This window comes from Kitasatospora sp. DSM 101779 (assembly GCF_025655475.1).
Lineage (GTDB): Bacteria > Actinomycetota > Actinomycetes > Streptomycetales > Streptomycetaceae > Kitasatospora.
The window spans coordinates 1-45,277 of the sequence record NZ_JAHTIK010000003.1 but is presented as its reverse complement, the minus strand read 5'-3'; the positions used below and the strand labels follow the sequence as shown (position 1 = coordinate 45,277).

The window sequence follows — 45,277 nt, the reverse complement described above, 5'->3', positions numbered from 1 at the left end:
TGGCCTGACCTTCGGTCAGGCCGGCCCGGCTTCGCCGGGACTGGTCGGTCCGCTTCGCTCCCCTCCCGGGGCCGCTCCGCTTCGCTCCGGCGGCCCCTGTGGCTGAGCTCTGCTCAAACAGCTGAGTTAGGTTATTAACTGAGGTGGGATAGGGCTGGCTAGGGGCGGTTGCCCTGGGTAGGTGGGTTGAAGGCGCGTCGGGGCGGGGTTGGGGAAAGGCCGGGCTGGCCGATCACTGGCTGGCCAACCTCCCCCATGCCAGGATCGGTGCGCTACCCCAGGGCCACCCCTCCCGGGCATGTATCAAGTTTTGACTGTCAGTCGTTCCCGCCGCAGGACCCCTCCCCATCCAAGCGGAAAATCGACGGCCCGACCTCGGGAAACAAGAACCAGGCGGGTATCAGAAATCCGATGCTAGCGCATCCCGCCCGCAGCCCCGTGCTCACCCTGGCACGGGCGAAAAGCCCGCGTGAATCCAGCTAAAGGGACTGAATGAGCAGAATATAAATGCGCTCGTCGCGCGGGACAATCATGTACCAGAAAATTCCGTCTTCGACATCGGCGGATTTCATGCCTTCGCCGGGTCCCTGGTAGGTGGTGCCGTCCAGGTAGAGCGCTGCTGCGGCGCGGACAATCTCGTCGGCCTTCTTCTCAACCTGGGCGATGAAGGCGGGCGGAGCCCCGGCGGCGACGGTGTGTTCGTCCGGGTTGTACTCCCAGCCCCAGGTCACCCGCGGACCGCCTCGGCGGCGGCGTCCACGATGGCGCCGGCGAGGGCGGCCTGCTTCCGGCGCTCTTCCGGGGTCTGCGCGTGATGGGCCAGGTACTCGGCGCGGTGCAGCTCGGCGAGCGTTTCCGGGTGGCGCGCGATCTCGACGTCCACGGCCCACTTCACGGTGAAGCGCAGCAGGGGCTTGAGGCTCTGGTTCTCGACCGCTTCGGTCATGGCGCGGGCCTGGTCCGCGGTCATCTCGGTCAGCCGGTGCGGGAGGAGGGCCGCAACGGCCTCGTAGAGGGCCAGGGGTGTCTGGGCGGGCTTGGGGATCAGCTCGGGGCCGTGGATCGGCTGAGCGCTCATCGGTGCCTCCTTCTCGGTTCCCAGGACACCGTACGGCAGCGCCCTGTCACCGCTGCCGCCTGTGCCGGTGCGGGCGCTCCGTCTATCGCGCGTCCTCTGGGAGCGGTCATCGCTCTGGTCCCGGCGGGGCGACATCGTTTTTGCGCTTGGTGTCGCGACTGTTCCCTGCCGGCCACCGCAAAACCAATATTGAACATGTTCAAAAAATGTGCCAGGCTGACGCCGCGCTGGGACGCGCCAACCGGCCGTTGTCATACGCGCGGCCGCTACAAGAGGGGTTGGGATCGTGGGCAGGCTCGCAGCTGGCGGCAGGGAGGGCCGAAGCGGGGCGCGGGCGGGCAGGAGAACGCGCAGCACGCGGTGGCGCGTGATGGTTGCCTGTGGGTGGCTGGTCCTGGCATGCACCGCCTGCGCGGGCGCGGGCGGTGATCGGGCAGTGATCCACCAACAGGACCTCGTCGGCGACTGGGCCAATGCCCAGGGAGCCGTCATGCACGTGGCGGCGGACCGCACCCTCACCGCCGAGAACATCGACAGTGCAGAGCCTCACTGGAAGTGCTCGCCCACGGTGACCCGGGCGGCATGGCAGTTCATGGTCAGCTACAGCGGGGAGGGCAGCTACTCGTCGCAGACAGCCACCAAGGGGGATTCCTTCACCGTGGACGTTCGTCCCACCAACGTGAATGGCGAACCCACCGACCTCCGGTGCAGTTTCAGCGCAGATGTCCGGCGTGACGACCGCGGCTACAACCTGTGCCTCGTCGAGGACCCCGACGAAACCTGCACGGACCACGAACTCATGCGCAAGGTACCGGCCCCTCCACGGTGACCGCGCGGGCCGCGGCACCAGTCCTGGGCAGACTGTAGGTTCGCGCATGGTCATGTACGGGGAGCCGGGAGCGGTCTCGTGGGTGGAGTCCCTGGGAGGAGCGCTCATCGTGGTCCCGGAAGCCGTGCTGGAAGCATGGTCGGGATCGGCCAGGGACGACTACGACAGGGCCTGTGCTGTCGAGGGCTTCACCGGCCTGATCGAGGTTGGGGCGGCCCAAGCCCTGGTGCTGGGGGGACGAGCCGGCCTCGACGGCGTACCTGCCAGCGCAGAACGTGTTCGTGCGCTGGTCCGCGGCGGAGTCCGAGGAGGCCATGCTCGCCAGCGTGGACACAGCGCTGCGTGCCGCGTCGTGGGAGAGCGAGCTGCTCTGGCAAGTACCGGGGGCGGTCATGCTCTTCGACTCGGCCTGGACGGGTACCGAGTCCCACCAGCAGGATCACGTACGAGTGGCCTTGGAGGCCGGGCCGTATGCCGTGCGCGCCGCCTACGTCGAACCCGACCCCGAGACCTGGCTCACCCTGGTCCAGCTGCACCCGCTTCAGGCATGATGCGGCAGCCCATACACCCAGGACACAATCAGGCAATACTCGCGAAAGCCGCACCCATGAGTAGTGAGGAGAGGGACGTTCTCGTGGACGTCGTGAAGCCGGACCTGACGACCGCCCGGGGTGCCGTGGGTGTCTCGCTGCGGGGGCATCAGGAGGAGGCGCTGGAGGCCATCGTGCGGGGCCTGACGCCTCGTCCGGGGCAGCCGGCCTTGCCGGGTGGGCTGCGGGTGACGGTGCAGATGGCCACCGGCTCCGGGAAGTCGTACGTGGGGGCGGCGGCAGGCCAGAAGTTCGCGCCGCACGGCGTGGTGCTGGTGGTGGTGCCGACGCTGGATCTGCTGGTGCAGATGATCGGCTCCTGGCGGGCCGTCGGCCGCTCCGGGGAGATGCACGCGGTCTGCTCGCTGGTCGACTCCGAGCTGCCCTATGGGGTGAAGGCGACGACCAGCCCGCTGATGATCGGCATGTGGCTCGACCTGGCGGCCGCCCGCCGCCGGCCGGCCACCCTGTTCGCCACCTACGCCTCGGTCGGGGCCGTGGCGGACGCCTACGCCTACTGGGCGCAGCGGAAGGGCGAGGTGCTGCCGCCGCTGGCCTTGATGGTCTGCGACGAGGCCCACCGGTCGTCCGGCAGTGTCGAGAAGTCCTGGACCGTCGTCCACGAGCAGGACCCGATCCCGGCGGAGCGCCGGCTGTATATGACGGCGACGCCGCGGATCTGGGCGCCGCCGAGCGCGGCCATGAAGAGGCGTGCGGACGCCCTGCAGCCGCTCCCGGAGGAGCTTGCGGTGTCCATGGATGATGTGCGTGTGTACGGGCCGCAGGTGTTCACCCTCGGCCTGGCGGAGGCCATCGACCGCAAGCTGCTCGCGCCGTTCGAGGTCGTGGTGCTGGAGCTGCGCGAGCCGCGCGCCGACCGTGACGCTGCCGAGCGGCAGCGCGTGCCGTGGGGGCCGGGCGTCGGGGAGGCCCCCGACGGGAGCGGGGACGAGGTGCCGGCCGCGCACCTCGCCGCGATCCAGGCCGGGCTGATCAAGACTGTCGTCGAGCGGGGCCTGCAGCGGTGCATCACCTTCCACAACCGCACGCTCGAGGCCCGCTACTTCTCCGAGACGCTGAACCAGACCGTCGAGAAGCTGCACCTCGACAACCCGCAGAAATATCCGCCGGAGATGTGGGCGCAGTGGCTGTCCGGTGAGCACGACGTGGATTTCCGCAAGGACGTCATCCGCGACTTCGGGAAGGGCGAGGAGGACGACGGTCTCAGGCACCGGATCGTCTCCCAGTGCCGGGTTCTCGGCGAGGGCGTGGATATCCCGAATGCAGACTCGGTCGTACTCACCGGCCGGGGCAGCATGGTCGATATCGTCCAGGCCATCGGCCGGGCCCTGCGCATGAAGCCCGGCGAGGGCAAGACAGCAAGCCTTATCGTGCCCATTTTTCTGGCGCCCGGTGAGGAGCCGGGAGACATTCTGGAGTCGGACAGCTACGGCCCTCTGGTCAAGATCCTGACCGCGCTCCGCAGCCACGACGCCCGCGTGGTGGAGGCCCTCGCGGTGCCGCAGAAGTCCGGCAAGCGCACCAAGGGGCGCAGCGCCGAGGCGGCTGTTCTACCTGGTGAGGGTGGGTCAGGTGAGGGTGGGTCGGGTGCGTTCACGTTGCCGGTGCGGTTCCAGACGCCGGTGGACGAGAACGTGCTGGCGCTGTTCATCGCATCCCGGGTATTGAAGGGGGAGAATCAGTATTGGCGGGAGGGTATCAATCACGCTCGGCGCTGGTTCCAGGAAACGGGTGGGCTCGACGTTCCTTATTCAGAAATGGTAGGAAAGGAGAGGAATTTCCCGCTCGGCAAGTGGGTATCGGACAGGCGTTCGGAGCATGCCGCGGGTGAATTGGCGCGTCACCGGGTGGAGATGCTGGATGCGCTCGGCATGATCTGGTCGGTGTCGGATGCACGGTTCGAGGCCGGCCTGGCCTGGGCGCGGGTCTGGGCGAAGGAACACGGTGGCAGCCTGGCGGCGCCCGCACGGGCGTCCGTCGGCGGGTACGCCATCGGCACCTGGTTGTCAGAACTGCGGGCAGCGGCCCAGGTACCCGCGGGCGAGCCCGGGGCGCTGGCGCCGGAGCGGCGCCGGGCGCTGGAGGAGATCGACCCGTGGTGGTGCCCGGCTTGGCCGGTCGTCTGGCAGCGCGCCTACGCGGTGGCGCGGATGTGGTGGTTGGAGTTGGACGGCCAAGTGGACTGGGCGCAGCTGCCCGCGGAGACGGTGTTCGAGGGTGAGCAGCTCGGCCGCTGGGTCGTGGCGCAGCGGGCCGGCTGGCCGAGCCTGGAGCCGGATCAGCAGGACCTGCTGGTCGCGATCGGCATCGAGGCGGACCCGGAGCTGGTGGCCGCGAAGGCCGCGGCGGAGGCGAAGCCGAAGGTGTCCCGTGTGGACCGCTTCGCGCAGGGTCTGGCGGCGCTCGCGGCGTTCGCCGGGCGGGAGGGTCACGTGCGGGTGCCGCGGCCGCACAAGGAGCCGCTGGAGGTCACGGTGGCCGGCCCCGGCGGCGAGGAGGGCGTCGAGGTCGTCCACGTGGGCCTCGGCGCGTGGCTGAACAACCAGAAGGCGAGGCGAGCCAAGCTCACCGCGGGGCAGCTGGCGCAGCTCGCCGAGCACGGCGTGGAGTGGGCATGAACGGCCACAGCGAGGGCCTGGTGGGGGTGCATTGCGGGGGCGTCGACTGCCACGGTGGGCACCTCCTCCCTGAGCCGTGGGACGCCTCCCAGCAGCGGGCCGTGCGTCGTGACCCGTGCATCGACACGGGCGCGCTCCGGCCCGACCGGCTGCGGGTGTTCGGCCGGTTCGATCCCGACGAGCGTGCCGGGGACGCGTACGGCGACGATTACCTCGGGCCGCCGCTCGACTGGTAGACCCGGCGTCCGGGCGGAATCGGTCAGGCGGGCGGGAGTGCGGCCAGTGCCGTCACGGCGGCGCGGGTGCGGGGATGCTCGGGGCCGAAGTGTTCGCGCCAGGCGGTGGTGCAGCGGGTGAGCTGATCGCGGGCCTCGGTGTGACGGTGCTGGGCGGTGAGTGCCGTGCCGAGGGTGGTGGCGGCCTCCAGGGTGCTGTGGTGGGCGGGGCCGAGCGGCTCGGCGAGTTCGACGGCCCTGCGGCTCGCGGCTTCGGCTTCGTCGGCTCGTCCGAGGCCGAGCAGGGCCTGGGCGGTGACGGTGGCAACCGGTGCCGCGAGGGCGACGCGGTTGCCGGGGTTCTCCCGGAACTCCGCCTCGGCCCGGGTGGCGATCTGCAGGGCCTCCTCGTGGCGGCCGCCGCCAGAGAGGCTGCGGGCCAGCCCGAGGCTCAGGGTGATCCGCATGTCGCTACTGGACTGCGTGACTTCCCGCTGCCGCCCGATTGCGAGGCGTGCGGTGTCCTCCGCCTCGCCGTGGCGCCCGAGTCCGTTGAGTGCCAAGACGAGGGCGTTCATGACGGACAGCCAGAGCAGGCTGGGCGTGCCGTGCCGCTCGATCAGGTCGCGGCACTCGCGTTCGACCTGCTCGTACTCACCAAGGTAGACCAGGTTCTGCACCCGGTCGGAGGCGACCTTCAGCGTGCGGATGTCGTTCGCGCCGTAGACCCGGGCGGTCTGTTGCTGCAGCGCCCGGGACCCGTCGACGGCTTCGCGGTGCCGGCCCTGAGCGGCGTGCGCCCGCAGATTGGCGTCCCCGGCGTCCAGGGCGCGCCAGTCCGGGGCCGACCGATGACGCAGCACGGCCGCCAGGAGCCCCTCGGCCTCCGCGGGTCGGCCCCGGGCGATCAACATGTTGGCGAGCTCGACCCGCACCTCTGCGGTGGCAGCATGGGCCTCGCCCAGGACGGCCGGGCAGTGCGCCAGCAGCTCCTGCAGCTCGGCCCAGGCCTCGTCGTCGCGGTCGAGGTGCAGCAGGAGGGCTGCCCGGCGGGTGCGGACGACGAGCGTCCACCCGTCCTTTGCCCCGAACCGCCCGGTGCACAGCTCGACGGCCTGCCGGAGGGTGCTTTCGGCTTCGGCCCACCGTTCCTGCGCCCCGAGCCGACCACCTTGGTCGTACAACCGGTTGGAGAGTTCGAGGTCCCGCCGCTGCGCCCGGTTCCGCAATGCCGCGAACATGCCCGCTCCCTCACCCCGCGCCCGATGTGGCGATGATCGTACTCGGCCGGGACGGGGCTGCCGCGGGCGGGCGGCCTCTCGGGAACCACGACGAGCGGCCCTCCCAGAAACGCCACCCATGTGACCGCTCCCGGCCCTCCGTGCCCGACCATGCGCGCAACCCACACCGGGGCCGACGACCCACGTGGGAGGCCGTGGAGGGCCTCTTTGGAGCCGCCCAATTGAACTGCGCTCCGCCCGCTGAAAGTGCGCAGCGGGGGTGCCGTCGTCGGCCAATGCCCTGGTGGGCAGGCTGTGGTCGGACCGGATGAACTGCACAGCACACAGGCGATCTGCGCACCCCAGCCGCCCGGTACCCGCCATAACTGCGAAACCCCCTGCTCGGACTTACCCTGCTGGTCAGAATGGATGGGCCGCTACACCTGGTCCCGGCCGTTGAGGGCCTGCGCGTCGGCGACCAGACCGCCCAGAGCGCCGCCGAGCCCGCCACCTCGGCGCAGCCGGCCCCGGCCGCCGGGCCGGTCGCCCGGGAGAGCGACTGGGTGCAGATGGGCGCCTACGTGCCCAAGAAGATCAAGCAGGCCCTCAAGGTCCGCTGCGCGCGGCTCGGCATCGAGATGCGGCAGGCGTGTGCGGAGGCGTACCGAGCGTGGCTGGAGAAGAACCCCGCCCCCTGACCGGCGGGTGCACGGCCGGTGCGCACTCGGGCGTGCACCGGCCGTGACCTGCGCTGTCAAGGTATCCGCCGGGTGATCGGCGGATACCTTGACGGCCCTGCGCCGTACCTTGATGGCGTTCCTCCGCCTACCTTGATGGCGGCCGATCGCCAACCTTGACGGCCCTGCCCGCCCCCTCCCCCAACCCGACCGCGCGGCCGGCCCCAGCCGGACGCGGGAAGAAAAGGCACAGCGCAGCGTCCGACCAAAAGCCGACCGCCGCGCCCGCCCCGTCCGTCACCAGGAGAGCGCCCCGGAAGGTAAGTCGGGCCGGTGAGTTCGCCGGATCGGCCAGCTGAGCTGCACTGATACACCAGGGCCCGGCTCCGGGACGGACGCCAAACGGGCACCCAAGCGAGCGCCCAGACGCGCATCCAAACGGGCGCCCAAGCGAGCGGCTGTACGAGCGGAGCGGGCCGCCGGTGGCGCCGAGCCGGCCGGAACGGGCGGTGCAGTGCCGTCCGGCCGGACGGTCTGTTCTGGCCCCACCAGGTGTTCGAGCGGAAGCCGGACCTGCCGAGCTTTGTCCGCGGGTCTGACGCTCGCAGGATGGCGTGCGGGCCGTGGTGCGGGCGCTCTCCCACGTCCTGAGGGAGAAACGGCGCGGGCGCACGAGCGACGACGCCACCCTGTTCCTGATCGAATGGCGCTGAGGCGTCGCCGCCCGCCGGCTGCCCCGCCGCGTCTGCGACGACGCCGGATCGGCCCCGATGCAGCCGGAGTACCGTGGGATATCGGGACGGACCAAGCCGCACCCCGAGCGGCGCCCCGTTGTCAGCGGGCCCGGGCCGGTGCCCGCGGATAGGTTGCCGGTCATGTCGGACGAAACCAGTGCCTCGCACCCGGGGCTCCTGCCCGACCGGTTCCGCCAGGCGGCGAAGCCGGGCACGGTCCTGCTGCGCCTGGAGACCACACAGTCGCGCGAAGGCGCGCTCGACGGCGCCTGGTGGCCGCGTTCCCGGGACATCGGCGCCGAACTGCCCGGCCTGATCACCGCGCTGACCGAACATCTCGGCCCCGTGCTGAGCGTCGGCCTGGACACGGACGCCTGGGACGACATCCCGGCCCGGCTGGTCATCGACGATCGGTCGGTGCACATCGACCGGTACCCGGTCGGCGACGACACGGTCATCATCACGCGGGGCGACCGCGACCACTTCAGCCTGCTCGTCGTCCCCCCGCAGGCAAGCCGGGAGGCGGCCCTGGCCGCGATGACACGCGCGATCGAGGCCGGCGGAACCGACTCGGCACGGCAGATCCTCATCGCCACCGCCACCGCCACCGCCACCGAGCCACCGGCCGAAGCGACCTGAGAGGAACAGCACCACAGGTTGGGCTCCTCGAGCAGACAGGAAGGCGGGACGCAGAGATGTCCGTCTACGTGAAACTCTCAGCCGATGCCCGGGCACCGGCAGAGCCGTCGAAGGGGCCGTTGGACCTCCAGTACGAAGACGGCGCGGACGACGGCGTCACCTTCGAATACGACCTCCACCCGAGCGGCGCGCTGCGCGTCCTGCGGGTCTTCGAGGACACCCCGCATCGGATCGAGACGTGCTTCGGCCGCGGGGCGTGGCTCCAGGTCGCCGGCACCTACCTGCGAAGCGGCTCCGAGTACTGACGCCGATCCACTCAGGCGAAAGGAACGCCTTCGGCGGCGGTCACCTGGTTGCTCAGCGGTTGGCGGACCGGCCTCCGCTCCGGAAACGGACGGCGGAGATGGCCAGCGCGACGATCAGCACGGCGATACCGATGAACAGCAGGTACAGCAAGCCCTTGGCGACGGCGCCGACCAGGCCGAGCACGATCGCCATGATGATCAAGAAGAGCGCGAGTGCCACTTCGCCCTCCTTCAAGCTCTGTCCGCGAGCCACCAGCGGACTGGCGGTGGTCACGGCTGCACCCCGCGTATGGGCGAGTACGTCGGGGCCAAACCTGACGGCCGTTTCCTCGGCGGGTCGTTCCCCGGTCGGCCGTGATCGCCGGTGGGGCTGGTGCCTTTCCGGCAGGTTGATCGAGGATCGGTTGGCGATTCGGAACGCTTTCATCCGAGTCGGCGGGTTCGCCGCGCCTCCAGCCAAGATCCTCCGGGCCGTTTCGCCGGCAGGCCCTCTGCGGAGAAGCCTGACTCGGTCCCTGTGGTCGCGCCCTTCAGTAACGGCGTATCGAACGTGGTAGTCAACGTGTATGCCGACGGAGCCCGCCAATGCTGGAGACCGGCCGTCTCTACTCAGACGGCTGCGACGGGTGGTCCGCCGGTCGCCTGCCGGGCGCGGCTGGATGCGGGGCGGCGATCTGCAGTTGTCTCAGCGATCGCTGGGTTTCGCGGCGCTCGGGTTCCTCACCCTGGTCCCGCTGCTGATCGTGGTCTCCGCAGCCGATCCGGACCGTGGGCGGGGCTTCGCCCAGTGGCTGGGGGACGGGCTCGGCGTGTCGCTGGCTTCCAGGCAGGAGGTCGAGCAGCTCTTCGGGCGGCCCGGCCAGGCGTTTCAAACCACGACGGCCTTCGGTCTCGCCGCCCTGGCGGTGTTCGGTCTGTCGTTCGGCGCCGCGGTACAGAGCGGCTACGAGAAGGCCTGGAATCTACCGTCGGCCCGTTGGTGGGCTCGATGGCGGCACGTGCTCTGGCTCGCTGCCCTCATCGGATTCCTCTTCCTGTCCGCTACCAGCACACTCTGGCGCCGGTCCCCGGCCGGCGGGCTCGTGGCGGCGCTGATTGCGGTCCTGTTCGTCTGGTGGTCGCAATGGCTGTTGCTCGGCGGACGGGTGCGCTGGCGTGCCCTGCTGCCGGGGGCCGTGGTGACCGTGATCGGACTGCTCGGCCTGCGGCTTTTCTCCCGGCTCGTTTTCTCACCGCTGATCGCGTCCAACACCTTCACCTACGGCCCGTTCGGGACGGTGTTGGTCATCCAGTCATGGCTCGTCGGCGTGGGATTCGTCGTCTTCGGCGGCGCACTGATCGGCCGCCTACTCCATGAGGAAATCCCACGCGTGACAGCGCGGCTGAAACGGCACAAGTGATATCCGACTCGCCGGCATGCCCATTTCTGAGTGCGTCGCGCTGTCGCGCGAGGCGGCTCCCCCTTGGTGCCAGACCAGTGGTACTGAATGCTGCCCAGAAGGCTCTCAGGCGACTGCCCATTACAGCTGGTACGACCCGGGCCGTGGTGCGGGCGCAGTCCAGTCCACCAGTCGCGGTTGATCCGCCCCGCCCATACCGTCGTTTCCGGCGGCGGCAGCATTGACCCGGGAGGCCAGGATGCGGCATTACAGATGGGTTCTGGAGACCCAGGACGACGACGGCCACTGGTCTCGGCAGGAAAGTGCTTCCCTGCAGAACCCTCTGGAGTACGACGGGCCGCCCCAGCGGGCGGCCAACCACCTGCGGGACGTGTTCGTGCGCACCCTCTCCCGGCCCGCTCCGGGCCCCCGGGCGGTCAGGATCCGCCTCTGGGAAGGAGCCGATGCCGTCGGCGAGCCCGACGCCGAGACCGAGTGGTCACGTGAATGACCCGCCCGGCCCCGGCCGCTGTACAGGGCGGCTGCCATCTGCCGGCTACGCGGGTACCGGCCAGGAGGCGGCCCGGTTTCGGGCGAGATCCGCTCGCCGTCCGGCCTCACCAGGGCGGGTGGAGGGCGCGACGGCCGACGGCAGAAAGTCGGAACGGGGCGCCGGTTGTGCCCCACCACCGGCCGTCTGCGTGGCGAGCAGCTCGCTCGCGGTCTTGGTGTTGGCGGGATCGGCGGCCTTGGCCATCAGCCGGGTAGCGTCAATGGCGTCCGTCTGCGGCGGGACGACCAGTAGGTTCAGCCGGCGGGGGGCGTACGAGCAGACCATGATCATGTGCTCGTCCTGCTCGGTGGTGAACCAGCCCGCGTGGACGGTGTGGCCCGCGACCGGGATCCGCCGCGGGATGAGCGGCCACTGTGCGGGGTTCACGGTGATCCGGGTGATCCGGCCCCACCGCTCGTCGATCTCGGCGGCCAAGGAGGGGAGTTCGAGAAGAAGGTCACGCGACCGGGGCCACCAGGCCCCGTCCAACCGGCCGGTCCGTACGCCGTCGGGCGCCATGGACAGCCGCAGGGGGGATTCTGGGGTGGCAGGCGTCGTCGCGCGATCGAGGATCGCAGTCATGATCAAGGACCTGTCTCCGAACCCGGTTCAAGGCCGGGTCCGGGATAACCGTTCGCCGGAGACGACGCCAGTGTCCGGTGCCGGCATGCGAAGTGCCTTCGGTGATACCCAGGCTACTCTCGGCTCCGGGAGGATGTCGGCCGCCATGGCGATCGAGTCGCGGTAGAAAGCCGTCGGCCCGGCGGAGCCCGACGTCGCCCGGGACAGGGCCGGCCGGCGGCACCACCCGATGAGGCCCGCAACGCATCTCCTCCACCCTGGCCCGTACACCCCACGCGCTCACGATCATGGCTAGGCATATGGTCAGTGACCGGATGTGCACAAGGCTTGATCGCCCAGGCGGTCCACGGGCGCGACATGCGCCGCGCGCGCTACCACGGCCTCGCCAAGACGCACCTGCAGCACCAACTGACCGCGGCCGGGGCCCGGGGGCTGGTCACGCCTGGGCAGCGGGACGCCGAGGACCGCCTCGGCGGTGCTGCGGGCGATCCGGACCGGACGCCGCCCGGGCGGGCGCAGCAGGCGGCGCACCGAAGTGACGGCGATCTTGGAGGCGTCCGCGATGTCCTGGGCGGACATGCCTCGGCGGACCAGGACAGCGGCCCGCAGCGCCGCCGGGGTTGGGTCGACGCGCGCGGCCAGGCCCTGGGCACGGTCACTGTCTCGGCGCCGGCGGGCGCGCAGCGCGGCCTGGCGGCACCCGGCGCGCAGGCAGCCGTAGTCCGCGCACGAGGCCTGGCCGTGGCGCACCCGGCTGCGGGTCGGGCGACGGGACGGCCGCGTGCCTGCCGTCTGGTCCTGGCCCGCCGTCACCACCCGCACCCTCCCCCGCTCCGATGGGTCAGGACGGCAGTATGCCGGGCGGCTGCCGGAGCGCGGCAACGGCGGCCGCCCGGCTCGGGAGCGTGTTCGCCGATGTGGATCGGAACGGTTCGGCCTGGCCGCCGGGGCTGTGCTCATGGCGTCATCGTGGTGGCCGGTGCGGTGGGGCCATATTCGGCAGCCACACGGGATTGTCCGCCACGAGAAGGGTGGCGGAGTACGGGTGCCGCCCGGAGACGATGTCGATCAGGAATTCCACCATGCCGGCGCCGGTCCGGATCCAGGCCTGCTCCGGGCTCGCGCCCCGCAGCCAGACGACGACGGTCCACTTCTCCGGGTCCGGGCTGGCGGTCTCCCAGAAGCACATGTCTCCGTTCGTGTTCGTTCCCCAGGCGATCAGTCCACCGGCTTCCGGGAACACCGGGTAGGGGAAGTAGGCCGGCCACGCCTCGCGCATCTCGGCGATGGCGCTCCCGGCGCCTTCGAACGTCTCCGTCAGGATCTTCGAGAAGTTCTTGAAGTGGCTCCCCGGCAGGCGGTAGTCGAACGGCGAGACCACCCCGAACTCGTCGTTGATCGACCCGCACCCGAAGACGTCGGTGAACTGCCGGTAGTCCGCCGGGAGTTCCAGTCCGATCTCGGACCGGCACCGCTCCCATTCAAGGGCCTGGTGCGGGCCGCGGGGATCCGCCCGAAGCAGTCTGGCCAGCTTGGAGACCGCCGCATCATCCACAAGGACCCACCTTCCGCTCCGGGGTGCCACCGATGATCGCACCAGGTGGGACGGCACGATCCGGCGGTACCGAGTGGTGAGCGGGGAACCCCGCGGCGGACGGCCGGCGCCCCGGGCGCGGCGTGCAGTCCAGGCACCGGCCAGGGCGGGGCGGGCGATTGGCCTGTCTCCTGTCCGGTCCCGGTGCGTGCGCGCTACCGTAAACGGGTCATCAGCCCTGGAGGGCTCGCGCCGATTGGCGCAGTGTGTGCCGTGCGCGGCGCCGTGTTCCGCAGCCCCGCCCCTTGTTGGAGATGCTGATGACCCCCTCCCCCGATGCGGCCCGTCCCACGAAGCTGAGCCGTGCCCTCGTCGCGCAGATCCGTCGCGATGTCGCCCGCGACCATGCCGCGGTTGCCCGGTGGGCGGCGGCCCTCAAGGTGAGCTGGACGACGGTGGCCGGTGCCGCCTGCGGGTGGACGTGGCGCTCGGTGGCGGTCCCCGCCCCGGTGGCGCCGCCTGTGGCGGTGAAGAACCTGGCGCCTGCGTATGCGCGGCTGGACGAGGCCACCGTGGCGCGGATGCGCCGCACCTACCGCGCGGGGCACACGACTCTGGGCCGGCTGGCCAGGCAGCACCAGGTCTCGGAGAGCACGGTCCGCCAGGCGGTGCTGGGGATGACCTGGCGGCACGTCACCGAGCCTGCGGCCCGGCGGGCGGGGACGGGTGGGTGGACGGTGCTCTCGGCGGACGATGAGGCGCAGATCGTCCGGCGCCGCGCGCTGACACCGCCCGAGCCGTTCCGGCAGATCGCGCGCGAGCTGGGGCACGACGTCGCCACGGTGCACCGGGCCTGGCGCCGCCTGCGGCCCGCCCCGCGCACACGGGCCGACCAGGCATAGGGCCGGGCGCCCGGCCGGTTCCCGTGGACCGGCCGGCGCAGTGCCCGCCCGGCAGGCCGGAAAACCGGTCCCGTCCCGTGGCGCACCGCCCTTCCATCTGCCCGCCGCACGACGCGTGAGGCCGTACCGGCACGGCATCCGCCTGCGGGTCTGCCCGGGCGTAGGGTCTGGACACCGCCACCCATGTGCGGCGCAGCAAGACGTGGAAGGGAGCGTCGTGATGGCGCTCGTGCACCGCTACCTGATCGTTCTCCCCGGCCGGCCGGGCTGCCACGCCCCGCAGACCGGCACGGTCGTCACCGCCACCGGCCGCACCGGCCCCGGCGGCCACCCCGTCTACACCGACACGACCGGCCGCCTGCGCGTGGAGATCACCGAACACGGCACCGCCCGGCTCCTGGCCCCCACCCCGCTCCACCACGGCCCCCTCCACGCCGAACCCCTCCCCTGACGGACCCGGGACCGTCTCGGACCGGCGAACGGTACGTGCGGTTCCGCGGATGGGGCCGGGACTCGGCAGGCCCTGCATGCAATGTCCTTTTTGGGGGCATATGCCGGGCTTGGGTATTTTGGTTGACCGTTTGCCGAACTGCGTGGAGGGCTGCCGTGCCGGACCCCGAACTGACACCGGAGGAGATCGCGATGGTCCACGAGTACGTGGAGATCCCGCCCGGGGGCACGGTCGACCGCCTGGACGTCCAGCGGGCCCGGCTCGCGAAAGCCGTCGGCGGATGGTTCCGCAAGGCCGGGCCCGGCCTGTACGAGATCGTCACCGAGACCCCCCGCCCCGGCACCCGGCCCCCCGAGCTGCCGTAGAGCGCGCCCGCGCCGGAGCCGGAGTACGCGCAGGCAGTTCGCGATCGCCACCGAGTCCAGGCGGCGACCGGACCGGCCGCGGGTGGGTCCGTCGCGGGCAACAGCCCGGTGGCCCGGGGCCTGCGGCGGCAGACCGCCACCGCCTGCACGGCGGTGGCGCCCCCGACCGCGGGCGTCACCATGACGGCCCGGCACCCGCGAGACACCGCGGCGGATGCCGGACCGGAACCCGGCCGCCGACCCTCATGGACCAGCGGGGTGTGGCAACGGTGGGGAGGAGCGGTGCCCCGGGGCGCCGGCCGCCCGATCGCCGACCTCTCGGGAGTGCTCCGTCGTGTCCCTCGCCCACCGGATCCTGCAGGTACTCCTCGCCCTCGCCTGCGCCGCAGGCCTGTGGACCGCCTTCGCCGCCCCCCGCACAGGCCGCCCCCGCCCACACCACGTCCGCCGCCGCAAGCACCGTGGGCACGGTCGCGAAGGCGGCGCCCGCAGCCGCACCGGCCGCCGGGCAGGGCGTCGACTGGGACAAGATCGCGGCCTGCGAGAGCGGCCGCCGCTGGCACGCCAACACCGGCAACGGCTACTACGGCGGCCTCCAGTTCAACCAGGCCACCTGGCGCGCCAACGGCGGCACCGCATACGCACCCCGGGCCGACCTCGCCACCCGCGAGCAGCAGATCGCCGTGGCCGAACACCTCGCCGCCCGCCGCGGCCTCGCCCCCTGGCCGCACTGCGGCGCCCGCGCCGGCAAACGACCCGCCACCGGCCACCACACCGTCCCCGCCCCGCGCCCCGCGCAGCGGCCCGCCGCCCAGCAGCCGACCACCGCCGAACCGGACACCACCGCCACTGCCACTGCCGCCGGCCCGGACGATGCCATCGACCTCGCACCGGACGCCGCCGGCACCGTCGTCGTGCAGGACGGCGACACCCTCGACGGCATCGCCCAGGCGCAGCAGGTGGCCGGCGGCTGGCCCGCCCTCTACGAGGCGAACCACGACACGATCGGCGACAACCTTGACCTCATCCTGGTCGGGCAGTCCCTGCGCCTGCCCTGACGCCCCGATCCGGCTCGGCGCGGGTCGCAGCCACCCCGTGCATCACCGTCCTGCCTGTCGCCGCATCAGCGGCACGGCACGGCGGCGGGGCGGCCCCGTCCGCCCCGCCGAAGCCCCGGACTGAGACTGAGGCCGCCGAGGGGCGCAGCGGGTGCAGGCCCTGCCGGTATCGGGCGGGGGCGAGGGGGTGTGGCGCCTTGTTGGGAGGGCCGGGGGCAGTGGTGGCCGGCCGGTGCTGCGGGCGGCAGCGCTTCTTTCCCTCGCCCCGGATTGCGCGGCTGGCCCGACCGGCGACCGGGCATCACGGTTGCCCGGCAGTCCAGTTGGGGCGCCGGGTAGCGTTCCGTGCCGTGAGCACACCCGTCCTGCCGACCCGTGAGCAGCTGCGGGATCTGAACTCCTTCGTCGACGGGCGGGCGTACCAGGCCCTCGGACCGGCCCTGCGTGTCCCGGGGCACGAGCCGCTGATGCGCGAGGACCAGCGGGCGGCCGTCCGCGAGGCCGTCGGCGCCGTGTCCGCGGCCGCCCGGCACCTGTGCCAGGTGCTGTGGCAGCGCCTCGGCGAGGCGGAACCGGGGCCCGGCGCCCACGCCGCGTGGGCCGCCTACCGGGCCTTGGCCGCACCGTGGCAGGACCATCCCGACCTGGCGCCGGACCTGCGCGCCCTCCTGCAGGCCGAGACCGGCGGCTGACCGGCCGGCCGGTCGCGGCGCAGCAGCGAGAAGGGCGTGCCGTGCCCCGGCGCCGTCCTGCCCGGTGCCCGGGCCCGGGCGCTCCTATCCTGACCGGACAGCACCAACCGGGGCCGGAGGCAGGAGCGCATGGTGGAGGCGGGCATCGATTTCGCGGCGGTGTTCCAGGCGCTGCCCGGCGCCGTCGCGCTGCTCACCCCGCAGCTGGTGTTCGCCGAGGCCAACGAGAAGTTCCTGCGCCAGGCCGGGCGCAGCCGGGAGCAGGTGGTCGGCCGGTATTTGTTCGACGCGTTCCCCCGCCAGCCGCACGACGCCGGCACCTCCCGCATGCGGGACCTGGAGGCGTCGCTGCGCCGGGTGCTGGCCGGCGGGGAGGGCGACGTGATGGCGGTCCAGCGCTATGACGTCGAGGTTGCCCCGGGCCGGTGGGAGGAGCGGTACTGGAGCCCGGTGAATGCGCCGGTGTTCGCGCCGGACGGGCGGGTGGTGCTGGTGATCCACCGGGTGGAGGACGTCACGGCACTGATCCGCGCCACCGGCGGGCCGGGCGCCGAACTGCGCGTCGAGGCCGAGCTGTACAGCCGGCTGCGGGAGCTGGAGGAGGTCAACCAGCGGCTGCGGGTTGCGAACGAGCGAGAACGCGAGGTCGGCCTCGCCCTGCAGAGCGCCATGCTCCCGCCGGCCCGGCCGATCCGCGCCCACCGCACCGCCGTGCGCTACCGGCCCGCGACCGCCGCGCTGAACGTGTGCGGCGACTGGTACGACCTGATCCCCCTGCCCGGCGGCGACAGGACCGCGGTCACCGTCGGCGACGTCGTCGGCCACGGCCTCGCGGCAGCCGTCGTCATGGGCCAGCTCCGCAGCGCCCTGTCCGCCGCATCCCTCGTGGCCGACGGCCCCGCCCGGGCGCTGGACGCCCTCGGCCGCTACGCGCACTTCCTCGACGGCGCCGAATCCACCACCGCCGTCACCTGCTTCCTCGACTGGGACGAGCGCACCATCACCTACTCCAGCGCCGGCCACCCGCCCCCGGTGCTGCTGCGCGCGAACGGCACCGCGGTACTGCTCGACGACGCGACCGACCCGCCGCTGGACGCCCACCCCGAACCCACCCCACGCCCCCAGGCCACCACCGTGTTCGCGGACGGCGACGTCCTGGCGCTGTACACCGACGGCCTGATCGAACGCCGCGGCCAGGACATCGACACCGGCCTGACCGCCCTCATCGATTCCCTCGCCCGCCACCACGCAGCCTCGGGACCCGACGCGCTCGACCCCGACACCCTCGCCGACGCCGTCCTCGCCGACCTGCTGCCCCCAGGCGGCGTCACCGACGACACCGCCCTCGTCATCGTCCGCCTGTAACGCACCACCGGCTGCAGGTGCGCGCGAGCGCACCAGACGCCGGACGCGGGTCGGCCCGGGGCGGGCATGGTGCGGCCGGGTGGCCGCGCACGGCCGGGCGGGTGACCCGTGCGGGATGTCGGCCAGGTGCAGGCGGTGGGGTGTGGCAACGGTGGGAGGGCGGTGCCCCGGGGCGCCGGCCGCCCGATCGCCGACCTTCTCGGGGAGTGCTCCGCCGTGCCCGTCGTGTCTCTCGCCCACCGGATCCTGCAGCTACTCCTCGCCCTGGCCTGCGCCGCGGGACTGTGGGCAGCCTTCGCCGGCCCGGCGCAGGCTGCCCCCGCACACACCGCACCCGCCGTCGCAGGGGTCACGGGTACGGTCGCCGCGGCTGCGAGCGTGGGAGCCGTTGCCGAGGCCCCGGCGGCCGTCGGGCAGGGCGTCGACTGGGACAAGGTCGCATCCTGCGAGAGCGGCGGCCGATGGCACGCCAACACGGGCAACGGCTACTACGGCGGTCTCCAGTTCAACCAGGCGACGTGGAAGGCCAACGGCGGCACCGCGTATGCGGCCCGCGCCGACCTCGCCAGCCGCGAGCAGCAGATCGCGGTCGCCGAACACCTCGCCGCCCGCCGCGGCCTCGCCCCCTGGCCCGTCTGCGGGGCCCGCGCCGGCCACAGCACCGGCGCCCACCACACCGTGCCCGCGCCGCGTCCGGCGCAGCAGCCCGCCGTCCGGAAGCCGGCCGCCTCGCAGCAGCCCGCCGACCAGAGCGCGGCCGCCGACGAGCAGGACACGGCGACCACCACCGACACCGGCCCGGGCCCGGCCGAGGCGGCGACGGTCGTGGTCCAGGACGGCGACACCCTCGACGCGATCGCCCAGGCACAGCAGGTGGCCGGCGGCTGGGCCGCCCTCTACGAGGCGAACCACGACACGATCGGCGACAACCCCGACCTCATCCTCCCGGGCCAGGCCCTGCGCCTGCCCTGACGCATCAACGGGCGAGGGTGACGGTGAGCGGCTCGTTGGGGCAGTCGGCGATGCGCCGGCGCAGGGTGTCGGCCTCGGCCTGGTCGACCGTGAGGCCCCAGCGGGTCTTGATCGCGGCCCAGTCGGCGAGGTAGGTGCACCGGTACCCGGTGGCGGGCGGGAGCCAGTCGGTGACGTCCTTGTCCGCCTTGGAGCGGTTGGAGCGGGCAGAGACGGCGATCAGCGCACGCGGCTCGTCCGGGTCGTTGGCGTAGGCCTCCCGCTCCTTCGCGCTCCAGTTCGAGGCACCGGAGTGGGCGGTGGGGCTCGGCGGCGCTCTCCACGGTCAGGGATTGCCCCATGGCGTAGGCCGCCTGGTACAGGGTGTCGGTCACCAGGTACGCGAGGGAGTAGTAGGCGGTCTCTTCGGCGCCCCGCCGGCCGGGGACGAGCAGCGGCAGCGACTTGGCGACCGCGGTCTGCCCGAGCTGGCCGACATAGTCCGCCGCGGCGTAGCGGGCCATCCGCCCCGGCCGGGCGGTGCCGGTGGTGTCGGCGCCGGTGCCGGAGGGGGCGGGGTCGGGGCGGCCGTCGGGGGTGTGGCGGCGGGTGGTGGGCAGGGCGCGGGCGAACGGCACCGCGTTCGCGACCGTGACGGCGAGGATTAGGCCGGCGGCCCAGGACAGCAGGATCCCGGCGCTGACGGCCAGCGCCGCGCACGGGGCGAGGACGGCGGCCTTGGCGATGGCGAGGACGAGGTTCTCGCCGAGTACCCGGCCCGGTCAGCGCCGGCCGGTCCGGGCCCGTGCCGTGCGGTCTCCACGACCGGGTCGCGGGCCACTGCGATAAGGCCGACGGCGCGGAGAACCGGCGACGACATGGGTCCTCTTTCCCGCGCTCCGCAGGGCCGGACAAGGCCAATTTCGGTCAGGTCGGCGAGTTATTCCTCACGACAGAATGGGTGTTGCTCTCGGCAATGGGTCGCTTGCCGATAAATGTGGCATTTGGTTCTTTTCGGGGCGCACCTCCTCTGCGGCGCTCCGACCCGGGGACTCTGTGACGATTAGGGGGCTTGCTCGTGGCCGTTTTTGGTGAGCGCTGACCAAAGGCCCGGTCGGGCGCCCTTCGAAATCCGCGGTGCGATTCCTGAATATGGCCCCCTCCCGAGCGGAGAACGTGCGCGAACCCTGGCCAAGGCACTGCCTTGAGCTGGGGTTTTGCTGCCCATAATGGGCATTCGATGTGAGCGTGCTGCAGTATTCATATTTGCTCCACCCGCAGTTCTGGGGCGCCTGGTGCGAATCATGAGAGGTCGGCGCCCCGTTTTTCATGGCCCGTGGGGCCCGGAACGCATGCGCCCCCTTGTACGCCTCGTGCGCCGTTTGTTTTCCTGGATTAACCATCTCGAGGGTGGGTATTTGGAGCGTGTGCGATCAGCACTTGGCCCGACTCTTCTGCGTGGAATCCAGATCGTCTCCGATCGATGAGGTGAGTGCCACGTCCAGCCGCCTGATGGTCCTCCTCCGAGGAGGACCGAGTGACATTCCCGAGATCCACGAAGTAGAGACCGACGTCATCGAGGACCGGTTGAAGATCCCCCGCGGGAACGGCTACGAGCACTTCGAGTTCACGAGGCGCTTCCAGGACGTCGGGGACGTGCTGATCCCCGTCTACCGGTGGTCGTACCGGACCGCCGTGGCCGAGTAGCACGACTCGTCACCGCCTCCCCGGCACCCGACACCGACACCGACACACACCGATGCCGGGCCCCGGGACCACCCGTAGCCACCGGCGCAGCCCCTCCTTCAACACCCCACCCCCACAACCCGAGGTGAGCAGTGATCAGTGACCTTCCTGCACGCGTACGAAGCCTCCGCCCTGCGCCCCTGGGACGTGCGTCGTGAGCCGGCCCTCCTCCGGGCGCTCGCGAGGCACGGACACCGTCGTCACCGGCATGGGGTTCTGCCTGCCGGGCGAAGAGCAACCGCTGTTCACCGTGGGCGAGGTGTGGGACGTGGCCTCCCACGGCCGCTCGTGCCTGAAGCACCACGGCGTCTACTACGGTTCCGTCGAACTGCCGGAGACGGCCTTCGCGGAACGCCTGCCCGACGTGCCGGGCATCTTCTCCCGGCACTACACCAACGCCCACCGCTACGGACTGGTCTCCCTCGTCGAAGCCTGTGCCGACGCCCAGTTGAGCATCCGAAACGGCGACCTCACCGACGCTGCGGTCCTGGTCGGCCGTGGGGGCATCGACGCCAACATCGCCAGCTACCTCGAAGTCCTGCACGCCGACGCGCGCACCACCACCCCCCACCAGGCGATGGAGCTGTTCGTCAGGGCCCAGCAGGGGCTGACCCCCTCCGACGTGGCACTGGTCCAGGGGGCGCTGCTGCGCACGACCGGGCCCTGCTTCACCGTTTCGTGCGGCTGCGCCTCGTCCGCCGTCCAGATCGGCAACGCCCGTCGCATGATCGCCGCCGGCGACATCGAGCTCGCCGTCATCACCGGCGTCGACGTCTTTGGCGTGGACGTGATCCAGAACGTCCAGCGCCTGCTGCACGGAGCCCAAGGCGCGTACGAGTCCATCCGCGTCGACGGCATGCCCGAGCTCCTCCCGTCCTTCGACCGGGTCATGAGGCCCTACGACCGGCGGGCCGACTGCGTGAACCACGGGGAGGGATCGGCGACCCTGGTACTGGAGAGCCGTGAGCGCGCCGAGCGCCGCGGAGCCTACATCTACGGGCAGGTCCTGTCGCACGGCATGACCCGGGACGGCCTGTCCAACCCCCTGGCAAGCGACGAGAGCGGCGCCTCCTTGGTCACCGCCGTCCGCAAGTGCCTCGGCGACCGGTGGGACATCGGTCAGGTGCCCTACATCCACGGCGGCAGCGACGGTGACGTCGTCGTGACCGCCTTCGAGACGAACGCGGTCCAGCAGCTGTACGGCGACGGCGTGGAAAACCTCCTGATGACCTCCCAGGAAGCCTGCTTCGGCCACAACGGCGCCCCTGCGGGGGCTCTGGGCGTCGCCCTGACCCTCCTGATGCTGGAGCAGGGCGAGGTGTGCCCCACCGCCAACTGCGAGGAGCCCGCCGACAACATCCGCTTCGACCCCGTCCCCGGCGTCCACACCCGGCGTCTGGAGTTCGACTACGCGCTGACCTGCAACTACCAGATCGGTGGGGTCAAGAGCGCCATCCTGCTGGGCAGCCCGGACGCCAACTGACGGCGGCCGCCGCCACCCGCGCCGCCGCACGGCGAGCGCTCCTCTCCGTTTCGTACAAGCGCAAGGAAACCCCGTGATGGGCCACGCAGAGAACCTGAGAGTTGCCGACACGCACATTGCCGTCATCGGCATGGGATGCCGCCTTCCGCTCGACACCGACTCGCCCGCCGCCCTGTGGCGGCTGCTCGAAGCCGGCCGCGACGCCGTCGGCGAACCGCCGGTCACCCGCGCCGGACAGATTCCCGCCGTTCCGGTCGGCAGCGCCGGGCAGATGCCGCGATGGGGTGGTTACCTTCGCGACGTCGCCGGCTTCGACGCCGACTTCTTCGGGGTCTCGGGCAAGGAGGCCGATGTCCTGGACCCCCAGCACCGGCTGCTCCTGGAGGTGACGTGGGAAGCCCTCGAACACGCCGGCCTCCCCCCCGAGCGACTGGCGGGAACGTCCACGGGACTGTTCTCGGGCCTGAGCTACACCGACTACATGGAGTCCCTCGCCGGCCAGCCCCGGGAACTCGAGGGAGCGATCCTCACCAACGGGCACTGTGTCGCCCCCGGGCGCATCTCCTACCTGCTGGGCCTGCAGGGCCCCTGCGTCGCACTGGACACCGCGTGCTCGTCCTCGCTCGTGGCGGTCCACCTGGCCTGCCAGGCCCTGCGCAACGACGAGTGCGATCTCGCGCTGGCCGGCGGCGTCACCCTGATGCTCGGCGCAAGAACGACCATGTCCTTCGCCCGCATGGGGATGCTCTCGCCCACCGGCCGGTGCCGCACGTTCGACGCTGCCGCGGACGGCTTCGTGCGCGGCGAGGGATGCGGCGTGGTCGTTCTCAAACGCTTGGAGGACGCGCTCCGTGACCACGACCGCATCCTGGCCCTGATCCGCGGCTCGGCCGTCAACCAGGACGGCCGCTCCGACGTCCTGGCCGCGCCCTCCGCCGAGGCCCAGCAGGCCCTGTACCGTCAGGCCCTCGCCCGAGCCGGAACCGACCCGCGCGAAGTGGGCCTGGTGGAGACGCACGGCACCGGCACACCCGTCGGAGACCCCGTCGAGTTCTCCAGCCTGGCCGCGGTCTACGGTGTGGGCCAGGGGCGCTGCGCCTTGGGTTCGGTGAAGACGAACGTGGGCCACCTGGAGCCGGCGGCCGGAGTCATCGGCCTGATCAAGGCGGTTCTCTGCCTCCAGCGCGGGCTCGTCCCGCCCAATCTCCACTTCACCCGCTGGAACCGGGCCATCGACGCCGAGGGCACCCGCCTGTTCGTTCCCACCGACCTGGCCGCCTGGCCCGTCCTCACGGCGTCGCGGCTGGCCGCCGTCTCGTCCTTCGGCTTCTCCGGGACCAACGCCCACGTCATCCTCGAACAGGCCCCCACCCGCGGCCGCACCCCCGTCCTTCCCGGCCCCGCCACCACCGCCACCGCCGCCACCGGCGCCGCCATCGGACCGGACCGCGTCCCCGCCGACACCGCGCCGTCGCAGGAGCAGACCACGCCGCCTCACGTCCTCCTCGTGGCCGCCGGCTCCAGGGACGCCCTGCCCGCCGCCGCGGCCCGCCTGGCGGGCTGGCTGGAGACCGAGGGAGCCGCCGCGCCGCTGCACGACGTCGCCCACACCCTCGCCCTGCGCCGCTCCCCGGGGCACGGTCGGCTCGGGGTGGTGGGCGGCTCCCACGGTGAGCTGACCCATGCCCTGCGTTCCTTCGAAGCCGGACGAGCCCATCCCGGCGTCGTACGCGGCCACGTGGGCGCGGGGGTGAGCCGTCGCGCCGTCTGGGTGTTCTCCGGCCAGGGCTCGCAGTGGCCGGGCATGGGACACGGCCTGCTCGGCACCGATCGTGCGTTCACCGAGGCACACTGGCCGAAGCCGACGCGCTGATCACCGCGGAAACCGGATTCTCCGTCCTGCGAGCCGTTCACGACCGCGAACACATCAGCGGCTGCGGCCGCGTGCAGCCCGCGCTGTTCGCCCTGCAGGTCGCCCTCGCCGCCACCTGGCGCGACCACGGGGTGGAGCCGGCCGCCGTCATAGGCCATTCCATGGGCGAGATCGCGGCCGCCGTCACCGCCGGAGCACTCACCCTGGCGGACGGCGTGCGGGTCATCTGCCGACGATCCGCTCTCCTCACGCGCATCGCCGGAGCCGGCGCCATGGCGAGCGTCGGCCTCGACAGGGCGACCGTCGAGACCGAACTCGCCGCCGTCGGCGCCGACAAGGTGTCGGTGGCCGTCATCGCCGCACCCGGATCGACCGTCGTCGCCGGCACCGTCGCCGCCGTCCGGGACCTCACCGCCGCCTGGCGGGCCCGCGGAGTCGTCACACACATGATCGACGTCGACGTCGCCTCGCACTGCCCCCAGGTCGACCCGCTGCTCGCCGACCTCGCGAGCGCCCTCGCAGATCTGACTCCGTGCCAACCGGCCGTCCCCTTCTACACCACCGTCCTCGACGACCCCCGCGCGACGCCTCTCTTCGACGCCGCCTACTGGTGCGCCAACCTGCGCCGGCCCGTGCGCTTCCACGCCGCCGCGGCAGCCGCTGCCGCCGACCGCCACCAGGTGTACCTGGAGGTCTCGCCGCAACCCGTCGTCACCCACTCGCTCGCCGGAAGCCTGACCGGACTGGTTCACGAGCCCGTGATCCTGCCGACACTGCGCAAGAGGGAAGACGAGCGCACCACCTTCCGCACCCAGCTCGCCGCCCTGCACTGCGCGGGTGTGAGCGTCAAGTGGTCCCAGGTCTACGCCGACGGCCACCTCACCGACGTGCCCGCACTCACCTTCGACCGCCGACCCCACTGGACCGACACCGCCCCGCCGCCAGCAGTCCTCCGGTCCACCGAGCGCACACCCGCCACCCTGCCGGGGACGCACACGGAGGTTCCCGGCGACCGACCGCGCCACGCCTGGCACGCCGACACCGGTACCGACGTCCTGCCCTGGATGTCCGACCACCGCGTCCACGGCCGGCCGGTCCTGCCCGGCGCCGCCTACTGCGCCCTGGCCCTGACCGCCGCCGCCGAGGTCCTGCCCGGTGCTGTGCACGGCATCGAAGCGACCGACCTCCACTTCCGCGAGATGCTGCACCTCGACGCGCACACGCCCCTCGGAACGGTCGTCACCCCGACCGGCACGGACCGCGCCGACTGCGCGATCTTCGGTCGCGGCAACGACGGTGCATGGGTGCGGCAGGCGACTGCCGACCTACGCCGGATCGACCCGTCCCCCCGCAAACCGGCGCTGTCCGTGGACGCCCTGTCCGCCGGCCATGACATCGTGCTCGATCCGGGCGCGCTCTACGAGAGCCTGCGCGCACGGGGCCTGGAACACGGCCCGGCTTTCAGCGGCATCACCGAACTGCGCAGTTCCGCGCAGGGCGACAGCTTTTGGGCCCGCGTGACACTGCCGGCCCCGGCACAGAGCGCGCCCCACGGCCTGCGGATCCACCCGGTCCTCCTGGACCTGTGCGCTCAGCTCGTCGTCGCCGGCCTGGTCCACGAATCCGGCCACGGCCTGGTGCTGCCCGTCCATGTGCAGGCCGTGCGGATCCTCGCTGATCCGGAGAAGGCCTACTACGCGCACGCCTGGCTCACCCACACCGCGGCCGACAGCATCGTCGGAGACGTGCGGCTGCTGGACGAGGCGGGAAATCCCCTCGTCGAGATCGACGCACTGCGCTTCCTGCGCCACGGCCAAAGGGCCGACGAGACCGTCGACCGGTGGTTCCTCGAAACGCGATGGCAGCCCGAGCCGCACCGCGAGCGTCCCGAACCCGCCGAGCCGGGGTCCTGGCTCGTCATCGGCGAAGCGGACGGCTCCGCCCGCACCCTGGCGGATGCCCTCCACCGCGCCGGGGCACGCGCCGACGCCCTCGACCTTCCCGTCGACACCGCCACCCTCTCGCAGCTCAAGCAGGCCATCACCAGGCACGGGGACGCATCGCCCACACCGCGGGCCGTGGTCGTCCTGTCCGCACCCGCCGCGCCCGAGGACGACGCCGGAGCGACCGCACTGTGCCGCACCCGCCGTCTGCTCGCCGCCGCCCAGAGCGCGATCGCGCGCAGCGCGCCGACACGCCTGTACGCCGTCACCCGAGCCGCCTACGATCCGCAGCCCGGCCGGCCCGTCGACCCGGCCCAGAGCAGCGTGCGCGGACTCGTCCGGGTGCTCACCCACGAACACCCGGAGCTGCGAGCGACCCTCATCGACGCCGACATCGCCGACGACGGCCTGCACCGGCTTGCGGCCGAACTCCTCACCGACCCTCCCGAGGACGAGATCGCCCTGCGCGGCGACACCCGCCACATCGCCCGGCTGGCCTACACCCCCCTGTCCGAGACCGAACGCGCCACCGCCCTCACCCGCACCGTGCGCTACGGCACCGACCGTTTCCAGCTGCACGCGGAGCGGCTCGGCGACCTCGACGCCCTGCGCCTGACCGCCACGGCTCGGCGCGCCCCCGGCCCCGGTGAGGTGGAACTGCGCCTCCACGCCGCAGGCCTGAACTTCCGCGACGTGCTCACCGCCATGGGCATGCTGGCGAACGACGACGAAGCGGGCTACCGCATCGGTTTCGAGGCCACCGGCGTGATCACCGCCGTCGGTTCGGGTGTCAGGCATCTGTGCGCCGGCGACAGCGTTCTCGTCGTCGACGTGCGGGGCGGCCTCTTCACCACCTTCACCACCGTGCCCGCAACCACCGTCGCGCCCATCCCGGCGGGCCTGACCGCAGAGACGGCCGCAGGGCTGCCCATCGCCTACCTCACCGCCTGGTACGCACTGCGGCACGTGGCCAGGCTCACCAGCGGTGAGCGTGTCCTGATCCACAGTGCCACCGGTGGGACGGGACTGGCCGCGATCGCGGTCGCGCAGCGCCTGGGCGCCGAGGTGTTCGCCACCGCAGGCAGCGAGGACAAGCGGCGGCACCTGCGCGCCATGGGCATCCGGCACATCATGGACTCCCGCTCCCTGGACTTCGCCGAGCAGACCCGCGCCGCCACCGCGGGAGAGGGGGTCGACGTGGTCCTCAACTCCCTCTCCGGGCCCGCCATCAGAGCCGGACTGGAAACGCTGCGGCCCTTCGGCAGATTCGTCGAACTGGGCGTCCGCGACATCCTCGCCGACACCCCGCTGGGTCTTGGACTCCTGCGGCACAACATCACGATGAGCACGGTCGACCTCGTCGAGCTCCAGCACACCCGAGCGGACGTGTTCGCCGAGGTGATGCGCGAGGTCCTGGCAGAATTCGCCCGGGGCACCCTTGCCCCGCTGCCCTGCCGGACCCGTCCGCTCGCGCGGGCCGCCGAGGCCTTCCGCCTCATGGCCGGCGCGGGCCACATCGGCAAGCTGGTCCTGACGATACCCGGCGACGGCACCACCACCGCCGTCCTGCGTGAAGCGCCCTCACCGGTACGACCGGACGGGACCTACCTCATCACCGGAGGCCTGCGCGGCGTCGGCCTCGCCACGGCCCGCTGGCTGGCAGAGCACGGCGCCGCCCACCTCGTCCTCAACGGACGCACACCGCCCTCGACCGACACCGAACGGGTCCTCGCCGGGCTGCGCGAACTGGGAACCCGCGTCAGCGTGGTGCTGGGTGACATCGCCCAGCCCGGCGTCGCCGAGAAGCTGGTGACCGAAGCCACCGCCGAGGGCGGGACGGTGAGCGGCGTCCTCCACGCCGCGATGGTCCTCGACGACGCCGCCGTGTCCAACATCACCGACGACCAGCTCGAACGCGTCTGGCACCCCAAGGCCACCGGCGCCTGGCGGCTGCACCAGGCCACCGCGTCGCTGCCGCTGGACTGGTTCGTCCTGTACTCCTCCATGGCCTCCCTGTTCGGCAATCCGGGCCAGGGCGCCTACTCGGCCGCCAACGCGTGGCTCGACGCCTTCGCCGGGTGGCGCACCGCCCGCGGCCTGCCCACACTGGCCGTCAACTGGGGGCCCTGGGGCGAAACCGGGGTCGCCACCGGCTTCGCGACCCGCGGCTACCGGACGATCCCCACCGCCGACGGACTCGACGCCCTCGCCGCGCTCCTGACCCACGGTCGCGTACGCACGGGCGTCGTCCCCGGCCCGCCGGACACCTGGATTCCCCCGGCGGGCCGGAAGTCCTCACTGTTCGCACTCATCACGCCCGAGGCGCCCGACATCCCCGCGCAGAAGGCCGCCCAGCACGCCACGTGCGACATCCGGGGCGAGCTGGAGGCCGCGGAACCCGGCCTTGCCCGGCGCAGGGTGCTCGAGGACTTCCTGGCCGACCACATCCGTACCGTCCTCCGGCTGGGGGCCAGCACCCTGGACCCGCAGACCCCGTTGCAGGCACTCGGGTTCGACTCCCTGCTGCGTATCGAATTGCGCACCCGCCTGGAGGACGCGTTCGGCGTCAGACTCGCCGGCGACTTCGTCTCGGCCCATCCCACCCTGGCGGCTCTCGCCGACGGCCTCGCCCAGCACATCGGCGTCGGCCTGGCCTGCGACGCCTCCCCTGCTCCGCCCGACGCCGCCGCATTCCCCGCCGCGGACCTCATCGGGCCCCGCCGGGCGCAGTCGGCCCGATCCTCGGGCGCCACGCCCGCCGGTACCAGGCCGCCGAGGACGACCCCATGAACCCGCTTCAGGCTGCGAGCGCGCCGGACCGCCGACACCGCGAAGGACGTAGTCCCGGCTCCGCCGGGGAGCGAAGCCAGGGGACGGACATGACCTCCACACAGCCGCCGGGCACCTACGAGCGGGTAGAGAACCGCCGCATCTCGATATTCGTGTTCCCTGAGCCCGAGCAGGTGCGGCCCGCACGCCGCGCCGTGAAGGCAATCCTCGGTCACTGGGACATGGCCCATCTCGCCGAGGACGCAGAACTCGTGACCACCGAGCTTCTGACGAACGCGATCCGGCACACCGACAGCGAGCACCCCATCAGGGTGACGATCGCGCTCGACCAGCGGTGGCTGTCGATCGGTGTGCGGGACCGCTCCAACAGCGCTCCCCGCGTGCACCGGGCGGTCACCTGCGACGAAGGCGGGCGCGGTCTGCTGCTGGTCGAGAGTGTCGCCAGATCCTGGGCCTGCCGTTTCCATCGCGACGGAACCAAGACCATCTCCTGCCGACTGAGGTTGTGAGACGGGGGTGTCCCCGTCCCTGCGTGCCCCCGCCTGCCCGCCACCGGCTCTGCACAGGGCCGGTGGCCCTCTGCGGAGCGGGCTAGGCGGGTATCGGTGACGAACGGACACCGTTCTCTGCTGCGCGATCGCTCCGCCGGCGATCCTCACGCCGCTGCGGTTCGTGCGCGCTGCCATGCGAATTATCCAAAGAGCTCCACCTCACATCCCGAACGGGGCGACTGCGGCCTCCGAATTGCCACTGGCATATGTGCCGGACGCCTGTCGTGCAGTCGCCGTTCACCAAAGACCGTGTGCGGTGGCGAAATTTGACAGCCAGGGGGTTTGGGTGATCAGTCCGGAGGATTACAAGGAGATCCGCGCCCTGCGTCGCCGGGGATGGTCCGTCTCGGCGATCGCCCGGCAGCTGGGCCGGGACCGCAAGACGGTCAGGGCCTACGTGAGAGGGGAGCGGACCGCAGGAGTCCGGGCGGTTCGCCCCAGTGAGTTCCTTCGGTTCGTCCCGTACTGCCGGCAGCGGCTCGACGAGGACCCGCACATGCAGGCAAACGCACTCCACCGCGAGATCGTCGAGTTGGGCTATACCGGTGCCTACTCGACGTTCACCCGCGCCCTACGCACCCATCTGACGCGCCCGGCCTGCGGATGCCGTCGTCCCAGGACGGACCGCCCCGTCTGCGGCACCGTCGAGGACGTGCAGTTCGATTGGGTACAGCTCCCGGCCCCGCCGGTCGAGTGGGACTGCGGGGCCCGGGCGTACGTGCTCATGGGATCGCTCGCCCGGTCCGGCCGCTGGCGTGCGGCCCTGGCCGCCGCCGACGACCTTCCCCACTACGTCGAAGCCGTGGACCAGGTGCTGCGGCGGCTGGGTGGCACCGGGGGGCGCTGGCTGTTCGACCGGACCCCACCTGTCTGCTCACCGGCCGGCAAGGTGGCCGCCGCCTTCCACGAGATCGCTACCTATTACGGCGCCTCGATCGCGATCAGTCCGCGGACGGGACCGTCCGTCCCCGCCGCCCGTGCCCGTCGCGCCGTCGTCCTTCACTGGTGGGACACCGCAGCTGACGATGTCGGCATGCAGGAGGCCCAGGACAGCCTCGACCGTCTCGCCGAGCGCTCGGACAGCTGGCGCCGGCGGGCGGAGGGGGACGTCCGGCCGCTGCTGTCGCTGCCCTCGAAGCCGTTTCCCGCCCGCGTCCGCGTTCAGCGCACGGTGGGTCCGCACGGGAGCGTTTCGTTCGAGGGGAACCACTACCTGCTTCCCGCGGGCCTCGCCGGCAGCGAGGTCGGGATCCGCCGGAGGCTGGACGAACCGTACCTGTCCGTCACGACCCCCCACGGGGCGGTCATCGTCTGCTTCCCGAGGGCGCCGCGAGGAGCGGGCCGCACGATTGCCGTGCGCAGCGGCCGCATCACCCTGGAACGACCCGTACGGCTCGTCGGCGGGGAGACGCAGAGCTGCGCGGCAGGCGGATCTGCCCGCCCGCTGTCCCCGGCGGCCCCGGCCGAGGCCCGGGCACTGTCCGGGTGCGACGACGGGCATCCTGCCGGGCCGGCCGCTCGCGACGGGGAGCAGGAGGGGGATCCGCCACTCCCCCGCGAAGCCGGCTCCGGTACCCCGCTTCCGCGGCAATCGAAGTGGACCGCCGAGGGCCCCCGAGCTCCCCGACGCCGTCTTCCGCCCGGGACCCGCCCGGATCGCGAGGGGCACGAGGAGTGAGGAGCTGTTTGCGGCCTGCTGGCGGGCGCTGAACCTTCGAGACGCCGCCCCCTCCCGGGCTCTTCAGAAGGGCTCGAGCCCTGAGCGATACCCCCGCGAACGACTGCCTCCCTCGACCGCGCGCTCCGTGCTGACCTCGCGCTCCGTGCTGCTCGGGAGGTACGGTCCGCCGTTGGGCAGCGCCAGCTCCGGCGGAGGGGCCGCCCGGGAACCGCCTTGCCCGTACGGCCAGAGCCAACGCATTCCGCAATCCTCGCGCCCCGGGTGGAGGTCTCGCTCTACGCAGCCTGCAAGATCACCGCCTGCTCGGCGGCCGGCTCGGGGCAGTGCCGCCGGCAGGCAGTGGAGATCCTTTCAGCGGGAGGGGGGAAGCCAGCCGTCCTGGACAGCGTGCACTCCCGCCTCGAAGCGGCTGCGTGCGTCCAGCCGCACCAGAAGCTCGGCGGCTATGCGGCGGGCAGTACGGGGGGAGACGGCCAGGCGTTTGGCGATGGCTTCGTCCGTGTAGCCCTGGGAGAGCATTTTGAGCACCACGCGTTCCTGGGGTGGCATCGCGTTCGGATCGTGTGGTGGTGCGCTGCCCAGAGGGATCGCGGTGCTCCATATGCTTTCGAACAAGGCGCAGAGTGCTGCGACGGTGCCGGCGCCGTGGAGGATGACGGCTCCTGCCAGGGCGTCGGTGGTGTCGATGGGCAGTACCGCTCGCGCGCGATCAACGATGATCATGCGGATGGGCAGGACAGGTGTGGTGCGCACTTGTCCGCCGCGGGCGTTGAGCCAGGTGACGTGGTCCAACGTCGGTCTGTGGTTACGGACGCTGTCCAGGTAGATGGTGCGCATTCGCACACCGCGTTCGAGGAGGGCCGCGTTCGGGGCCCGGCTGGCCTCAAGGTCTTCGGCTGAGTGGGCTCCGCCGGGGGCGAAGGTGGCGATCTCCTGCTTGGCCGCGTCGGCCAGTCGCGCGAGCCCCTCGCGGATGGCTTCAGGGCCGATCAGCCGCTCGGACTCTTCATCGATGGTGCGGGGACGCAGAGCAGAGCATTCGGCGATCAGCTTTGCTGCGGCGGCACGCGAGGCTTCCACACGCATCTGCTGTGCGGCCAGTTCTGCTTGCTGGCGGGCCAGCAGGGCCTCCATCGCGGTCTCGGGGCTGGTGGGCCGGAAGCCGATGCCTTCCTGGGCCGATGGGTGGATCAGCGCCAGTGCGCTGAGCCGGTCCAGGCCGTCACGGACCCGCTGCTCCGGAATATCGAGGCGGGCCGCCAGCTCGCACACCCCGTCTTGAGTGTGACTGAGCATGGCACGGTAGATGGCTTCTGCTTCGGCATCGAGTCCTAGGACCTCGAGCAACGCGACCCCCTCAGCTCGCAATAGCTGTGCGTACGTACCCTACGAGACGGGTGGGTCAATAGCGCGGCTGGACTCTTTATGCCCTGACATAAAGAGTCCAGCTTGGACGGTTGTGGGCGATTATGTCGGCACCGAATCATGGGTCCATGTACCTCATCCATGTGCGTCTTCGGGCAGCGGCCGGTGCGGTGCTCCCGCCCGACGTGGCCGGCATCTTCACGTCGTTCGCCGACGGTGACGACTCCGTCGAGCACATCGCCGTCCATCCAGACGCACCAGACGGGCCAACGCTGGGCCTCTTCCTGGCCGCGCCAAGTCTGGCCGCAGCCGAGGCAGCCGCCGCGCGGCTGTCCCGTCGGGCGGTTGCCGGACACGCCTCGCTGCGGGGCTTCGCCGTCGTCGCCAGCGAAGCACCCCTGCTACCGGGCCCGTGGTGGGGGACGGCATGAACCGGCCGCGGGTGGACGCCTTATGTCACTGCATATTCCGTCCACCCCTCGCCGGTTCCCCCGGACGCGACGGTCGGCAAGAGTAGAGGCATCGGCAGAACCGATCACGCCGAGAAAACCCGGGAAATGACCTGGGAATCCATTCTGCTCTGAAAGGAAAATTCAGTGATGGTCGTCCGTGTCGTAAAGATTGCTGCAGCCGCGCTCATCGCCTTCAGCTCGGTTACGACCGCAGCGGCCATCACGAGCACCGCACCGCAAGCCGTGCGCACCGTGAACGCCGGCGCGGCGACCGACCCCACCCCTCCGGGAGATGTCACCTGGGGCCACTGAGCCGCCCGGCCGCCCGGGGGCGGCCACCGCTCCGTGACTGAGGAAACAAGGATCAACAAGACCACCGACGTATGTGGCGGGGCCGGAGGAGCCGGCGATGCCGGAAGGAACCTGATGAGCGCGATGAGCACGAGCGAGGACCACGACCAGAAGGGCGCCGCCGGCACCGGCGGCGAGACCATCGGCGGCGAGACCATCGGAGCAGGGGACTGCGGGCAGCGGGCCGTGTGGGAGGCCAAGCGAGTCCTCGCCCGGCCCTCCGCGACCATGTCGCTGAAGGAACGCCTCGGCCTGCTCGCCGAGCAGGCCCCCCAGGCCTACGACCTCCTCGGCCCCACCGACACCTACGGCGACGGGGTCGTGGCGGAGGTGGAGCGTCGGGTGGCGGCCCTGCTGGGCAAGGAGGACGCGGCGTTCTTCCCGACCGGAACGATGGCCCAGCAGGTCGTGCTGCGGTGTTGGGCGGAGCGCACCGGCAACAGCTATGTCGCGCTCCACGCACTGTCCCATCCCGAGGTCTTCGAGGCGGACGCCTTCCGCCGGGTGAGCGGTCTGAGCCCGCTGCGGGTCACGGGGGCGCCGCGCCAGCCGACCGCCGAGGAGATCCGCTCCCTCTCGGAGCCGTTCGGCACCCTGATGCTGGAGCTGCCGCTGCGCGACGCCGGCTACCTGCTTCCCACCTGGGACGAACTGGTCGAGGTGACCCGGGCCGCACGGGAGCGTGACGCGATCGTGCACTTCGACGGCGCCAGGCTGTTCGAGTGCACCACCCACTTCGGCCGCTCGGCGAAGGAGATCGCCGCCCTGGCCGACACCGTGTACGTCTCCTTGTACAAGTCGCTCGACGGCCTGTCAGGTGCCGTCGTTGCCGGTCCCCGCGTGCTCATCAAGGAGACGAGGATCTGGCGCCACCGCTACGGCGGGAGGATCTTCCACCAGTTCCCCGCGGCGTTGTCCGCACTCGCCGGACTGGACCGTGAGCTGCCGCGGCTGCCCGAGTACGTGGCGCACGCCAAGGCGGTCGCGCAGGCCATCGCGCAGGGTTTCGAGGACGCCGGACTGGGGTGGTCCAAGGTGCAGCCGGAGGTGCCGCACATCCACCAGTTCCAGGTGTGGCTGCCCTTCGCCGCCGAGAAGCTGAACGACGCGGCCGCCCGTCAGGCGCAGGAAAGCGGCGTCGCCGTGTTCCAGATGCCCTGGTGGGAACCCGGCCTGCCCCCGGGAATCTCACTCACCGAGGTGACGGTGAGCGCGGCCGGCCTCGACTGGGAGCCTGCCGACGTGCGAGAGGCAGTCATCGACTTCGTCCGCCGCATCGGGCGGTAGGGCCCGGCGCCGGCTCACAGGGATTCGCTATCGGGGTGGTGCGGCTGCGGCCGCACCACCCCGACGCTCGGGCGCAGCGGCCCTGATGTGAGCCGGTACCTGCCGTGCGGCTGGGCCTGTGCCGTCGGCCCGGCAGGCTCTCTGCGGCGGCTCATGTGCGGGTGCTTTTCGGGCGGGGGGCCGGAGACGGCAGGGGCGCTCTGTGGGACAGCACGGACAGGGGGCCGGTGAGCAGCGCAGGGGTGCTGGCGCCGACCGGGAGCCGACCTGATGTCGCCAGGCAGTAGGCCGACCACGTGGCCACGGTCGCTGCACCGCCGACCGCTTGAATCCCCAGGAGCAGCTGGCGTGCCTCCGCAGTGACCCGGAACGGTGCCAGTCGGCGGGTGCGGGGTCCTTCCAGCAGGGCGGCGTCCTTGACTTCCAGGACGACGGTGCCGTCGCGGTGGTCCAGGGAACCGACGCCCAGCCGGTGGACCCGGACGACCGGTGCGCTGGCTTGTCCCAGAGCGTGGTCGAGGTCGGTGTCGCGTGCGGCCGGTGCCAGTGCGAGGTGGCTCATGCGGGGCTGGGGGATGTGCCGGGCGTCCTGGGCACGCCACGGCCCGTCCGGGCGGTCCTCCAGGAGCCCCGTGAGGCGCCCTGCCGTGAGCAGGGGGCGTCGGCGAGTGGCCGCTCCCAGCATCGTGTATCGGTGGGAGCCGAAGCCCGCGCCGTGGTGAGGATCGTCATCGATGCTCAGCTGGGGGTGGGCGACGTGCCGTCCGTGGTGCCTGGCCAGCAGGGACGGCCGGTGTCGTGAGCTCTCCAGCAGATGGCCGCACACCTCGTGCAGGAACGCGCCGGCGCTCCCGTCCAGCAGCAGCAGTTGCATGCGGGACGGGACCGGTCGTTGCGGTGCGCCGGCTCGCTGCAGCGCCTGCTCCATTCGCCGGCAGAGGCTGCCGATGTCGGGCAGAACGTCGCCGCTCCAGGCGAGATCGACGTCCGCCACCAGGGAGCCCTGCTTCAGGACGTCGATCACGACGGCTCCGGTGTGCACGATCTCGCGCACGGGCACCGTGCCGGTGGGGATCAGCAGCCGCTGTTCGGCGGTCATATGGGCCTGGACGGCGATGTCGAAGCCGGGGCAGGACAGCTGGTGGAGGAGTTCTTCGACGAGCTCGGCCGGCATCCGGTCCATCCGCGGCTGGGTCACCAGTGCGGTGCGGGTCCTCGCAGAGATTCGGGGGCCTTGCCACGGGCGCCCGAGCCGATCGGAGGCGAGACGGACTGCCTCCTGCACGGAGTGGGCCGCACCGCCGTGAACGGCGGCATACCGAACGGCGCTCTCGCCCGGGCGGGCGGTCTCGTCGAGCAGCAGCGCGGCGGTCGTCTCCTCCGCACGGTCGCGGCCCGGGCCGAGCCGCACCGCGGCGCCGGAGCGGGTGCCGGCCGCGGCGGTGAACCGGTGGCTGCGCACGGTCACGCAGCCGTGGCCGCCCCGCTCCTGGTGTGCCGGTCCCCTGGCGCCCGGGAGGGGGCGGCTTGCGGTCGCCGCCGTCATGCCGAGACCTGTGTGCATTCGGCGGCCGGTGCCGAGGACGGAGCCGTGGCGTTCATCTTGCGGCTGCGTAGAGCCGGCGCGAATGCCGTGGCGGCGACCAGGCTGGCAGCGATGCCCACGGCCCAGGCCGCCGTGGAGGTGCCGAATGCGACGATGGCCGCGCCCAGGAGGGTGCCGCCCAGGGAGAAGCCGCCGGTGATGGCGGACTCGACCAGCCCGTACACCGGTCCCGAGTCCGACTCCTCGATGTGGTTGGCGTAGGACGTCCAGTACATCGGCTCCGGCAGGTTGGCTGCCACGCCCACCAGAACCGCGCAGCCGAGGGCGAGCAGGAGGTTGGGGCTGGAGCCGAGCAGGCCGAGGATGGCCCCCATCGTGACGATGCTTCCCACGCAGACCAGGAGCCGGCCCTGCCGTGCGATTGTGCCGCCGGCCAGGACGCCGAGCATGGAGCCGACACCGATGGCCGTGGTCAGCCAGCCGATCGCGCCGCTGCCGGCGTGCAGGTGGCTGCTGAGTGGCGGCAGGAGCACCATGGAGCCGCCGGCGATGGTGCACGCCGTGGCCTGGGTGATGAGGCAGGCGGTGACCACGGGCTGGTTCTTCAGCACGCGCACCACGGTCGCGATGGCTCCGGTCCGGCGCTTGGCGGCCGGGGCGGCCTGCTCCTGCTCCTGCTCCTGCTCCTGCTCCTGCTCCTGCTTCTGCTTCTGCTTCTGCGGGGACTCGGGTGCGGTGACCGGTGTGGCCGGGCGGATGCCGGAGACGGTGAAGGCCGAGATGACGAAGCTGGCGGCGTCGACGACGAGGGCCCCGATGTTGCCGACTGTCGTGGCCATCAGTGCGCCCAGCGCCGGGGCCACGACCATGACGGTGGTGGCTGTCGCACCGATCACGGCGTTGAAGTCGGGGCGCTGGTCGGCTTCGATGACGTCGCGCTGGAAACGGCGCTCGGCCGGTGCGTGGAAGGCGGTCAGGACCGCGCAGCCCACGACGAGGGCCTCCAGTACCCACACCGACTGGTGCGTGTACGCGGCCACCGCGGCCAGCGCGAGCAGCGCGGCGCGGCCGGCGTCGACGCCGATCATGAGGGTGCGCGGCGCCAGTGCCATTCCCCAGCTTCCCGCCCAGGGTCCCAGGACTGCGGGGACCAGGACGCGGGCCAGGCTGAACAGTGCCAGCGCACCGGCTCCTCCGGCGTCGAAGACGAGCGCGCTCATCGCGACGAAGAGGACCCAGTCGCCAGCCTTGGAGATCGCGTCGGCGGCGAGCAGTCGCCGCGCACCGGGCAGATGCGCGATGTTCTTGTACTTCACCAGGGCATTCTTCAAAGGTGGCCTCGCTGTGCGTGCGTGGATTCGTTACCCGGAACCGGGGCGATGCCGCTGCTCGCGGCCGGCGCCGTCGGCTGCCGGGCATCGGTTGGTACGGGTGCCCTCGGGTTCAGGTGCGGGCGGGCGCGGTGGGCGACGTCGTCGAGCAGTTGCAGGCGGGATGCCCGGGGAACGGCTCGACGACGGTGTTCGGGTGCTGGTAGCGCAGAATCCCGCCGGCGGACGACGGCTTCGCGGCCCCGGTGAGATGGAGCACGATCTCCGTGGTCATCAGGTGCGCGACGGTCAGCGGCCCCGAGACGAACGCGGGGTAGCGCCACGACTGCTTGGCCGCGAGGGCGTCGACGACCATGTCGTGGCGCAGGCCCAGTTCCTCGCGCAGCCGCTCTTCGAAGCAGCCGAAGCACCCGGGCGAGTCGGGCCGGTACATCGGGCCGACCGAGCCTGCGAACGCGCCGATGTAGGGCACCGCGTTCCTCTTGCAGGCCGTGTCGATCCACCGGTTGAGGGTGAAGCGCGGCGCGTCCGCGCACACGGCGACGAAGTCGGCGCCTTCGATGCTCTTGTGGACGTCCTCGGGGCTGCTGACGTACTCGCGCAGGACCCGGTACTGCGTGTACGGGGAGAACTGCTCGAGCTGCTCGGCCAGGCAGTCTGCCTTGCCAAGGCCCGCCTGGTTCGGGCTGTAGAGGATCTGGCGGGTGAGGTTGGAGACCTCCACGGTGTCGCCGTCCACCAGCGTCAGCCGACCGATGCCGGCCGCGGCCAGGGCGAGGGCCAGCAGGCTTCCCGCTCCGCCGAGCCCGATGACGGCCACGGAGGCCTCCCGCAGGCGCGCGAAGTAGTCCCAGTGTCCGTGCGGCGTGGTGGACAGCGTGCCGAGCCACTCGATCTGCGTCGAGAACCGTTCGGCCAGGTCGTCGTCCGCCCACGCGGGACGCTGCTCGGTGCGCAGCGGCACGAGGATGCCGGCCTTGGCCAGGGGCAGCAGGAGGCGTTCGATGTGGCCGACCGCGTCGGGGGTGGCGGTGCCGGTGATGTGATCGGCGACGGCCTCGAGTGTCGGCCTGCTGTCCTCGATCATCCGCAGGATGTGGCGCAGGGCCTCCGGCGGTGCGGAGATCGCCCGGTGGTCGGCGTAGGTGCTGTTGAAGAACAGCGATCCGTCGGCCAGTTCGAGCATTTCCCACTGGGTGCTGAACTGCCAACGCTGTCCGGGCCTGCCCAGGGCGACCGTACGCTCCGCGCTGGCACGTCCGCTGACGCCGAATCGGTGACCCACTGGTGTTGATGTGGTCATGCTGCAATCTCCTCATGCTTCACGCGCGCTTTCAAGGCCGCCCTGAGAAGCTGCCCGTCCTCGGTCCACTGCGCCGACTCGTCCAGGAGCGCCAGCGCCGACTGCAGCGACTCCAGGGCGAAGACCCGCCGCTCCTCGACAGGGCAGCCGTCCAGCGGGCCGCCGGCCTGGTGCGTGCGCTGGTAGCGCTCGAGGCCCTCGGCAATGCGCCACATGACGAACGCGGCGTGCAGGACACCCCGCAGCGGCCGCGGGTCGGGTCGCAGCGCATGGGTGCCGACCGCGTCGGGGTTGTCGATGAAACGGGTGAACTGCTCCCGCAGCGACAGGGCGTGATGCGCGGACTCGTGCAGGAGCAGCTCGAACATCCGCAGCGGGTCGCCCGCCTCCTGGACCTCCGCGTAGATGGCGCCGAAGGTGCTCTGCAGCGTCGCCGAACGCACCGGGCCCTCGACGAAGACCAGGTACTCCACGAGCGTGTTGTGCTCGCTCCACGCCTCGGGCCAGGCGGAGCGAAGGGCCTGGCGGCCCAGTTCGAGCGACCGCCGGACCTCGGACGGCAGGGCGGTGACGACGGTTCCCACCTGCTCATCGCCCCAGTTGAGGGAGCGCAGAACCTCCTGCAGCCCGTCCCGGAGCCACAGCGGGTCCGGCGAGCCGGTGTACACCGCGGTCGGCGCCGGCGTACCGGCCTCCTGCAGCTGACGCCTGGTCTCGGCGAGACCGGCGTCACCGGTGTCCTGGTACAGGGAGTGCACGGTGGCAGGCGTGAGCCGGCGAACGCGAGGAACGAGGTCCTCCACCTCCGGCCGCTGAGCCTCACCGAGCCTGTTGACCGCACGGCGCGCGAGGCTGCGGTGGAAGATCGCAGCGATCCGCGCGGTCGCGGTCACGTCTATGTCGACCGAGCACACCTGCTCGGCAAGTTCAGCGGGTATCGCCTTCACTGCTCCTCCTGCGTGATTCGCCTTCTCCCCGGTGCGTCACGGCACACGAAGAGCTGGGGCGGGACCCTGAGGTCCCGCCCCGGTGCGGCTGCCTGTGACCAAACAGCCCGTGCCGTACGCGGCAGACGCTTAACGGCTGCCCCTCATCGGCGTTGACGGCCGACGCCGGCGCGCAGCGGTTGCCTGTCGGCAACCCGCGACCGCGGCCGCCCGGGTGCGGCCGGTCAGACGCGCGGCTCGCCGTAGGTGAAGGAGGTGTCCGCGGTCTCCAGCTCGACCTCGGTGCCGGCGTCCAGCGCGATGGCACGCGGCTCGCCGAAGGTGAAGGAGGTGTCCGCGGCCTCCAGCTCGATCTCGGTCGCGAGGTCGGCGTTCACGTGGGTGATGTTCTCCATTTTGTTCTCCTCAGTCGGGGCCCGCCGTTCGGGCCTGAGAAAATCCTGCGACACCGCAACCAGCGGAACTAGTCGTTGAAGTTCACGACTTGACACACCAACACCTGATATGCATGCGCACGGATACGCCGGTCGGACTCGTGTCCGCACAGGACCGGCCCCACCGGAGAAGTCCCACCCCCCCCTTTTGCGGTAGGTCCTGCTGGAATCAAGCACCGACGTGAGCGGCCGACGGCAACCTTCGAACGGCAGCGCCGACCCACCCGCAGCCGACTGCGCCCCGATGCGGCGGCCAGCCGCATCACCGAGCCTCCCGGCCAGCGCCAGTGGAGGCCGAGCTCGAATGGCAGCGCCGACCCACCCGCAGCCGACTGCGCCCCGATGCGGCGGCCAGCCGCATCACCGAGCCTCCCGGCCGGCGCCAGTGGAGGCCGAGTTCGAATGGCAGCGCCGACCCACCCGCAGCCGACTGCGCCCCGATGCGGCGGCCAGCCGCATCACCGAGCCTCCCGGCCGGCGCCGGTGGAGGCCGAGCTGGACGGCTTATGCCACTGCATGATCCGTCCACTCAAGAGCTGTTCCATACCCGACGAGGAACTGCGAAATTGAGAAGGACCGACCACAGATCGGTCGCACGGCACAGGGCCGCGAAGCCCTGAACCAAGGATTCTTCAGGTGACCACAATCGATCTCCCCGGGCACGGCATGTGAGGCGAAGCCCGTCGGCGCGCAGGCCGCCGTCCGGCCGTTGCGATCCGCCCTGCACAAAGGCCACAAGCCCATTCCCGGCGATCGACCACCTGACCTCTCCAGACGCGCGACGTTGGCTGGAACCATCCATCAACGGAGGAATAAATTGGCAACAACAGTTGTCTCACCCACCGACCGCACTGACCTTCCGGCAGGAAGCATCGCCCTGTCCCCCCGCGAACTGCAGGTGCTCCGCCACATCGCCTCGGGACACACCAGCCAGCAGACATCGCGCCGCCTGGGAATCAGCCCCAGCACGGTCGAGACCTACCTGAACCGGCTGCGCGCAAAGCTGAGCGCCCCCACACGAGCCCACCTCGTCAGGGCGGCAGTCCAACTGGGGCTCTAGAGGCAGACGGCAGGGGCCCGGCCGAGCAGTACCTCTCCCACCACAGCGGTGCGAGGGAGCACGATACGCGGAGCAGGACGACGAAGGGCGGCCGGTGATGGCACGGCGCGGCGGCACCCATACCCGGCGGGAGATCGGCGAGAACTGGCACGAACACCCCTCGTACATCGACGCGGCCTGGTGCGCGGCGCCGGCCGGCGCGGTCTACCAGGAACGCGTGAAGCGCGGGAGGCGGCACGAGCAGCCCGCCGAGGCGGTCGGCATCACCGACAACCAGGCCGAAGAATCCAGGACTCCGCCCTCTACCCGACACCCGACATCCTGCAGCGCCTCGGCCACGCCTTCGACATGAACGCCCTGGTCGTCACGGACGAGCCGCCGCCGCGGCTGGAGTTCACCCACCGCGGCGCCGGCCACCGGGCCGCCTGAGCCCCACCATCCCGGATCGGCCCCGCCCGCGAGCAGCGCGGGCGGGGCCGATCCGCTTCCGGCGCCGGCTGGGTCCCGCCGTGCACTCCATCCGGGCCGCAGGCCGCACGGGGCCGACTGCCAGCCCCGGACCCAATGCCGACCTGCCCGACTACGGGCTACAGCGCTCCCAAGCTGGCGGACAGCACCAACCCGAGCGGCGGCACGAACACATGGCATCGGGCGCTGGCCGTACCCGGAGGCCCTTGTCGGGCCCGGCCGGCCTGTTCGGGCCTGAGCATGCCGTGCGGTGTTTCACCGAACGTCTGGTCGGTGGAGTGGTAGCGCTGGGTAGACTTGTCATGTACCTTGCGTAGCGGCGATGGGAAAAGACGAAGGCCGCCTCTGCCTCCGTGGGGGGAGCGTTGGGGCGGCCCTGGTCCCTCGCCTGGGCCCGGCTGTGTGTTCCGTGGGGGATCGCCGGCCGGGTCCGACCTTTGACATACCCATTCGATTCCCGGGCCATGCCGACGAACGCGGCGCCGGCCCGAAGAAGCACGCCGTTCGGGACACGTTCCCGGCCTGCACGGCCATGACGGCTCTCCCAAGTACCCCGCAGCTCGGCCAAGACGACCCGCGATGCGAGCGGCTCCGGAAGTAAGCGCCGACCCGCCTGACCAGGCGCGGACACCATCCCTCTGGCACGTCCAAGAGCGAGGCCCTGGCCGCGACTTGTCAGGGAGGCGGCCCGGGCCTGCGATCACAAGCTACCGACGCTCCCACCCAGCCCCCTACGGACACTCCGCCCGCACCCACCGGCTCACCCGATCAGTGGCTCCCAATCCCGCCGGAGTGGCTCCCGAACTCGCCGAAGAACGCCCCCGCAGTCGAGTACACCGCCGCCACGAACGGCCTAGACCTGGCTCTCATTCACACCGGAGCACTGGCTCTCATATGACCCGACAAAATCAGGGGCGTGGGCGGTGGCAGACCAGGTGCAGGCGCACACCGGTGCGCGAGCGTAGGAGCAGCAGTTCGCGAAGACGGGGCGCGGACAGGAGGTGGGCGCGCAGGACGGTCAGGTGGGTGGTGGGGGCGGCGAGGATCCAGGCGGCGGCCATCGCCCAGGACCGTTCGCCGTCGCCCGTACGGGACCCGATGGTGGGCAGGGGCTTGCCCAGGGCGGCGAGGACGTCCAGGCCAAGGCAGGTCGCGGAGTCGGTGCCGGGGGTGGGGTGGACGGTGATCCGGCCGTGGTGGGGCTGATGACCGACAAGGGCGGCGCGCAGGTGGTGCGGGTCGTCGTACGGGTCCAGGACGAGAGTGACCGGAGGCGGGACGTGGCAGAGCAGCATGGTCACAGCCCCAGCCCCGGCAATGACACCCGCCACGGCATAGGAATCTGCACCCAAACGACCTGCGGATACGTCACGAGCTGCCAGCCATAACGCTGCACCGAAACGCCAGAAACCGGCAGCCACCCCCTCCCCCACTCCCGTGAACAGGCAAAACAACCACACACTCCCCCCGCTGACACCCACCTGCACACCCACCTGCACACCCACGGACAACAAACCGCAGATTTGCACCATTCGGATGGCCGGTTGGAGCCGAAATAATACCCTTCGATAAACCGCGGCGTGAAATCGGCGAATCGCAAATTCTCAGTGCCAGCCGGTAATGTTCTCGCTTCCAGGAGCGGGGCTCCCGTCGGACAGGAAGCCGATCAGGCCGCAGACAACCACGATCAGCGCGAGCAGGACCAGCCAGAAGGTGTCCTCAAACCCGGACGGGCGTGGCGGGCGACCAGGTCGGCTGCCGTCCCTGTCATCGCTGGGCCCCTGGGCGCCGTTGTCCTCATCGAGCACTGTGCTTCCCCTCCCCCGGTCGGCTCCATGGCACCGCGCGGCATGGCCGGCGTCAAGACTGCGCCGAGCGACGACGCCGGACAGCATCAGTGCCGAGGCCGACCGTCACCGGCCGCCTCGCTGGTGCCATACCAGGCGCCACCGCGATGTCCAGGAAGAACGACAACGGTGACAGCACCAGAACGACAGCCCACGGCAGCTGTCCGACAGCGAGCCGACCAGCGGAACCCCGGTACTCGGCCCGGTGCGGCTCGGCGCGCGTCTCCGGATGGCGCGCGAACCTCGGGGTGGTGCTGTTCGAGCGGGACCGGCGTTCGATGGTCACGTACCCCACCCGCACAGGCTGCGCCGACGACAGCCGCCCCGCCCGCCGCCGCAGCTCATCCGCCCGCTCCAGCAGCGCCCGCCCATGTGGCAGCAGCGCCGTACCGGCCGCCGTCAGCACACTGGTGGCCGCCGGACTTCTCGGCGCGGACGTCGGTGGCGACGGTGCACGTGGACACGTGGGTGGCGCCCTCGCACACCCAGGCCGCGCGGGTGGCGGATGACGGTTCGGATCTGGCGCTGTGCCGGGTGCTCAATGCGGTTCTGGAGCGGCTGGGCCTGGTGGGCCGCAGGATGGGCGCGGACCGGTTGTTCGCGGTGTCCCCGGGGAGCGGCCCCGGGCCCGGTGCGGGCCTGGGGAGCGGCCCCGGGGCCGGTGCGGGCCCGGGACGCGGTGGTGCTGCACGGCCGGGCGCGCTGGCAGGCCGGGACCGCGGCGCAGGTCGGCCGCCAGGTCGTGGGCGAGGTCCTCGCCCGGTAGAACGAGGTCGTTGTGGCTGCGGGTGACGAGCGTCAGGTTCTGGTGGTCGAGCCACGCGCCAACAGGACGCCCAGCCGGCCGCCGACCGAACTGAAGGCTCGGCCGTCGTGACTTTGCCAGCGGCAGGGCGGAAAGTGGAGGTGTGGGGGTTGCGGCGAACGAGATGATCATGGAGTACAGCCGGAGCGAAGTCATTGCCACACTGCAGAGAGCCGGATACTCGGAGGAGGCGGAGAAAGCGCTGCACGAGCTGCCCGACCCCGTCGATCTGGACCGTCTCGCGGCCTGGGGCCAGGAACACGGAATAACCAGGGACGGGCTCATTAGCCGGATGGGCGGCAGCCCCTGAGTAGGAGTTAACCGATGCAGGGCTGCACCCGCTCGGGCAACAGCCCAGCGGCGCCACTACCGCGCAGAGACGATCACCCGCTTCGCGTGGACGAGAGGCGCGGCGCCGTGCTGGCGGTGGTCGAGGCGTACAGCGACGCCACGCGGGGCTCGCCCCGCCCCGTCCGGACGCCTGGCTGCCCGGCGGCGAGCCCGGTCCTACCTGTCCCTGAGCCGCTGACCTGGGCTGGGAGGGCGGGACTTTCAGCAGGGAGGCAGCGGTACGTGCGCGGGGGCGGTTCGGTGTTGCCCGTCGCCGGGCGGGCGCCTGCCGTCGAGGTGTTGGCAAGCGCCGGCGGCCGAGGCCCGAAGGGGGTCCTCGTCTGCGAGCGGCGCGGCCGGCGCCCCACACCCGTGCCGGTCAACCCCGGAGGTGTGTCATGTCTGAAATGAGGGTCGCCGTCGTCACCGGCGCGTCCCAGGGCATCGGCGCCGCCCTCATCGCCGCCTACCGCAAGCTCGGCCACGCCGTCGTCGCCACCTCGCGCACCATCGCCCCCTCCGACGACCCCGGCGTCCTGGCCGTCCCCGGCGACATCGCCGACCCCGCCACCGCCGAACACCTGGTCACCGCCGCCGTCGAACGCTTCGGCCGCATCGACACCCTCATCAACAATGCCGGCCTGTTCATCGCCAAGCCCTTCACCGACTACACCCCCGACGACTACGCGGCCGTCACCGGCGTCAACCTCACCGGCTTCTTCCGCCTCACCCAGCTCGCCGCCGGCCAGATGCTCGGCCAGGGCGGCGGACACATCGTCACCATCACCACCAGCCTGGTCGACAACCCCGACGCCCGGATCCCCTCAGTGCTCGCCTCGCTCACGAAGGGCGGCCTGCAGTCCGCCACCAAGTCCCTCGCCATCGAGTACGCCACCCGCGGCATCCGCGTCAACGCCGTCTCACCC

Annotated in this window: 40 protein-coding genes and 2 pseudogenes; 26 read left to right on the top strand and 16 right to left on the bottom strand. The window is 71.6% G+C overall.

Translation table 11 applies throughout. The features are described from left to right. Window positions 1-479: 479 nt before the first annotated feature. Together KSNIM_RS38780 and KSNIM_RS38775 are read right to left on the bottom strand one after the other, a co-directional pair. Complete coding sequence (locus tag KSNIM_RS38780) at window positions 480-731, bottom strand: hypothetical protein (protein ID WP_263108360.1); 252 nt, start codon at window positions 729-731, stop codon at window positions 480-482. Next, complete coding sequence (locus tag KSNIM_RS38775) at window positions 728-1,078, bottom strand: hypothetical protein (RefSeq protein WP_263108359.1); 351 nt, start codon at window positions 1,076-1,078, stop codon at window positions 728-730. Before KSNIM_RS38775 ends, KSNIM_RS38780 begins: the two co-directional genes overlap by 4 nt. A gap of 436 nt (window positions 1,079-1,514) precedes the next feature. Between KSNIM_RS38775 and KSNIM_RS38770 the strand changes: the two genes are divergently transcribed. The 4 genes and pseudogenes from KSNIM_RS38770 (at window position 1,515) to KSNIM_RS38755 (ending at window position 5,372) form a co-directional block, all read left to right on the top strand. Next, the gene (locus KSNIM_RS38770) at window positions 1,515-1,907 is read left to right on the top strand and encodes a hypothetical protein (protein WP_263108358.1); all 393 of its coding nucleotides are present in this window, start codon (window positions 1,515-1,517) and stop codon (window positions 1,905-1,907) included. A 46-nt stretch (window positions 1,908-1,953) separates the two neighbouring features. Then, window positions 1,954-2,458, top strand: a pseudogene (locus tag KSNIM_RS38765) (Imm21 family immunity protein). Window positions 2,459-2,541: 83 nt separating this feature from the next. Then, window positions 2,542-5,136 carry a DEAD/DEAH box helicase gene (locus KSNIM_RS38760; protein ID WP_263108357.1) on the top strand — a complete coding sequence of 865 codons (2,595 nt, stop codon included), beginning with the start codon at window positions 2,542-2,544 and terminating at the stop codon, window positions 5,134-5,136. Next, complete coding sequence (locus KSNIM_RS38755) at window positions 5,133-5,372, top strand: hypothetical protein (protein WP_263108356.1); 240 nt, start codon at window positions 5,133-5,135, stop codon at window positions 5,370-5,372. The genes KSNIM_RS38760 and KSNIM_RS38755 overlap by 4 nt, the downstream gene beginning before the upstream one ends. Before the next feature lie 23 nt (window positions 5,373-5,395). Here the strand turns inward: KSNIM_RS38755 and KSNIM_RS38750 are convergent, their stop codons facing one another. Then, window positions 5,396-6,592 (bottom strand): tetratricopeptide repeat protein, encoded by a 1,197-nt coding sequence (locus KSNIM_RS38750; protein ID WP_263108355.1) that lies wholly within the window; start codon window positions 6,590-6,592, stop codon window positions 5,396-5,398. Window positions 6,593-6,996: 404 nt separating this feature from the next. Between KSNIM_RS38750 and KSNIM_RS38745 the strand changes: the two genes are divergently transcribed. The 3 genes from KSNIM_RS38745 to KSNIM_RS38735 all read left to right on the top strand — a co-directional run bounded on the left by KSNIM_RS38745 (window position 6,997) and on the right by KSNIM_RS38735 (window position 8,926). Next, a complete protein-coding gene (locus tag KSNIM_RS38745) occupies window positions 6,997-7,269 on the top strand; it encodes a hypothetical protein (protein WP_263108354.1) in 273 nt (90 codons plus the stop codon). Window positions 7,270-8,123: 854 nt separating this feature from the next. After that, window positions 8,124-8,621, top strand: coding sequence for a DUF5994 family protein (locus tag KSNIM_RS38740; protein WP_263108353.1), 498 nt, complete (start codon window positions 8,124-8,126; stop codon window positions 8,619-8,621). Window positions 8,622-8,677: 56 nt separating this feature from the next. Continuing rightward, window positions 8,678-8,926, top strand: a complete 249-nt coding sequence (locus tag KSNIM_RS38735; RefSeq protein WP_263108352.1) for a hypothetical protein — start codon at window positions 8,678-8,680, stop codon at window positions 8,924-8,926. A 52-nt stretch (window positions 8,927-8,978) separates the two neighbouring features. Here the strand turns inward: KSNIM_RS38735 and KSNIM_RS38730 are convergent, their stop codons facing one another. Further along, on the bottom strand, window positions 8,979-9,146 hold the full coding sequence (locus KSNIM_RS38730) for a hypothetical protein (RefSeq protein WP_263108351.1): 168 nt from the start codon (window positions 9,144-9,146) through the stop codon (window positions 8,979-8,981). A gap of 346 nt (window positions 9,147-9,492) precedes the next feature. On the opposite strand from KSNIM_RS38730, the gene KSNIM_RS38725 reads away from it, so the two are divergent. Beyond that, complete coding sequence (locus KSNIM_RS38725) at window positions 9,493-10,326, top strand: YihY/virulence factor BrkB family protein (RefSeq protein WP_263108350.1); 834 nt, start codon at window positions 9,493-9,495, stop codon at window positions 10,324-10,326. Between the two features lie 535 nt (window positions 10,327-10,861). Here the strand turns inward: KSNIM_RS38725 and KSNIM_RS38720 are convergent. The 3 genes from KSNIM_RS38720 to KSNIM_RS38710 all read right to left on the bottom strand — a co-directional run bounded on the left by KSNIM_RS38720 (window position 10,862) and on the right by KSNIM_RS38710 (window position 13,052). After that, a complete protein-coding gene (locus KSNIM_RS38720; RefSeq protein ID WP_263108365.1) occupies window positions 10,862-11,377 on the bottom strand; it encodes a DUF5994 family protein in 516 nt (171 codons plus the stop codon). Window positions 11,378-11,743: 366 nt separating this feature from the next. Next, complete coding sequence (locus KSNIM_RS39280; RefSeq protein WP_317634127.1) at window positions 11,744-12,253, bottom strand: hypothetical protein; 510 nt, start codon at window positions 12,251-12,253, stop codon at window positions 11,744-11,746. Between the two features lie 151 nt (window positions 12,254-12,404). Continuing rightward, window positions 12,405-13,052, bottom strand: a complete 648-nt coding sequence (locus KSNIM_RS38710; RefSeq protein ID WP_263108349.1) for a hypothetical protein — start codon at window positions 13,050-13,052, stop codon at window positions 12,405-12,407. 242 nt (window positions 13,053-13,294) lie between these two features. Here KSNIM_RS38710 and KSNIM_RS38705 point away from each other — a divergent pair, with 242 nt between their 5' ends. The 7 genes from KSNIM_RS38705 (at window position 13,295) to KSNIM_RS39270 (ending at window position 18,779) form a co-directional block, all read left to right on the top strand. Further along, window positions 13,295-13,876, top strand: coding sequence for a hypothetical protein (locus tag KSNIM_RS38705; protein ID WP_263108348.1), 582 nt, complete (start codon window positions 13,295-13,297; stop codon window positions 13,874-13,876). 220 nt (window positions 13,877-14,096) lie between these two features. After that, complete coding sequence (locus tag KSNIM_RS38700; RefSeq protein WP_263108347.1) at window positions 14,097-14,327, top strand: DUF6296 family protein; 231 nt, start codon at window positions 14,097-14,099, stop codon at window positions 14,325-14,327. A 155-nt stretch (window positions 14,328-14,482) separates the two neighbouring features. Next, window positions 14,483-14,692 (top strand): hypothetical protein, encoded by a 210-nt coding sequence (locus KSNIM_RS38695; protein ID WP_263108346.1) that lies wholly within the window; start codon window positions 14,483-14,485, stop codon window positions 14,690-14,692. Window positions 14,693-15,153: 461 nt separating this feature from the next. Further along, a complete protein-coding gene (locus KSNIM_RS39275) occupies window positions 15,154-15,750 on the top strand; it encodes a transglycosylase family protein (RefSeq protein WP_317634126.1) in 597 nt (198 codons plus the stop codon). A gap of 350 nt (window positions 15,751-16,100) precedes the next feature. Then, on the top strand, window positions 16,101-16,442 hold the full coding sequence (locus tag KSNIM_RS38680) for a hypothetical protein (protein WP_263108345.1): 342 nt from the start codon (window positions 16,101-16,103) through the stop codon (window positions 16,440-16,442). A gap of 129 nt (window positions 16,443-16,571) precedes the next feature. Beyond that, on the top strand, window positions 16,572-17,807 hold the full coding sequence (locus tag KSNIM_RS38675) for a PP2C family protein-serine/threonine phosphatase (protein WP_263108344.1): 1,236 nt from the start codon (window positions 16,572-16,574) through the stop codon (window positions 17,805-17,807). A 216-nt stretch (window positions 17,808-18,023) separates the two neighbouring features. Beyond that, on the top strand, window positions 18,024-18,779 hold the full coding sequence (locus KSNIM_RS39270; protein WP_317634125.1) for a transglycosylase family protein: 756 nt from the start codon (window positions 18,024-18,026) through the stop codon (window positions 18,777-18,779). Between the two features lie 4 nt (window positions 18,780-18,783). On the opposite strand, the pseudogene KSNIM_RS39605 reads toward KSNIM_RS39270, so the two are convergent. Then, window positions 18,784-19,080 (bottom strand): annotated as a pseudogene (locus KSNIM_RS39605) (DUF1524 domain-containing protein); the annotation flags it as partial. Window positions 19,081-20,246: 1,166 nt separating this feature from the next. On the opposite strand from KSNIM_RS39605, the gene KSNIM_RS38655 reads away from it, so the two are divergent. From KSNIM_RS38655 to KSNIM_RS38630, 6 genes are all read left to right on the top strand, one after another. After that, window positions 20,247-20,465, top strand: coding sequence for a DUF5988 family protein (locus KSNIM_RS38655; protein WP_263108343.1), 219 nt, complete (start codon window positions 20,247-20,249; stop codon window positions 20,463-20,465). Between the two features lie 247 nt (window positions 20,466-20,712). Further along, window positions 20,713-21,987, top strand: a complete 1,275-nt coding sequence (locus tag KSNIM_RS38650; RefSeq protein ID WP_263108362.1) for a beta-ketoacyl synthase N-terminal-like domain-containing protein — start codon at window positions 20,713-20,715, stop codon at window positions 21,985-21,987. A gap of 130 nt (window positions 21,988-22,117) precedes the next feature. Then, the gene (locus tag KSNIM_RS38645) at window positions 22,118-23,860 is read left to right on the top strand and encodes a type I polyketide synthase (RefSeq protein WP_263108342.1); all 1,743 of its coding nucleotides are present in this window, start codon (window positions 22,118-22,120) and stop codon (window positions 23,858-23,860) included. Then, window positions 23,782-28,593: an SDR family NAD(P)-dependent oxidoreductase gene (locus KSNIM_RS38640; protein WP_263108341.1), complete on the top strand. Its 4,812-nt coding sequence runs from the start codon at window positions 23,782-23,784 to the stop codon at window positions 28,591-28,593. Before KSNIM_RS38645 ends, KSNIM_RS38640 begins: the two co-directional genes overlap by 79 nt. Window positions 28,594-28,682: 89 nt before the next feature. Next, complete coding sequence (locus tag KSNIM_RS38635) at window positions 28,683-29,102, top strand: ATP-binding protein (RefSeq protein WP_263108340.1); 420 nt, start codon at window positions 28,683-28,685, stop codon at window positions 29,100-29,102. Between the two features lie 298 nt (window positions 29,103-29,400). Beyond that, window positions 29,401-30,822: a Mu transposase domain-containing protein gene (locus tag KSNIM_RS38630; RefSeq protein WP_263108339.1), complete on the top strand. Its 1,422-nt coding sequence runs from the start codon at window positions 29,401-29,403 to the stop codon at window positions 30,820-30,822. 354 nt (window positions 30,823-31,176) lie between these two features. Here KSNIM_RS38630 and KSNIM_RS38625 read toward each other — a convergent pair whose 3' ends face one another. Further along, a complete protein-coding gene (locus KSNIM_RS38625) occupies window positions 31,177-32,172 on the bottom strand; it encodes a LuxR C-terminal-related transcriptional regulator (RefSeq protein WP_263108338.1) in 996 nt (331 codons plus the stop codon). A gap of 146 nt (window positions 32,173-32,318) precedes the next feature. Between KSNIM_RS38625 and KSNIM_RS38620 the strand changes: the two genes are divergently transcribed. After that, a complete protein-coding gene (locus KSNIM_RS38620; protein ID WP_263108337.1) occupies window positions 32,319-32,621 on the top strand; it encodes a hypothetical protein in 303 nt (100 codons plus the stop codon). A gap of 456 nt (window positions 32,622-33,077) precedes the next feature. Further along, window positions 33,078-34,280, top strand: coding sequence for a threonine aldolase family protein (locus KSNIM_RS38615; RefSeq protein ID WP_411543915.1), 1,203 nt, complete (start codon window positions 33,078-33,080; stop codon window positions 34,278-34,280). A 151-nt stretch (window positions 34,281-34,431) separates the two neighbouring features. Here KSNIM_RS38615 and KSNIM_RS38610 read toward each other — a convergent pair whose 3' ends face one another. The 5 genes from KSNIM_RS38610 to KSNIM_RS38590 form a co-directional block, all read right to left on the bottom strand. Further along, window positions 34,432-35,748: a metallopeptidase TldD-related protein gene (locus tag KSNIM_RS38610; protein WP_263108335.1), complete on the bottom strand. Its 1,317-nt coding sequence runs from the start codon at window positions 35,746-35,748 to the stop codon at window positions 34,432-34,434. 74 nt (window positions 35,749-35,822) lie between these two features. Next, a complete protein-coding gene (locus KSNIM_RS38605) occupies window positions 35,823-37,142 on the bottom strand; it encodes an MFS transporter (RefSeq protein WP_263108334.1) in 1,320 nt (439 codons plus the stop codon). Between the two features lie 127 nt (window positions 37,143-37,269). Further along, complete coding sequence (locus tag KSNIM_RS38600; protein WP_263108333.1) at window positions 37,270-38,343, bottom strand: ThiF family adenylyltransferase; 1,074 nt, start codon at window positions 38,341-38,343, stop codon at window positions 37,270-37,272. A gap of 113 nt (window positions 38,344-38,456) precedes the next feature. Beyond that, entirely contained in the window at window positions 38,457-39,407 is a 951-nt protein-coding gene (locus KSNIM_RS38595) for an aKG-HExxH-type peptide beta-hydroxylase (RefSeq protein ID WP_263108332.1), read from the bottom strand. Window positions 39,408-39,631: 224 nt separating this feature from the next. After that, window positions 39,632-39,802 carry a hypothetical protein gene (locus KSNIM_RS38590; protein WP_263108331.1) on the bottom strand — a complete coding sequence of 57 codons (171 nt, stop codon included), beginning with the start codon at window positions 39,800-39,802 and terminating at the stop codon, window positions 39,632-39,634. Between the two features lie 748 nt (window positions 39,803-40,550). Here KSNIM_RS38590 and KSNIM_RS38585 point away from each other — a divergent pair. Then, complete coding sequence (locus KSNIM_RS38585; RefSeq protein ID WP_317634124.1) at window positions 40,551-40,901, top strand: helix-turn-helix transcriptional regulator; 351 nt, start codon at window positions 40,551-40,553, stop codon at window positions 40,899-40,901. Between the two features lie 97 nt (window positions 40,902-40,998). After that, a complete protein-coding gene (locus KSNIM_RS38580) occupies window positions 40,999-41,253 on the top strand; it encodes a hypothetical protein (RefSeq protein WP_263108330.1) in 255 nt (84 codons plus the stop codon). Between the two features lie 1,024 nt (window positions 41,254-42,277). Here the strand turns inward: KSNIM_RS38580 and KSNIM_RS38575 are convergent. Together KSNIM_RS38575 and KSNIM_RS38570 are read right to left on the bottom strand one after the other, a co-directional pair. After that, the gene (locus KSNIM_RS38575) at window positions 42,278-42,670 is read right to left on the bottom strand and encodes a hypothetical protein (RefSeq protein WP_263108329.1); all 393 of its coding nucleotides are present in this window, start codon (window positions 42,668-42,670) and stop codon (window positions 42,278-42,280) included. Window positions 42,671-42,973: 303 nt separating this feature from the next. After that, window positions 42,974-43,177, bottom strand: coding sequence for a hypothetical protein (locus KSNIM_RS38570; protein WP_263108328.1), 204 nt, complete (start codon window positions 43,175-43,177; stop codon window positions 42,974-42,976). A 1,572-nt stretch (window positions 43,178-44,749) separates the two neighbouring features. On the opposite strand from KSNIM_RS38570, the gene KSNIM_RS38560 reads away from it, so the two are divergent. Continuing rightward, window positions 44,750-45,277: SDR family NAD(P)-dependent oxidoreductase (locus KSNIM_RS38560; RefSeq protein WP_263108327.1), on the top strand; the 528-nt coding region annotated here is incomplete at its 3' end.

What these genes read in the sequence shown, in the direction of transcription:
- KSNIM_RS38775 (WP_263108359.1), bottom strand. Translation starts at nt 1,078, where the DNA reads ATGAGCGCTCAGCCGATCCACGGCCCCGAGCTGATCCCCAAGCCCGCC.
- KSNIM_RS38755 (WP_263108356.1), top strand. Translation starts at nt 5,133, where the DNA reads ATGAACGGCCACAGCGAGGGCCTGGTGGGGGTGCATTGCGGGGGCGTC.
- KSNIM_RS38750 (WP_263108355.1), bottom strand. Translation starts at nt 6,592, where the DNA reads ATGTTCGCGGCATTGCGGAACCGGGCGCAGCGGCGGGACCTCGAACTC.
- KSNIM_RS38745 (WP_263108354.1), top strand. Translation starts at nt 6,997, where the DNA reads ATGGATGGGCCGCTACACCTGGTCCCGGCCGTTGAGGGCCTGCGCGTC.
- KSNIM_RS38740 (WP_263108353.1), top strand. Translation starts at nt 8,124, where the DNA reads ATGTCGGACGAAACCAGTGCCTCGCACCCGGGGCTCCTGCCCGACCGG.
- KSNIM_RS38735 (WP_263108352.1), top strand. Translation starts at nt 8,678, where the DNA reads ATGTCCGTCTACGTGAAACTCTCAGCCGATGCCCGGGCACCGGCAGAG.
- KSNIM_RS38725 (WP_263108350.1), top strand. Translation starts at nt 9,493, where the DNA reads ATGCCGACGGAGCCCGCCAATGCTGGAGACCGGCCGTCTCTACTCAGA.
- KSNIM_RS38720 (WP_263108365.1), bottom strand. Translation starts at nt 11,377, where the DNA reads ATGGCGCCCGACGGCGTACGGACCGGCCGGTTGGACGGGGCCTGGTGG.
- KSNIM_RS38705 (WP_263108348.1), top strand. Translation starts at nt 13,295, where the DNA reads ATGACCCCCTCCCCCGATGCGGCCCGTCCCACGAAGCTGAGCCGTGCC.
- KSNIM_RS38700 (WP_263108347.1), top strand. Translation starts at nt 14,097, where the DNA reads ATGGCGCTCGTGCACCGCTACCTGATCGTTCTCCCCGGCCGGCCGGGC.
- KSNIM_RS38675 (WP_263108344.1), top strand. Translation starts at nt 16,572, where the DNA reads ATGGTGGAGGCGGGCATCGATTTCGCGGCGGTGTTCCAGGCGCTGCCC.
- KSNIM_RS38650 (WP_263108362.1), top strand. Translation starts at nt 20,713, where the DNA reads ATGGGGTTCTGCCTGCCGGGCGAAGAGCAACCGCTGTTCACCGTGGGC.
- KSNIM_RS38645 (WP_263108342.1), top strand. Translation starts at nt 22,118, where the DNA reads ATGGGATGCCGCCTTCCGCTCGACACCGACTCGCCCGCCGCCCTGTGG.
- KSNIM_RS38635 (WP_263108340.1), top strand. Translation starts at nt 28,683, where the DNA reads ATGACCTCCACACAGCCGCCGGGCACCTACGAGCGGGTAGAGAACCGC.
- KSNIM_RS38620 (WP_263108337.1), top strand. Translation starts at nt 32,319, where the DNA reads ATGTACCTCATCCATGTGCGTCTTCGGGCAGCGGCCGGTGCGGTGCTC.
- KSNIM_RS38615 (WP_411543915.1), top strand. Translation starts at nt 33,078, where the DNA reads ATGAGCACGAGCGAGGACCACGACCAGAAGGGCGCCGCCGGCACCGGC.
- KSNIM_RS38600 (WP_263108333.1), bottom strand. Translation starts at nt 38,343, where the DNA reads ATGCTCGAACTGGCCGACGGATCGCTGTTCTTCAACAGCACCTACGCC.
- KSNIM_RS38590 (WP_263108331.1), bottom strand. Translation starts at nt 39,802, where the DNA reads ATGGAGAACATCACCCACGTGAACGCCGACCTCGCGACCGAGATCGAG.
- KSNIM_RS38580 (WP_263108330.1), top strand. Translation starts at nt 40,999, where the DNA reads ATGGCACGGCGCGGCGGCACCCATACCCGGCGGGAGATCGGCGAGAAC.